This is a genomic window from Methylobacterium sp. PvP105 (assembly GCF_017876975.1).
GTDB classification, from domain to species: Bacteria; Pseudomonadota; Alphaproteobacteria; order Rhizobiales; family Beijerinckiaceae; genus Methylobacterium; species Methylobacterium radiotolerans.
The window spans coordinates 5,095,719-5,150,195 of the sequence record NZ_JAGIPA010000001.1 but is presented as its reverse complement, the minus strand read 5'-3'; the positions used below and the strand labels follow the sequence as shown (position 1 = coordinate 5,150,195).

At 72.6% G+C, this 54,477-nt stretch carries 57 protein-coding genes (2 of these 57 running past the window's edge); 30 read left to right on the top strand and 27 right to left on the bottom strand.

The window, feature by feature from the left end; translation table 11 throughout:
• Nucleotides 1-80: the 5' end (the start) of an FdhF/YdeP family oxidoreductase gene (locus J3A75_RS25120; protein ID WP_071000013.1), read on the bottom strand. Its footprint begins 2,296 nt before the window's first position; the window shows 80 of its 2,376 coding nt (coding positions 1-80); its start codon is at nt 78-80; the stop codon falls past the left edge of the window.
• 98 nt (nt 81-178) lie between these two features.
• On the opposite strand from J3A75_RS25120, the gene J3A75_RS25115 reads away from it, so the two are divergent.
• The 6 genes from J3A75_RS25115 to J3A75_RS25090 all read left to right on the top strand — a co-directional run bounded on the left by J3A75_RS25115 (nt 179) and on the right by J3A75_RS25090 (nt 3,342).
• Nucleotides 179-409, top strand: a complete 231-nt coding sequence (locus J3A75_RS25115; protein WP_245295816.1) for a hypothetical protein — start codon at nt 179-181, stop codon at nt 407-409.
• 213 nt (nt 410-622) lie between these two features.
• On the top strand, nt 623-1,405 hold the full coding sequence (locus J3A75_RS25110; protein ID WP_071000012.1) for an SDR family NAD(P)-dependent oxidoreductase: 783 nt from the start codon (nt 623-625) through the stop codon (nt 1,403-1,405).
• Between the two features lie 105 nt (nt 1,406-1,510).
• Entirely contained in the window at nt 1,511-1,777 is a 267-nt protein-coding gene (locus J3A75_RS25105) for a hypothetical protein (protein WP_071000011.1), read from the top strand.
• Between the two features lie 137 nt (nt 1,778-1,914).
• Nucleotides 1,915-2,229, top strand: a complete 315-nt coding sequence (locus J3A75_RS25100) for a hypothetical protein (protein WP_012320674.1) — start codon at nt 1,915-1,917, stop codon at nt 2,227-2,229.
• A 138-nt stretch (nt 2,230-2,367) separates the two neighbouring features.
• Entirely contained in the window at nt 2,368-2,670 is a 303-nt protein-coding gene (locus tag J3A75_RS25095) for a GCG_CRPN prefix-to-repeats domain-containing protein (protein WP_012320673.1), read from the top strand.
• A 201-nt stretch (nt 2,671-2,871) separates the two neighbouring features.
• Nucleotides 2,872-3,342: a hypothetical protein gene (locus J3A75_RS25090; RefSeq protein ID WP_029361256.1), complete on the top strand. Its 471-nt coding sequence runs from the start codon at nt 2,872-2,874 to the stop codon at nt 3,340-3,342.
• Nucleotides 3,343-3,556: 214 nt separating this feature from the next.
• Here J3A75_RS25090 and ssb read toward each other — a convergent pair whose 3' ends face one another.
• Together ssb and J3A75_RS25080 are read right to left on the bottom strand one after the other, a co-directional pair.
• Nucleotides 3,557-4,117, bottom strand: a complete 561-nt coding sequence (ssb, locus tag J3A75_RS25085; RefSeq protein ID WP_012320671.1) for a single-stranded DNA-binding protein — start codon at nt 4,115-4,117, stop codon at nt 3,557-3,559.
• A gap of 168 nt (nt 4,118-4,285) precedes the next feature.
• Nucleotides 4,286-5,305 carry an NADP-dependent oxidoreductase gene (locus tag J3A75_RS25080; protein ID WP_012320670.1) on the bottom strand — a complete coding sequence of 340 codons (1,020 nt, stop codon included), beginning with the start codon at nt 5,303-5,305 and terminating at the stop codon, nt 4,286-4,288.
• Between the two features lie 123 nt (nt 5,306-5,428).
• Between J3A75_RS25080 and J3A75_RS25075 the strand changes: the two genes are divergently transcribed.
• On the top strand, nt 5,429-5,836 hold the full coding sequence (locus tag J3A75_RS25075) for a DUF4174 domain-containing protein (RefSeq protein ID WP_012320669.1): 408 nt from the start codon (nt 5,429-5,431) through the stop codon (nt 5,834-5,836).
• Between the two features lie 149 nt (nt 5,837-5,985).
• On the top strand, nt 5,986-6,162 hold the full coding sequence (locus tag J3A75_RS25070; protein ID WP_012320668.1) for a hypothetical protein: 177 nt from the start codon (nt 5,986-5,988) through the stop codon (nt 6,160-6,162).
• Between the two features lie 13 nt (nt 6,163-6,175).
• Here the strand turns inward: J3A75_RS25070 and J3A75_RS25065 are convergent, their stop codons facing one another.
• From J3A75_RS25065 to J3A75_RS25055, 3 genes are all read right to left on the bottom strand, one after another.
• Nucleotides 6,176-6,583: a hypothetical protein gene (locus tag J3A75_RS25065; RefSeq protein WP_159392762.1), complete on the bottom strand. Its 408-nt coding sequence runs from the start codon at nt 6,581-6,583 to the stop codon at nt 6,176-6,178.
• A 110-nt stretch (nt 6,584-6,693) separates the two neighbouring features.
• The gene (locus J3A75_RS25060; RefSeq protein ID WP_245295815.1) at nt 6,694-7,092 is read right to left on the bottom strand and encodes a hypothetical protein; all 399 of its coding nucleotides are present in this window, start codon (nt 7,090-7,092) and stop codon (nt 6,694-6,696) included.
• A 68-nt stretch (nt 7,093-7,160) separates the two neighbouring features.
• Nucleotides 7,161-8,114 carry a sulfite oxidase heme-binding subunit YedZ gene (locus J3A75_RS25055; protein ID WP_071000010.1) on the bottom strand — a complete coding sequence of 318 codons (954 nt, stop codon included), beginning with the start codon at nt 8,112-8,114 and terminating at the stop codon, nt 7,161-7,163.
• 207 nt (nt 8,115-8,321) lie between these two features.
• On the opposite strand from J3A75_RS25055, the gene J3A75_RS25050 reads away from it, so the two are divergent.
• The 11 genes from J3A75_RS25050 (at nt 8,322) to J3A75_RS25000 (ending at nt 22,975) form a co-directional block, all read left to right on the top strand.
• The gene (locus tag J3A75_RS25050; RefSeq protein WP_071000009.1) at nt 8,322-9,332 is read left to right on the top strand and encodes an aldo/keto reductase; all 1,011 of its coding nucleotides are present in this window, start codon (nt 8,322-8,324) and stop codon (nt 9,330-9,332) included.
• A gap of 367 nt (nt 9,333-9,699) precedes the next feature.
• Complete coding sequence (gene rimP, locus J3A75_RS25045) at nt 9,700-10,473, top strand: ribosome maturation factor RimP (protein ID WP_012320664.1); 774 nt, start codon at nt 9,700-9,702, stop codon at nt 10,471-10,473.
• A gap of 64 nt (nt 10,474-10,537) precedes the next feature.
• Entirely contained in the window at nt 10,538-12,175 is a 1,638-nt protein-coding gene (gene nusA / locus J3A75_RS25040) for a transcription termination factor NusA (protein ID WP_012320663.1), read from the top strand.
• Between the two features lie 22 nt (nt 12,176-12,197).
• The gene (locus J3A75_RS25035; protein ID WP_071000008.1) at nt 12,198-12,920 is read left to right on the top strand and encodes an RNA-binding protein; all 723 of its coding nucleotides are present in this window, start codon (nt 12,198-12,200) and stop codon (nt 12,918-12,920) included.
• Nucleotides 12,921-12,996: 76 nt separating this feature from the next.
• Nucleotides 12,997-15,912 carry a translation initiation factor IF-2 gene (gene infB, locus J3A75_RS25030; protein ID WP_209650803.1) on the top strand — a complete coding sequence of 972 codons (2,916 nt, stop codon included), beginning with the start codon at nt 12,997-12,999 and terminating at the stop codon, nt 15,910-15,912.
• A 103-nt stretch (nt 15,913-16,015) separates the two neighbouring features.
• On the top strand, nt 16,016-16,444 hold the full coding sequence (gene rbfA, locus J3A75_RS25025; RefSeq protein ID WP_012320660.1) for a 30S ribosome-binding factor RbfA: 429 nt from the start codon (nt 16,016-16,018) through the stop codon (nt 16,442-16,444).
• 66 nt (nt 16,445-16,510) lie between these two features.
• Nucleotides 16,511-17,527 (top strand): tRNA pseudouridine(55) synthase TruB, encoded by a 1,017-nt coding sequence (gene truB, locus J3A75_RS25020; RefSeq protein WP_071000007.1) that lies wholly within the window; start codon nt 16,511-16,513, stop codon nt 17,525-17,527.
• 134 nt (nt 17,528-17,661) lie between these two features.
• Nucleotides 17,662-19,047: a dihydrolipoyl dehydrogenase gene (locus J3A75_RS25015; protein ID WP_209650954.1), complete on the top strand. Its 1,386-nt coding sequence runs from the start codon at nt 17,662-17,664 to the stop codon at nt 19,045-19,047.
• A gap of 84 nt (nt 19,048-19,131) precedes the next feature.
• Nucleotides 19,132-21,747, top strand: coding sequence for a histidine kinase dimerization/phosphoacceptor domain -containing protein (locus tag J3A75_RS25010; protein WP_209650802.1), 2,616 nt, complete (start codon nt 19,132-19,134; stop codon nt 21,745-21,747).
• On the top strand, nt 21,744-22,337 hold the full coding sequence (locus J3A75_RS25005) for a biliverdin-producing heme oxygenase (protein WP_012320656.1): 594 nt from the start codon (nt 21,744-21,746) through the stop codon (nt 22,335-22,337). Before J3A75_RS25010 ends, J3A75_RS25005 begins: the two co-directional genes overlap by 4 nt.
• Before the next feature lie 191 nt (nt 22,338-22,528).
• Nucleotides 22,529-22,975 (top strand): DMT family transporter, encoded by a 447-nt coding sequence (locus J3A75_RS25000; protein WP_012320655.1) that lies wholly within the window; start codon nt 22,529-22,531, stop codon nt 22,973-22,975.
• Between the two features lie 7 nt (nt 22,976-22,982).
• On the opposite strand, the gene gmk is transcribed toward J3A75_RS25000, so the two are convergent.
• Nucleotides 22,983-23,645, bottom strand: coding sequence for a guanylate kinase (gmk, locus tag J3A75_RS24995; RefSeq protein ID WP_012320654.1), 663 nt, complete (start codon nt 23,643-23,645; stop codon nt 22,983-22,985).
• Between the two features lie 64 nt (nt 23,646-23,709).
• Entirely contained in the window at nt 23,710-24,567 is an 858-nt protein-coding gene (locus tag J3A75_RS24990) for a YicC/YloC family endoribonuclease (protein WP_041372727.1), read from the bottom strand.
• A gap of 194 nt (nt 24,568-24,761) precedes the next feature.
• On the opposite strand from J3A75_RS24990, the gene J3A75_RS24985 reads away from it, so the two are divergent.
• Complete coding sequence (locus J3A75_RS24985) at nt 24,762-25,553, top strand: PAS domain-containing protein (RefSeq protein ID WP_245295814.1); 792 nt, start codon at nt 24,762-24,764, stop codon at nt 25,551-25,553.
• Between the two features lie 35 nt (nt 25,554-25,588).
• On the opposite strand, the gene mltG is transcribed toward J3A75_RS24985, so the two are convergent.
• The 5 genes from mltG to J3A75_RS24960 form a co-directional block, all read right to left on the bottom strand.
• Nucleotides 25,589-27,004, bottom strand: coding sequence for an endolytic transglycosylase MltG (gene mltG / locus J3A75_RS24980; protein WP_209650801.1), 1,416 nt, complete (start codon nt 27,002-27,004; stop codon nt 25,589-25,591).
• A gap of 150 nt (nt 27,005-27,154) precedes the next feature.
• Nucleotides 27,155-28,045, bottom strand: coding sequence for a bifunctional DNA-formamidopyrimidine glycosylase/DNA-(apurinic or apyrimidinic site) lyase (gene mutM / locus J3A75_RS24975; RefSeq protein ID WP_012320650.1), 891 nt, complete (start codon nt 28,043-28,045; stop codon nt 27,155-27,157).
• A gap of 124 nt (nt 28,046-28,169) precedes the next feature.
• Nucleotides 28,170-28,805: a Smr/MutS family protein gene (locus J3A75_RS24970; protein WP_029361227.1), complete on the bottom strand. Its 636-nt coding sequence runs from the start codon at nt 28,803-28,805 to the stop codon at nt 28,170-28,172.
• Nucleotides 28,802-29,998, bottom strand: coding sequence for a murein transglycosylase A (locus J3A75_RS24965; RefSeq protein ID WP_053621515.1), 1,197 nt, complete (start codon nt 29,996-29,998; stop codon nt 28,802-28,804). The genes J3A75_RS24970 and J3A75_RS24965 overlap by 4 nt, the downstream gene beginning before the upstream one ends.
• 32 nt (nt 29,999-30,030) lie before the next feature.
• Nucleotides 30,031-30,744: a Tim44/TimA family putative adaptor protein gene (locus tag J3A75_RS24960; RefSeq protein WP_012320647.1), complete on the bottom strand. Its 714-nt coding sequence runs from the start codon at nt 30,742-30,744 to the stop codon at nt 30,031-30,033.
• Nucleotides 30,745-31,095: 351 nt separating this feature from the next.
• On the opposite strand from J3A75_RS24960, the gene secB reads away from it, so the two are divergent.
• The 3 genes from secB (at nt 31,096) to J3A75_RS24945 (ending at nt 33,333) form a co-directional block, all read left to right on the top strand.
• Nucleotides 31,096-31,596: a protein-export chaperone SecB gene (secB, locus tag J3A75_RS24955; RefSeq protein ID WP_012320646.1), complete on the top strand. Its 501-nt coding sequence runs from the start codon at nt 31,096-31,098 to the stop codon at nt 31,594-31,596.
• Nucleotides 31,597-31,771: 175 nt separating this feature from the next.
• Nucleotides 31,772-32,128: a tautomerase family protein gene (locus tag J3A75_RS24950; protein WP_209650953.1), complete on the top strand. Its 357-nt coding sequence runs from the start codon at nt 31,772-31,774 to the stop codon at nt 32,126-32,128.
• On the top strand, nt 32,101-33,333 hold the full coding sequence (locus J3A75_RS24945; RefSeq protein ID WP_012320645.1) for an MFS transporter: 1,233 nt from the start codon (nt 32,101-32,103) through the stop codon (nt 33,331-33,333). The genes J3A75_RS24950 and J3A75_RS24945 overlap by 28 nt, the downstream gene beginning before the upstream one ends.
• A 115-nt stretch (nt 33,334-33,448) precedes the next feature.
• Here J3A75_RS24945 and J3A75_RS24940 read toward each other — a convergent pair whose 3' ends face one another.
• The 7 genes from J3A75_RS24940 to J3A75_RS24910 all read right to left on the bottom strand — a co-directional run bounded on the left by J3A75_RS24940 (nt 33,449) and on the right by J3A75_RS24910 (nt 41,853).
• The gene (locus J3A75_RS24940) at nt 33,449-34,324 is read right to left on the bottom strand and encodes an RNA polymerase factor sigma-32 (protein ID WP_012320644.1); all 876 of its coding nucleotides are present in this window, start codon (nt 34,322-34,324) and stop codon (nt 33,449-33,451) included.
• A 311-nt stretch (nt 34,325-34,635) separates the two neighbouring features.
• Nucleotides 34,636-35,241, bottom strand: coding sequence for a CarD family transcriptional regulator (locus tag J3A75_RS24935; protein WP_012320643.1), 606 nt, complete (start codon nt 35,239-35,241; stop codon nt 34,636-34,638).
• A gap of 499 nt (nt 35,242-35,740) precedes the next feature.
• A complete protein-coding gene (gene fdxA, locus J3A75_RS24930) occupies nt 35,741-36,079 on the bottom strand; it encodes a ferredoxin FdxA (protein WP_012320642.1) in 339 nt (112 codons plus the stop codon).
• A 217-nt stretch (nt 36,080-36,296) separates the two neighbouring features.
• Nucleotides 36,297-36,605 carry an RNA-binding S4 domain-containing protein gene (locus tag J3A75_RS24925; protein WP_012320641.1) on the bottom strand — a complete coding sequence of 103 codons (309 nt, stop codon included), beginning with the start codon at nt 36,603-36,605 and terminating at the stop codon, nt 36,297-36,299.
• 10 nt (nt 36,606-36,615) lie between these two features.
• On the bottom strand, nt 36,616-39,966 hold the full coding sequence (locus tag J3A75_RS24920; RefSeq protein WP_409518688.1) for a helicase-related protein: 3,351 nt from the start codon (nt 39,964-39,966) through the stop codon (nt 36,616-36,618).
• A 580-nt stretch (nt 39,967-40,546) separates the two neighbouring features.
• A complete protein-coding gene (locus J3A75_RS24915) occupies nt 40,547-40,837 on the bottom strand; it encodes a DUF1330 domain-containing protein (RefSeq protein WP_012320638.1) in 291 nt (96 codons plus the stop codon).
• 80 nt (nt 40,838-40,917) lie between these two features.
• Complete coding sequence (locus J3A75_RS24910; RefSeq protein WP_012320637.1) at nt 40,918-41,853, bottom strand: DUF3108 domain-containing protein; 936 nt, start codon at nt 41,851-41,853, stop codon at nt 40,918-40,920.
• A gap of 378 nt (nt 41,854-42,231) precedes the next feature.
• On the opposite strand from J3A75_RS24910, the gene rpmB reads away from it, so the two are divergent.
• Complete coding sequence (rpmB, locus tag J3A75_RS24905) at nt 42,232-42,534, top strand: 50S ribosomal protein L28 (protein WP_012320636.1); 303 nt, start codon at nt 42,232-42,234, stop codon at nt 42,532-42,534.
• A gap of 327 nt (nt 42,535-42,861) precedes the next feature.
• Here the strand turns inward: rpmB and cobT are convergent, their stop codons facing one another.
• From cobT to J3A75_RS24885, 4 genes are all read right to left on the bottom strand, one after another.
• Complete coding sequence (cobT, locus tag J3A75_RS24900; RefSeq protein WP_024829168.1) at nt 42,862-44,766, bottom strand: cobaltochelatase subunit CobT; 1,905 nt, start codon at nt 44,764-44,766, stop codon at nt 42,862-42,864.
• Nucleotides 44,767-44,771: 5 nt separating this feature from the next.
• Nucleotides 44,772-45,278: a DUF29 domain-containing protein gene (locus J3A75_RS24895; protein WP_106427843.1), complete on the bottom strand. Its 507-nt coding sequence runs from the start codon at nt 45,276-45,278 to the stop codon at nt 44,772-44,774.
• 5 nt (nt 45,279-45,283) lie between these two features.
• A complete protein-coding gene (cobS, locus tag J3A75_RS24890) occupies nt 45,284-46,267 on the bottom strand; it encodes a cobaltochelatase subunit CobS (protein ID WP_071000004.1) in 984 nt (327 codons plus the stop codon).
• 208 nt (nt 46,268-46,475) lie between these two features.
• Nucleotides 46,476-47,102 (bottom strand): J domain-containing protein, encoded by a 627-nt coding sequence (locus tag J3A75_RS24885; protein ID WP_012320632.1) that lies wholly within the window; start codon nt 47,100-47,102, stop codon nt 46,476-46,478.
• A gap of 108 nt (nt 47,103-47,210) precedes the next feature.
• Here J3A75_RS24885 and J3A75_RS24880 point away from each other — a divergent pair, with 108 nt between their 5' ends.
• Nucleotides 47,211-47,507, top strand: a complete 297-nt coding sequence (locus tag J3A75_RS24880) for a BolA family protein (RefSeq protein WP_024829170.1) — start codon at nt 47,211-47,213, stop codon at nt 47,505-47,507.
• A 172-nt stretch (nt 47,508-47,679) separates the two neighbouring features.
• Nucleotides 47,680-48,111: an alternative ribosome rescue aminoacyl-tRNA hydrolase ArfB gene (gene arfB, locus J3A75_RS24875; protein ID WP_012320630.1), complete on the top strand. Its 432-nt coding sequence runs from the start codon at nt 47,680-47,682 to the stop codon at nt 48,109-48,111.
• A 22-nt stretch (nt 48,112-48,133) separates the two neighbouring features.
• Here the strand turns inward: arfB and J3A75_RS24870 are convergent, their stop codons facing one another.
• Complete coding sequence (locus tag J3A75_RS24870; RefSeq protein WP_012320629.1) at nt 48,134-48,928, bottom strand: YoaK family protein; 795 nt, start codon at nt 48,926-48,928, stop codon at nt 48,134-48,136.
• Between the two features lie 69 nt (nt 48,929-48,997).
• The gene (locus tag J3A75_RS24865; protein ID WP_071000002.1) at nt 48,998-49,945 is read right to left on the bottom strand and encodes a methyltransferase domain-containing protein; all 948 of its coding nucleotides are present in this window, start codon (nt 49,943-49,945) and stop codon (nt 48,998-49,000) included.
• Nucleotides 49,946-50,013: 68 nt separating this feature from the next.
• Here J3A75_RS24865 and J3A75_RS24860 point away from each other — a divergent pair, with 68 nt between their 5' ends.
• The 4 genes from J3A75_RS24860 (at nt 50,014) to J3A75_RS24845 (ending at nt 54,180) form a co-directional block, all read left to right on the top strand.
• Entirely contained in the window at nt 50,014-51,069 is a 1,056-nt protein-coding gene (locus J3A75_RS24860; RefSeq protein WP_012320627.1) for a ligase-associated DNA damage response exonuclease, read from the top strand.
• Nucleotides 51,066-52,784: a cisplatin damage response ATP-dependent DNA ligase gene (locus J3A75_RS24855; RefSeq protein ID WP_071000001.1), complete on the top strand. Its 1,719-nt coding sequence runs from the start codon at nt 51,066-51,068 to the stop codon at nt 52,782-52,784. Before J3A75_RS24860 ends, J3A75_RS24855 begins: the two co-directional genes overlap by 4 nt.
• Nucleotides 52,781-53,254: a secondary thiamine-phosphate synthase enzyme YjbQ gene (locus J3A75_RS24850; protein ID WP_071000000.1), complete on the top strand. Its 474-nt coding sequence runs from the start codon at nt 52,781-52,783 to the stop codon at nt 53,252-53,254. Before J3A75_RS24855 ends, J3A75_RS24850 begins: the two co-directional genes overlap by 4 nt.
• Before the next feature lie 134 nt (nt 53,255-53,388).
• On the top strand, nt 53,389-54,180 hold the full coding sequence (locus J3A75_RS24845) for a flagellar hook basal-body protein (RefSeq protein WP_012320624.1): 792 nt from the start codon (nt 53,389-53,391) through the stop codon (nt 54,178-54,180).
• A gap of 10 nt (nt 54,181-54,190) precedes the next feature.
• Here J3A75_RS24845 and J3A75_RS24840 read toward each other — a convergent pair whose 3' ends face one another.
• Nucleotides 54,191-54,477: the end of an efflux transporter outer membrane subunit gene (locus J3A75_RS24840; protein ID WP_029360236.1), read on the bottom strand. The gene runs 1,249 nt beyond the window's last position; 287 of the gene's 1,536 nt are visible here — the last part of the coding sequence; its start codon lies beyond the right edge, outside the window; it ends in the stop codon at nt 54,191-54,193.

Below are 54,477 nucleotides of genomic sequence, written 5' to 3'. Positions count from 1 at the left end.
GGCAGGCGGTAGGGCTTGAATTCGGGCTTGTCCAAGGGGGGCGATCTCCGAACCGTGCCGCCGGGAAACAGCGGGCACATCGCGACGTTCCCCGTTGAAACCGCGGGCGTCACCCTTTGTTCGCGAGATTATCTTGATCCTAACGGAGGTTAGTGTGGCGGTCGGTCGGGACTATCTCTTGAGAAAGCCTTCGGGTCCGTCGAGTCCGAAGCTGTTCCTCGACACGCAGGTCGTGCCGCTCGCCGTCAATATCGCGGGAAGCTTGGAGGTGGCGCTGGACCGCGCGGCGGCGCGCACGGGCGTCCGGCCCGCGCTGATCCTGGCGGGCGCGACCGGCCTGATCGGTCTCGGTCTGGTCCGCCTGCTCACCCGTCGGGGCGCGGCGAAGGGCCGATTCGAGCGGATGTGAGCGGAGGAGCCGGGATGCCGGTCATCGCCGGGCGGATGTTCGGGGAGACCCTCGACGGCGCGCGCGCGATCAATCAGACCTTAACCGCGGATCGGTTCTCAACGGCGGGACGGCCCCGAAGGCCTCCGGGTCCGGCACGCGGCGACGGCGCCGCTGCGGACCCGAACGCCGCCCCGCGCCATCCGGGCGCCGCCGATCCCGACGGAGACGACCATGAGCGACGCCCAGGCCCGGACCGCGCTGGTGACGGGGGCTGCCCGCGGCATCGGCCTCGCCACCGCGACCCGCTTCCTCGCCGACGGCTGGAACGTCGCCCTGCTCGACATCGACGGCCCGGGCGTGACGGCGGCGACCGAGCGGCTCGGCCGCCCCGAAGCCACGCTCGCGGTGACGGCCGATGTCTCCGACCCGGAGGCGGTGGCGGCGGCGATCCGGCAGGTCGCCGACCGGTTCGGCCGCCTCGACGCCCTGGTCAACAATGCTGGCATCGCGATCTTCAAGCCGCTGACGGAGACCACCTTCGCCGACTGGTCGCGGGTGCTGGCGGTCAACCTGTCCGGCCCGTTCCTGTGCACGCAGGCGGCGGTCCCGCTCCTGTCCGAGCGCGGCGGGGCCGTCGTGAACATCACGTCGATCTCGGGCCTGCGCGCCTCGACGCTTCGGACCGCCTACGGCACCAGCAAGGCGGGCCTCGCGCAGCTCACCAAGCAGCAGGCCGCCGAGCTGGCGCAGTACGGGATCCGCGTGAACGCCGTCGCCCCGGGCCCCGTGGACACCGCGATGGCCAAGGCGGTGCACAGCCCCGAGATCCGGGCGGATTACCACGACGCCGTCCCGCTCGGTCGCTACGGGCTGGAGACGGAACTCGCGGAGGCGATCGTGTTCCTCTGCTCGGAGCGCGCCTCCTACATCACCGGTCAGCAGCTCGCCGTCGACGGCGGTTTCGAGTCGACCGGCATCGGCCTGAAGACGCTGCGCGGCGCGCGCAACACGTGAGGGCACCGGCCCGATCCGCCAAGTTCGGACAGGGTTCGTTAACCCTGCCGCCGTAGCCCGGATGCTTGGTCAACAGGCGCGAGCACCATGCCGAGACTCGGCTCCATGATCGTCGACGGTCTAGCGTTCCTCCTCGTGGCGATCGCCCTCGCGGCGGTCGTCGCCGGCTACGAGCGGAACCTGCCGGATCCGTCGGCGGCACCCGCGCTGGTCGCCGCGGGCGCCCCCACGTGGACCGACCCGGAGACGATGGGCTCGATCGCGCCGGCCGCGGGCACGGTCGTCCTCTGGGCGGACGCGCAGCCTGCGCTCGCCACGCCCGAGTCGGACCGCGCCGCCGGCGGCGCCTGGGTGAGCCCGCCCCGCCGCTGAGGCGACGGGCCGATCGGCTCGCCGGGCTCTCAGGAAGGCCGGTCGGAGCGGCACCGGAGCGCCCAGGTCGCGATCACAACTGATCGTTAACTATGGTTGCTGAACCTTCCACCGCACAGCGAAGCGGAGAGGCATCCATGGCGCGCGACGGCAACCGACCCCACCCCAGCGCCCTCGCGCGCTACCCGGTTCCGATCGAGCTGATCTCGGCCCTGTTCCGCGCCGACGATGCCGAGCGCGACCGGCTGCTCGCGCCGATGCCGGCCTACGGCCGCGCCCGGATCGCCGCCTACTGCGCCGACCACGCGCGGCTCGAGGCGCTCGGCCTGAAGGTCGCGCGGTCCTGCGACGAGGCCACGCTCGTCCGGGCCGCGGGCGAAACGGTCGGCGCCGATCTGTTCGCGCGCTCGCGGGCGCCCGCACCGGCGCCGATCCAGCTCCAGGCCGCCTGATCGACCTCCGCGTTCCGACCCGTCCGGTCGAAGCCGTCGGGTTGATGAATGCCCGGGCCTGTCCCGGTTCACAGCCGCCGGCGCATCCTCCTGTCATCGGCCCGGTGCGTCCGGGACGCAGGTTCAGGAGATCGTGTCATGATGCGCTCCAAGATGCTCGGCCTCGTCGCGATGGCCGCGGCGGGCCTCGCGACCGCCACGGCGGCGAACGCGGCGCCGTTCGGCTACGGCCCGCCCGAGGCCGGCGCGGTGATCGAGCGCGTGGCCGGCGGCTGCGGTCCGGGCTTCCACCCCAATCCCTGGGGCCATTGCCGGCCCAACGATCGCGGCTGGGGCTGGGGCGGCCCGCGCGGACCCTACGGTGGCCGGCCCGGCTACGGCGGCTACGACCGCGGCTACGGTGGCTACGACGGTCCGCGCCGGTCCTACGGCGGCTGGTGATCCGCACCGGCGACCCTCGAACCGGTCGCCGCGTCTCGAGCTCGGCCCGCCGCGCGCCTCCGGATCCGCGGCCGGCCGGTGCTGGACCAGTGCTCGGCCACCGACTTGTCCCCCCGGAACGGACAAAGCCATATTCACGACGGCATAGAGCCGTATTAATCTCTTTCGGGACGCAACATAGTGTCCCGGAGATTCTTCGTCATGAGTCGCTATGTATTTGCATCCCTGATGATCGCCGGCGTGGTGGCCGGCGCCTCGCCGGCCGCGGCGCTCTCCGCGAAGGATTGCTCGGTCAAGTACCAGGCCGCCAAGCAGGCGGGCACGCTGAACGGCCAGAAGTGGAACGACTTCCGCAAGGCCGAGTGCGGTGCGGCGGCCGACAACGCCCCGACGACCGCGCCGAATCCGGTCTCGCCCACCGCGGCGACGACCGCGCCGGCCGCCCCGCCGGCGGCTCCGCGCGCCGGGACGACGTCCGCCGCCGCGGCGTCGGCCACGTTCCCCCGCGCCGTTGATCCGAGATACGCCAGGGAATCGGCCGGCAAGGCCCGGATGCACACTTGCCTCGACAGCTACAACGCCGCGAAGGCCGCCGGCACGCTGGGCGGCATGAAGTGGATCGAGAAGGGCGGCGGCTACTATTCGGCCTGCAACCGGCAGCTCAAGGGCTGAGCGGCGGCGTTCCGGGGCACCGGAGGCGGGCGACCCGGAACCTGCGCCGGCGCGCGATCCGAGCGCGTCGGCGGATCCGGATCCCGGGCTCCGCCGCGCGGCCCCGGGACGATGCATCGATACGGCCGGGCCGTTCCGGCCCGGAGGTTCGACTCACCCGAGCGGGCGGCCCGCCCAGGTGAGGGAGGGCGCTGCCCCTGGACCGGACACGATCCTAGAACGGGATGTCGTCGTCGAGGTCGTAGCCGCCGCGGCTGCCGCCGCCGCCGCCCGAGGAGGCCGGGGCCGGACGCCGCTCGCCGCCCTGGGCGCGGCCGCCGCCGAAATCGCCGCCGCGATCACCGCCCCGGCCACCGCCGAAGTCGCCGCCGCGGCTGATCTGGCCGCCACCCTCGTCCTCGCCGGCGAAGTCGCCGCCGCCGCCGCGCCCGTCGAGGATCGTCATCTCGCCGCGGAAGCGCTGGAGCACCACCTCGGTCGTGTACTTCTCGACGCCGGAATTGTCGGTCCACTTCCGGGTCTGGAGCTGACCCTCGATGTAGACCTTCGATCCCTTGCGCAGGTACTGCTCGGCCACCCGGGCGAGGTTGTCGTTGTAGATCACGACCGAGTGCCACTCGGTCTTCTCCTTGCGCTCGCCGGTCGCCTTGTCCTTCCAGGACTCCGACGTTGCGAGCCGCAGGTTGCAGACCGGGTCGCCCGAACCGAGGCGGCGCATCTCGGGATCGCGCCCGAGGTTGCCCACCAGAATCACCTTGTTGACGCTGCCCGCCATCGCTCTCTCCTAGTCGTACGGATCTCACAGGGCACCAGCCCGGCGGCGCGCGAACCATGCGCCCGGGCTTCCGGAGCGGCAACCGGCGGGTCAGGCTTGTGCCCGCTTTCCGCAGCGCCGACGGATCTTCTTGTTCTATCTCTGTTCCATTCGGGCGGCAAGGCTCTGTCAGGACACCCGGACCACGAGCTTGCCGAAATTCCGGCCTTTCAACAGGCCGATGAACGCCTCCGGAGCGTTCTCCAGCCCCTCGACCACGTCCTCGCGGTAGCGGACGCGCCCGTCCTGGATCCACCCGGCGACCTCCTTGCGGAACGTCTCCGCCTGCTCGGCGAAGTCCCAGACGATGAAGCCCTGGATGTGCAGCCGGTTGGTCAGGACCGAGCGCATCAGGCCGGGCAGGCGGTCCGGGCCGGGGGGCACCTCGGTGGCGTTGTAGGCGGAGACGAGGCCGCAGACCGGGATCCGCGCGAACGGATTCAGCAGCGGCAGAACGGCCGCGAAGACCGCGCCGCCGACATTCTCGAAGTACACGTCGATGCCCTTCGGGCAGGCTGCGGCGAGCGTGCCCGGCAGGTCGGATCCGCGGTGGTCGATGGCCGCGTCGAAGCCGAGCTCCTCCGTGAGGTAGCGGCACTTCTCGGGACCGCCCGCGATCCCGACGGCGCGGGCGCCGTGGATCTTGGCGATCTGGCCGACCAGGGAGCCGACGGGGCCGGCGGCGGCCGCCACCACGACGGTCTCGCCGAACTTCGGCCGGCCGATGTTGAGGAGGCCGGTATAGGCGGTCATGCCCGGCATCCCGAGCACGCCGAGCGCCGTCGAGGGCGGAGCGGCGGCGGGGTCGACCTTGCGCGACCCCTTGGCGTCGGTGACGCAGTACTCCTGCCAGCCCGCGAAGGCCGTCAGCAGGTCGCCCACGGCGTGATCCGGGTGGTTGGAGGCGACCACCTCACCGACGGTTTCGGCGGTGATCGGCGCGCCGATCTCGACCGGCGCCGCGTAGGATTTCGCGTCGCTCATCCGGCCGCGCATGTAGGGGTCCAGGGACAGCCAGCGGGTGCGCAGCAGGACCTGGCCGGGTCCGGGCTGCGGCACCGGCACCTCTTCCAGGCGGAAATTCTCGGGCCGCGGCTCGCCGTGCGGGCGCGAGGCCAGGACGATGCGGCGGTTCATGGCGGTGGTCATGGCGGACTCCCGGAAACTGGCTCCCGCTCCGATCTGGGGCGCCGGGCCCGGGAGGCAAAGGCGCCGCCGTGATCGCGCGGACGAGTCGCGCGTTGTCCCGACTCGGGAGCGCGGAGCGTCGGCATGCGGGAGACGGCACTGGGACTCGGACTGGCAGCCACGACAGCCATGGCGGCGGCGGCTGCCCCGGCCGGGCCCCTCGACGGCTATCGCGACCGGGCGCGGGTCCTGGTCCTGTCGGCGCCCGAGGCCGGGGACGCTCAGCTCCGGGCGCAGCGGGCGGCGCTGGCCTCGGTCCGCGCCGGTGTCGCCGAGCGCGACCTCGTGGTGCTGGAAGCGGTCGGTTCCGGGGCGGAGGCGCGAACCCTGCGCGAGCGCCTCGGCCTCCCCGCGGACAGCTTCCGCGCGGTCCTGATCGGCAAGGACGGGGGCGCCAAGATCACCGCAGCGGCGCCGATCGCGCCGCAGAGGCTGTTCGCCACGATCGACGCGATGCCGATGCGCCGGACCGAGATGCGCGAGCGCCGCTAGGGCCTCGGCCGGGGCCCGATCCCCTGTGCACGGCGGGGCCGCGGACACCATCGGTTAAGCCTACCGGCCTATCACCGAAACGTGTCGACGGCCGTGTACCGGCCGTCCGTTGAGGCCCGCCAGGACGCTCGGACGAGACGCTCGAATCGATGACCCGACAACAAGTCGCCACCGCCATCCGCCGCCTCGTCGACCTGCAGGTCGAGGATATCGAGCGCGCGGTCCGCGACGGCCACAAGACCATCGCGCTGAACGAGCTGGCGGATCTGAACCGCCAGCTCAAGGCCTTCGCGGCCGCACTCAGGAAGGCGCCGGCCCGGATCTGAGCCGGGCCCCGCGCTACCAGCGCGGCCCGCCCCAGCGGCGGGGTGGGATGTCCTCCGGGGGCGGAGGCGGCGGCCCGCGGTCGACGACCGGCTCGTCGCAGACCCGCACCCGCCGCAGCACCGGCTCCCCGTCCGGACCGAAGCGCCGCCGCACGAATTCCCGGCACGCTTCCGGGTACGCTTCCGGGGACGCTTCGGGGGGCACAGCGGTGAAGCGGGGCCCTCGAACTTCGGGCTCGGGCCTCGGGCCCGGAGGAGGCGGGGGCGGCGGTGGCCGGCGCTCCGGCTCGTCCTCCTGAGCGGGGCCGCCGTAGCCGTGCGGCGGCGGGTACGGGCCGTCGAAATCGGCGGCCAGGGCCGGGCCGGCGGCGAGGAGCAGGGCGCAGAAACCGGTTCGGACGAGGAGTCGACGAGCGGGCACGGTGGCCTCGGCGTGGGCGGGCGCGCGGGGATCGCGGCCATCATCGCCGGAGGGTGCGACCGGGCGCCTGAACCGCCCCCGAGTCGCCGTGTCGGCTGACGTTCAGCCGGCTACTTCTGCATCGCGTTCACTTCGCACTGGGCGTAGTCCGCGCTCGCCTTCACGTAGGCGTTGAGCTTCTGCAGGTAGGCCTCGGCGATCGGCCGGAAGGCCTGCGCCTGCAGGTTATAGGCCTTGATCGCGTCGTTGTAGCTGTAGGCCTCCCAGCCCGGGCAGCCCTCCTTGGCGTCGAGGCAGGCGGGCTTCGGCGGCAGCGCCGGCTTGGCCGGGCGCGCGGAGGCCGGCGGCGGCTCGGGCGGCGTGCAGGCCGCGGCGGCCGGCGCGGCGGCCAAGGGCGGCGCGGCGGGCGCGGCCTTGGCGGCCGGCTTCGCGGGCGGGGTTGCGGGGGGCGTCGCGAAGGCGAGGCTCGGCGCGAGCAAGCCCGCGATCAGGAGAGGCGTGCCGCGCATGGCGTCTCGAAAGCTCCGCTGGGCCCGGGGCCGCCGGCGGCGGAGGACCGGGAGCGGGTTCTGCGGCATCACGCCGGCGGCGACAAGGGCTCCCGGACAGGCTCCCGCACGGCACTCCGGACAGCGTCCCGGCGGGGCGTGGGGCCCGGTTGCCCGCGCGATGCCGGGCCGGCGGTGCGGGCCTGCGGGCCGCGCGCGAGCGCCACGAGCGGGAACGACAGGCCGACGGCCAGCACCCACCAGGCCGGCCGGATCGGGCCGGAGAAGTCCAGGTTGGCGGCGAGGACGAGGTTGGCCGGAACACCGCTGGCGAGGCCGTACCAGGCGGCTTCCAGCCCGGCGGTCGCGAGCCCGGCGACGATCGCCAGGAGGAGGAGCGACCAGGGCCGCTCCGGCCACCGGAAGCGCCGCATCACACGCCAGCCCATCAGCAGCAGGAACAGGCCGGCCGAGAAGACCGGGTCGGTGACATCGATCTTTGACTGCAGGAAGTAGTGGACCAGGGCCGCCACGGCGATCGTGTAGGTGAGGCGGTGCAGGCGGTTCCAGTTCGGGCCGAGATTGCGGATCGCCGCGTCCGTGGAGGTCAACCCCAAGGCGATCAAGCCGACCAGGGCTACGAAGCCGATCGTCAGATAGAGCCGGAGCGCGATCTCCGAGATCACCTTGGTGAGGATCAGATTCTGGTCGACGGCGTAGAGGGTGAGGTGGGCCACCGCGTAGGCCATGACGGTGACGCCGAGCATGCGCCGCACGACGATGACCTTCGGCCAGTCCGCGAGGCGCCGCAGCGGCGAGATCGCCAGCGAGAAGAGCAGGAAGCGCACGGCCCACTCGCCGGTGGCGTGGATCAGGGCGGTGATCGGCTTCGCCCCGAGGGCGTCGAGCCGGTAGGCGGCCGCGAGGTAGAGCGCGGGCGCGACGCAGCCCGCGAACACCGCGAGCTTCAGCCAGGAGAGACGGCCGGCCCGGTCGAGCCAGGGGAGCGGGATGCCGAGGTGAGCGGCCAAGCGATCGATCATGGGTCCGAACGGAAGCTTCGCGGTGGACGACGGCGCCGCGCCGGCGGAACGGGCCACCGGCGGGAACGGCTGCCCGGGCCATCGGTGCCGTCACGGGTCGGTTCGCCGCGGGCGGGCGCAGGTTACAGGGCGGCGTTGACCTGTGTTGTGGTTGACCGCGCCGTTCCCGCGGCGAGATAGCGGGACGACGGAGGTTGGAAGGATCCCATGCAGTACCGCACGCTCGGCCGCTCCGGCCTCAAGGTCTCGCCGATCTGCCTCGGCACGATGATGTTCGGCGGCCCCACCGACGAGGCCACGGCCGGCCGCGTCGTCGCCAGCGCCCGGGAGGCCGGGATCAACTTCATCGACACGGCCAACGTCTACACGGAGGGCCGGTCGGAGGAGATCACCGGCCGGGCGATCAAGGCCGAGCGCGACGCCTGGGTCCTGGCCACCAAGGTCGCCAACCCGACCGGGCCCGGCGTCAACGACCGCGGCCTCTCGCGGGTCCACGTGATGAGGGCCGCCGAGGACAGCCTGCGCCGCCTCGGCACGGATGTCATCGACGTCTACTACCTCCACAAGGAGGACCACGACACGCCGCTCGCCGAGACGGTCCGGGCGATCGCCGACCTCGTGCGGGCGGGCAAGATCCGCCATTTCGGCGTCTCGAATCACCGGTCCTGGCGGGTCGCCGAGATCTGCCGGCTCTGCGACGAGGCCGGGATCGACCGGCCGGTGGTGAGCCAGCCCTACTACAACGCCTTCAACCGGATGCCCGAGACCGAGCACCTGCCGGCCTGCGCGCATTTCGGGCTCGGCGTCGTGCCCTACTCGCCGCTCGCCCGCGGCGTGCTCACCGGCAAGTACGATCCCGACACGCCGCCGCCGGCCGAGTCCCGCGCCGGCCGCCAGGACGCCCGGATGATGCAGACCGAGTGGCGCCCGGAATCCCTGCGCATCGCCCGGACCCTGAAGGAGCACGCCGAGGCCCGCGGCATCACGGCCGGCCAGTTCGCCACCGCCTGGGTGCTGAACAACCGCCTCGTCACCGGTGTCATCGCCGGGCCGCGGACGGAGGCGCAGTGGCAGGAATATCTCGGCGCCCTCGACTACGCCTTCACGCCGGAGGACGAGGCCCTCGTCGACGGATTCGTCGCCGCCGGCCACCCGACCACGCCGGGCTACAACGATCCGGCCTATCCGCTCGAGGGGCGTGTGCCGAGGAGCGGCTGAAGCGCGGCCGATCTCTAGCCAATCCCCTCATCCTGAGGTGCGAGCGCAGCGAGCCTCGAAGGCGACTTCCGGGGCTCTCAGCGGTATCTGGAATCCTCCTTCGAGGCCTCCGCAGCGCTCCGGCACCTCAGGATGCGGCCAGGATCGGGAAGGACAGGGTGGCGCCGTGCGACGGATCCGCCTTGCGCTCCGGGCGCGGGACCGCTATCTAGCTCTCAACAGTTCTGATGGCAGTCGAGAGGCTGCGGTTCGGGAGTGGGCCCCACCGGGTCCGCTCTTTTTTTTCGCCGCACACCCTCTCGCCGCACGAGGCCCCACGCCGCGGGCGGCCAGGCAGGACGCCGCGAAGGTTGCGCGCTGAACATCCATGTCGTCCGAGATTGAAGCGGATCTGTCCGAGAAGCGCCTCGTCCGCGAGGCCGGGGTCGCCGCGCGCGTCGCGCAGGCGATCGAGGGGCCGCTCGCGGGCCTCGGCTTCCGGCTGGTCCGGGTGAGGATGTCCAACGTCAACGGCTGCACCGTGCAGATCATGGCGGAGCGGCCGGACGGCACCTTCACGATCGACGATTGCGAGGCGGTGAGCCGCGCGATCTCGCCGATCCTCGACGTCGACGATCCGGTGGGCGGCGCCTACAACCTCGAAGTGTCCTCGCCCGGCATCGACCGGCCGCTGGTCCGGGTCTCGGACTTCGCCCGCTGGGCGGGCTACGAGGCGAAGGTCGAGCTGAGCCCGCCGCTGGACGGGCGCAAGCGGTTCCGCGGCATCCTGGGCGCGCCCGATCCGACGGGGACGACCGTCCCGATCGACCTGCCCGACGTGAAGGAAGGGCTGCCGAGCCGCATCGACCTGCCGCTGAAGGACCTCGCCGAGGCCCATCTCGTCCTCACCGACGAGCTGATCCGCGAATCGCTCCGCCGCGGCGGGCCGCCCGCCGCGGACGAGGCCGACGAGGCCGAAGAGGCCGAGGACGAAGAGGTCGCCGCGGAGAGCGCGTCGTCGCCTGCGCGGGCGCCCTTCCAGCCAAAGGGGCCCCGGAAGGCCAGCCCCGCGGCCAAGCCCCAGAAACAGGCCCGAACCGGCCCCAAGAAGCCGGTCGTGACCAAGGCGTCCCGGCTCAAGGACCGCGATTCCCTGCACTGAGACCCCCGCGTCGGCTGCCCGGCGGCCGGCCCGAAGATTTGACGGAAGAGAAGGACCGACACCGATGGCCGTCGTCAGCGCCAACAGGCTCGAACTCCTCCAGATCGCCGACGCGGTCGCCCGCGAGAAGGTGATCGACCGCTCCATCGTGATCGACGCGATGGAGGAGGCGATCGCCAAGGCCGCCCGCTCCCGCTACGGCGCCGAGACCGACGTTCACGCCGAGATCGACCCGAAGACCGGGGCGCTCCGCCTCTCGCGCCACCTCCTGGTCGTCGATCAGGTGGAGAACGACGCCCGCGAGATCACCCTCGACCAGGCCCGCCGCTACAACCCGGGCGCGCTGGTCGGCGACGTGATCTCCGACACCCTGCCGCCCTTCGATTTCGGCCGCGTCGCCGCCCAGTCGGCCAAGCAGGTCATCGTCCAGAAGGTCCGCGACGCCGAGCGCGCCCGCCAGTTCGACGAGTACAAGGACCGCATCGGCGAGATCCTCAACGGCATCGTGAAGCGCGTCGAGTACGGCAACGTCATCGTCGATCTCGGCCGCGGCGAGGGCATCGTCCGACGGGACGAGATGATCCCGCGCGAGACCTTCCGGCCGGGCGACCGCATCCGCTCCTACCTGTTCGACGTGCGCTCGGAAGTGCGCGGGCCGCAGATCTTCCTGTCGCGCTCGCACCCGCAGTTCATGGCCAAGCTGTTCGGCCAGGAAGTGCCGGAGATCTACGACGGCATCGTCGAGGTGAAGGCGGTGGCCCGCGATCCGGGCTCGCGCGCCAAGATCGCGGTGATCTCCCGCGACGGCAGCATCGACCCCGTCGGCGCCTGCGTGGGCATGCGCGGCTCGCGCGTTCAGGCCGTCGTCGGCGAGCTCCAGGGCGAGAAGATCGACATCATCCCGTGGTCGGAGGATGAGGCGACCTTCATCGTCAACGCCCTCCAGCCCGCCGAGGTGGTGAAGGTGGTGCTCGACGAGGAGGCCGACCGCATCGAGGTGGTGGTGCCGGACGACCAGCTCTCGCTGGCGATCGGCCGCCGGGGCCAGAACGTGCGCCTCGCCTCGCAGCTCACCGGCTGGGACATCGACATCCTGACTGAGGCCGAGGAATCGGAGCGCCGCCAGAAGGAGTTCGCCGAGCGGACCCAGGTGTTCATGGAGGCGCTCGACGTCGACGAGACGGTCGGCCAGCTGCTCGCGGCGGAAGGCTTCCGCAACGTCGAGGAGATCGCCTACGTCGACATCCAGGAGCTCTCCGGCATCCAGGGGCTCGACGAGGAGACTGGGACCGAGATCCAGGCCCGCGCCCAGGACCACCTCGCCCGGATCGAGCAGGCGCACGACGCCCGCCGCACCGAGCTCGGCGTGTCCGACGAGCTGCGCGAGATCGAGGGCATCACCACGCCCATGATGGTCGCGCTCGGCGAGAACGACGTGAAGACCGTCGAGGACTTGGCGGGCTGCGCCACCGACGACCTCGTCGGCTACACCGAGGGCCGCGGTCCCGACGCCGTGCGCCACGCCGGCTACCTCGACGGGTTCGACTTGTCCCGCGCCGAGGCCGAGGCCCTGATCATGGCCGCCCGCCTGAAGGCCGGCTGGATCGAGGCTCTGCCGGAGCCGGAGACCGAGGAAGGGGCCGAGGAGGGTGCCGAGGCGGCCGAGGGCGAAGAGACCGCCCCCGCGCAGGCCGAGGCCTGAGCCGAGAGCCGGCGGAGGCGCGATGGTCGCGGTCGACACGACCCCGCCCGAGGACGGGCTGGAGGCCGGGGGGCTCGATGCCGGCCCCGGCCGCCGCTTGCCCGAGCGGACCTGCATCGTCACGCGCGTCGCGCAGGCGCCGGACGCGATGATCCGGTTCGTGCGCGGGCCGGACGGCAGCGTCGTGCCCGACCTGCGTGCCAAGCTGCCGGGCCGCGGCGCCTGGGTCAGCGCCCGCCGCGAGGCGGTCGCCACCGCGGTGCGCAAGAACCTGTTCGCGCGGGCGTTCAAGGGGCCGACACCGGCCGCACCCGACCTGCCGGACCGGATCGTCGCGGGACTCCGGGAGGACCTGCGGCAGGCCATCGCCATGGCCAACAAGGCGGGCTGCGTGGTCGCGGGCTTCTCGAAGGTCGAGGCGGCGATCGGCGGCCAGCCCGGCGCCATCGCGGTGATTCACGCCGCCGAGGCGAGTCCGGACGGCCGGCGGAAGATCGCGTCGGCCTTGCACAGGCGCCACGGTGACGCCATGTCAAGGATCCCGATCATCGATGACCTGTCCGAGGACGAATTGGACATGGCCTTAGGTCGGGATCATGTGATACACGCTGCGCTCGTCGCAGGAGCCGGAGCCGCCGGCTGCCTGTCGCGTTGGCGTCGGCTACGCTCCTTCGAGGGCGCCGCCGCGGCGACCGGGGAGCCCGATCCAGCCCGAATCGGCGGGGTCGACGAAGCCTCACGTTGACGACGCAGGACTATTTTGACCGGCGCCACCGGGTGTCGGTTCACGGGACGATGGAAACCCTCAGGGTTCAGGCTGAATGAGCGATACGAACAACCCGGGCGACAAGACTCTGAATCGGACTTCCCCGAAGCCGCTCTCCCTCAAGCGGCCGATCGAGGCGGGCACCGTGCGTCAGAGCTTCTCCCATGGCCGCTCCAAGCAGGTCGTGGTCGAGACGGTGAAGCGCCGCGTCATCGGTGCGGCACCGGCCGCCCCCGCCCGTGAGCCTGCGCCCGCACCGCGCCCGGCGGCCCCCGCACCGACGGCGCAGCCGCCGCGTCCGGCGCAGCGCGCCGCCTCGGGCGTCGTCCTGCGCACCCTGAGCGAGCAGGAGAGCGCCGCCCGCGCCGCCGCCCTCGCCGACGCCCAGCGCCGCGAGGCCGAGGCCCGTCGGAAGGCCGAGGCGGAAGCCGAGGCGCGCCGCCGCGAGGCCGAGGAGCAGGCCCGCCGCGAGCGCGAGGCCGCCGAGGCCCGCCGTCGCGAGGACGAGGAGCGCAAAGCCGCGGCTGCGGCCGCCGCCGCCGCGGCGGCTGAGGCCGCCAAGGCCGCCGAGGCGCAGGCCGCTGCGCCCGCACCCGCTGCCGCTGCACCTGTCGCGACGCCGGCCCGCCCGGCCGAGGCGCCGGCCCAGCCGGCCGCCGCCCGTCCCGCCGCGGCGCCCGCGCGCCCTGCGGCCGCGCCGGCCCGCCAACCCGAGGCGGCCCGTCCGGCCGCCGCGCGTCCGGCGGCGCCCGCTGCGGCTCCGGCCGCGCCGCGCCCGCCGCTGACGCCGCGCCCCTCCACGGGCGAGCCGCGCAAGACCATCACGGCCGATTCGCGCAAGCCACGCGACCTCAACTTCATGGCCCGTCCGGCCCCGGCGCCCGAGCCCGAGAAGAGCGCGACGCCGGCGACCGCCGCGCGTCCCGCCGGCGCGGCGGCCGCGGCGCGCCCCGCCGGTCGCGGCGCCCAGACCAACGAGGACGAGTCCGAGACCAAGCGGGTGATCCGCCGTCCCGGCATGCCGCTCAAGATCATCGCGCCGCCGAAGACCCCGAAATCTCCGGGCGGCGACCGGAACCGCGGCCGCCTGACCATCGCCAACGCGACCTCGGGCGAGGAAGAGCGCACGCGCTCCGTCGCCTCGTTCCGCCGCCGCCAGCAGCGGATGAGCGGCCGCGGCCACGTGGAGCAGAAGGAGAAGCTGTCCCGCGAGGTGACAATCCCCGAGACGATCACCATCCAGGAACTCGCCAACCGCATGTCGGAGCGGGCCGTGGACGTGATCCGTCTGCTGATGAAGCAGGGCCAGATCCACAAGATCACCGACGTGATCGACTCGGACACCGCCCAGCTCATCGCCGAGGAGCTCGGCCACACGGTGCGCCGCGTCGCCGAGTCCGACGTCGAGGAGGGCCTGTCTTCCGACGAGCCGGATCTGGAGGAGGATCTCGATCCCCGTCCGCCGGTGGTCACCATCATGGGACACGTCGACCACGGCAAGACGTCGCTGCTCGACGCGATCCGCAAGGCGAACGTGGTCGAGGGCGAGGCCGGCGGCATCACCCAGCACATCGGCGCCTATCAGGTCGCGTCGCCGTCCGGCGACATGATCACCTTCATCGACACGCCCGGCCACGCGGCGTTCACGTCGATGCGCGCCCGCGGCGCCAAGGTCACCGACATCGTGGTGATCGTGGTCGCGGCCGATGACGGCGTGATGCCCCAGACCATTGAGGCCATCCAGCACGCCAAGGCGGCGGGTGTCCCGATGATCATCGCGGTCAACAAGATCGACAAGCCGGATGCCAAGCCGGAGCGGGTCCGGACGGAGCTGCTGCAGCACGACATCCAGGTCGAGTCGATGGGCGGTGAGACCCTCGAGTTCGAGGTCTCGGCCAAGACCGGCGCCGGCCTGCCGCAGCTTCTGGAGGGTATCCAGATCCAGGCCGAGATCATGAATCTGCGCGCGAACGAGAAGCGCGACGGCGAGGGCACGGTCATCGAGGCCCAGCTCGACCGCGGCCGCGGCCCTGTGGCTACGGTTCTGGTCCAGCGCGGCACCCTGTTCACCGGCGACATCGTCGTGGCGGGCGCTGAGTGGGGCCGTGTGCGCGCCCTGATCGACGATCTGGGCGAGAACGTGCAGTACGCCGGCCCCTCGGTTCCGGTCGAGGTGCTGGGCTTCAACGGCACGCCGGACGCCGGCGACCGTGTGATCGTGGTGCCGAGCGAGGCCCGCGCCCGCGAGGTCACCGAGTACCGCGCCCGTCAGAAGCGCGAGCGCCAGAACGCGCGGACCGGCGGTGCCAACCGCTCGCTGGTCGACATGATGCGCGACCTCAAGGAAGGTGCCGGCCGCAAGGAGCTGCCGGTCGTCATCAAGGGCGACGTGCAGGGCTCGGTCGAGGCGATCTCGGGCGCGCTGGAGAAGCTCGGCAACGACGAGGTCGCGGCCCGCATCCTTCTGGCCGGTGTCGGCGGCATCACCGAGTCGGACATCACCCTGGCGCAGGCCTCGAAGGCGGTCGTCATCGGCTTCAACGTGCGCGCCCACAAGGAGGCCCGCGAGGCCGCCGAGCGGGCCGGCATCGAGATCCGGTACTACAACATCATCTACGACCTCGTGGACGACATCAAAGCCACGCTGTCGGGGATGCTGCCGCCGACGCTGCGCGAGGAGCGTCTGGGCGAGGCCACGATCCAGGAGGTCTTCGAGGTCTCGAAGGTCGGCAAGGTCGCGGGTTGCCGCGTCACCGACGGCATCGTGGAGCGGGGCGCCCATGTCCGCCTGATCCGCGACAGCGTCGTGATCCACGAGGGCAAGCTCAAGACGCTCAAGCGGTTCAAGGACGACGCGAAGGAAGTCACCTCCGGCCAGGAGTGCGGCATGGCCTTCGAGAACTTCGAGAACATGCGCGCGGGCGACGTGATCGAGTGCTACCGGGTCGAGGAGATCCGCCGCACCCTCTGACGCTCCGGACTCATCCGGACAGGGCGGCCGCGGCACCTGCCGCGGCCGTCTTTTCTTTTTCAGGACGTGCGCCGACCGCTCCGGCGGGCCGGCCCGAGACAGAATGGCTCAGAAACCGACCTCCACCGGCCCCTCGCAGCGCCAGCAGCGCGTGGCCGAACTCGTGCGGCACGCGCTCGCCGAGGTGCTCCAGCGGGGCGACATCCAGGATCCGGTGCTCGGCACGCATGTCGTGACCGTGCCGGAGGTGCGGATGTCGCCGGACCTGAAGCTCGCTACCGCCTACGTGATGCCGCTCGGCGGCCTCGACGAGGCGCCTGTGATCGCCGCTCTGGAGCGCCACCGGAAGGTGCTGCGCCAGGCGGTGGCCCGACGGGTGAACCTGAAATTCGCGCCGGAGCTGCGGTTCCGGCGGGACGAGACCTTCGACGAGGCGGCGCGCATCGACAGGCTGCTGCGGGACGAGCGGGTCCAGCGCGACCTCGACTCCGCGCCCGAGGACGACGAACCGGAGACCGGGACGGGGCATTGAGTCCCGATACCAAGCAGAAAGGGACGGGGCATCGACCCCGGGGGACACGCGGACATGACGGTTTCCATGGAAGATTTGCCGCCGGCCGAGCGCCAGGCTCCCCTGCCGAGCGCTGAGCGCCGCGGGCCGGAGGGGCGCCGTCCTCAGCGCGGGCCGCGTCCCGACCGGCCGAAGCGCCGGGACGTCTCGGGCTGGGTGATCCTCGACAAGCATGTCGGCATGACTTCGACGCACGCGGTCGCGGTGGTGAAGCGCGCCTTCAACGCCAAGAAGGCCGGCCATGCCGGCACCCTCGACCCGCTGGCCTCCGGCATCCTGCCGATCGCCCTCGGCGAGGCGACCAAGACCGTCCCGTTCGTGATGGACGGCCGCAAGGCCTACCGGTTCACCGTCCAGTGGGGCATCGAGACCGACACCGACGATGCCGAGGGGCGCCCCGTCGCGACGAGCGATGCCCGCCCGGACCGGGCGGCGGTCGAGGCGGCGCTGCCGGCCTTCGTGGGGGCGATCGAGCAGGTCCCGCCGCGCTACTCCGCCATCAAGATCCAGGGCGAGCGTGCCTACGACCTCGCCCGCGAAGGCGAGACCGTGGAGCTGGTCGCCCGGCCGGTGCAGATCGACCGGCTCGCGGTGGTCGAGCACGACGGCGAGCGCACTGTGATCGAGGCCGAGTGCGGCAAGGGCACCTACGTGCGGGCGCTGGCCCGCGACCTCGGGCGGATGCTCGGCTGCTACGGCCACGTAGCCGCCCTGCGCCGGACCCGCGTCGGGCCCTTCTCGGAGGCCGAGGCCTGCGCGGTCTCGGCCCTGACCGACGGCAGCCCCGAGGCCGCCCTCGCCTACCTGCGCCCCGTGGAGACGGCCCTCGACTCCATCCCGGAGGTCGCGGTGTCGCGCGATCTGGGCCTGCGCCTGATGCGGGGGCAGCCGGTCATCCTGCGGGGCCGCGACGCCCCCGTCGAGGGCAAGGCCTTCGCGACCTGCGCCGGCATCCTGGTCGCCGTGGGCGAAGTGGAGCGCGGCGAGCTGATCCCGCACCGGGTCTTCCACCTCGGCGGGACGGCCCCCGGCCGCAGCGCCTGACATCCCGGCTCCGCGCCGCCCGGGCGGGCCGGCGCGGGGCTCCGGCCGGTGCAGGTCGGGCTGAGACGTGAGCGCGCAGGCGGAACGAACCTGAGCCGTGACGCTTTGGCCCCGGCGGACGGTCCGGGATGCTGATGCGCGAACTCGACTACGACGTGGCGGTGATTGGTGCCGGGACCGCCGGCATCGCGGCCCATCGCGCCGCGACGGCGGCTGGGGCGCGTTCGGTGCTGATCGAGCGCGGGCCCGGCGGGACGACCTGCGCGCGGGTCGGCTGCATGCCCTCGAAGCTCCTGATCGCCGCGGGCGCTGCCGCCCACGCGGCGCGCACCGCGGACCTGTTCGGCATCCGGGTTCCGGAGGTCGCGGTGGACGGGCCCGCCGTGCTGCGGCGCCTCCGCGCGGAGCGCGACCGGTTCGTCGGCAGTGTCCTCGACGGCCTCGACGATCTCCCCGACGGCGAGCGCCTCGACGGCACGGCCCGGTTCGAGGACGACCGTACCCTCCTGGTCGACGACGCGACCCGGATCCGCTTCCGGGCGGCGGTCATCGCCACGGGATCGAGCCCGATCGTCCCCGGGCCTCTGCGCGGCCTCGGCGCGCTCGTCCTCACCACCGACATCCTCTTCGAGATCCCCGACCTCCCGGCTTCGCTGGCGGTCCTCGGTGCCGGAGCCGTCGGAATCGAGATCGCGCAGGCGATGGCGCGGCTCGGCGTCGCCGTCACGGTGATCGACGCGGGCGACACCGTCGCCGGCCTGACCGAGCCCGACCTCGCCGGGCAGGCCGCCGCGATCTTCGGCGCGGAGCTGGATCTCCACCTCGGCGCCGAGCTTCGGAAGGCCGTTCCGGAAGGCGACGGCGTGTGTCTCCACTGGACCGACCGCGCCGGCCGCGAGCGGACCACGCGGGCGGCGCGGGTGCTGGCCGCCGCCGGCCGTTCTCCCAATCTGGAGGCCCTCCGGCTCGAGGCGACCGGTCTATGCCTCGAGCCCGAGGGCCTGCCGGCTTTCGACCGGCGCAGCCTCGTCTGCGCGGGGGCACCGATCCTGATCGCGGGCGACGTCGACGGCTGGAGGCCGGTGCTGCACGAGGCGAGCCGCCAGGGTGGGATCGCGGGTGCCAACGCGGCAGCCCTCGCGGCGGGCCGCCCGGTCGCGACCCCGGAGCCGTGGACGCGCCTCGCGATGGTCTTCACCCATCCCCAGGCGGCGGTGATCGGCGCGCCCTACGACCCGGAGGACGATCGACGGATTGTCGGCGCCCTGGATTTCTCGGATCAGGGGCGCGCCCGCGTGGAGGGGTTGAACCGCGGCGGCATGCGGATCTGGGCCGATCGGTCCGGGCGACTGCTCGGCGGCGAGATGCTCGGGCCGGCGGTGGAACACCTCGCGCACCTGCTCACCTACGCCGTCGCCGACGAGAAAACGGCCCAGGCCGTGCAAGACCGGCCGGTATATCATCCTACGGTTGAAGAAGGGCTGACTAGTATTATGTCTAAGATGATACAGAGAAGCTGAGGCGTTGATCTTGCCGATATCACAAGCATTGCGCTCGGCCATTTCGGTCGCCATACCCCGCTGAATACGCCGGTTTCGTTCCTGATGCCGCCCAGTCAGATCCCCGATACGGACGTCGATCTCGACGCCATCGCGCCGGACGCGCTCGACCGCCTGGACCAGGGCGTGATCGGCCTCGACCCGGCCGGCACCGTCGTGGCCTTCAGCGAGGGCGCGAGCGCGATCTCCGGGCTGTCGCGCGAGGCCGTCCTCGGGCGCGACTATTTCCGCGACGTGATGCCCGGCACGAACGTGCCGAGCTTCCGCGGCCGGTTCCTGGCGGGCGCGCGCCGCGGTGCCCTGGACGAGACCTTCGACTACGTCTTCGGCCGGCTGCCGCAGCCGCTCCGGGCCCGGATCCACATGCGTCACGGCCAGATCGGCGGCCTGCGCCCCGTGACGTGGCTGACCATCGATCCCGTCGAGAGCCTCGGGGCCGACCTGTCGCGCGAGGCGGTCCTGGCGGCGATCGGCCAGCGGGTGCGCGCCGAGCCCGTGGATGCCAGCATCTGCGAGCGCGAGCCGATCCACATTCCGGGCTCGATCCAGCCCAACGCCGTGATGCTCGCGGCCGATGCCGGAACTCTCCTGGTCGCGGCCTACTCGGCCAATGTCGGCGAGATCATCGACCCGATCGAGCCGCCGCTGGCGGGCCGGCCCCTGGCGGACGTGCTGCCGGCGGAGTTCGTCGCGGCGATCCGCGCCCGGCTCGCGAGCGGGACACTCACCGACGGCGCCTCCATGCGCCGGACCCTGACCATCCCGGACCGCGGCGCCGCCTACCACGCCGTCGCCCACGCCCATGCCGGCCGCGTCATCGTCGAGCTCGAGCTGGAGCCGGATTCGGCCGACGATTTCGCCACGGCGAGCCAAGTCGACACCGAACTCGCCGTGGGGCGCCTGCGCGAGGCCGGAACCCTGGCGGAGGCCGCCCGGATCGCGGCCCTCGAGATCCGCGCCCTCACCGGGTTCGAGGCGGTGCTGGTCTACCGCTTCGACGTGGACTGGAACGGCGAGGCCGTGGCGGAGGACAAGGTGCCCGGCTGGTCGCGCAGCCTGCTGGGCCTGCGCTTTCCCGCCTCCGACATTCCCGCCCAGGCCCGGGCCCTCTACACCAAGGCCAAGAGCCGCTTCGTCATCGACCGCGACAGCGTCCCGGTCGGGCTGGTCGCGGCGCCCGGGGCCGGAAACGGCCCGATCGACCTGACCTTCGCCCAGCACCGCACGCTCTCGCCGATCCACCTGGAGTACCAGCGCAACCTCGGCGTGAACGGCTCGATGTCGATCTCGATCATGGTCGAGGGACGGCTCTGGGGCCTGATGATCGGTCACCATCGCCGCCCGCACTACGTCACGCCGGAGACGCGCGCGGCCGCCACGGTGCTCACCGACGCCTTCGCCATGCGGGTGGAGGAAATCGAGTCGCGCCGGCTCTGGGCCGAGCGGCAGGCGCATCTCGACGTCGAGGGACGCCTCGTGCGCGGCCTGACCCGATCCGACGACTTCGTCGCCGCCCTGACCGCCGGGACGACGACGCTGCTCGACCTGTTCAGCGCCACCGGCGCCGGCATCGTCTCCGGCGAGCGGGTCACGCTGATCGGACGGACGCCGCCGGCCGAGATGGTGGCGGCGATCGCGGGCTGGCTGCGGGCGCGCGTGCCGGAGGGCGAGGTCGTCTACAGCAGCGACAGCTTCAGCGCCGACTATCCGGAGACCGGGCCGCATCGCGAGATCGCCAGCGGCCTGCTCTCGGCCTTCGTGGACGATTCGCGCGAGAACCTGCTGGTGTGGTTCCGGCCCGAGGTGCCCAGCACGGTCACGTGGGGCGGCGACCCGCGCAAGCCCGTCCTCGCCGGAAGCGGTCCCGTGGCGGTGCTGCCCCGCCGCTCGTTCGAGCGCTGGGTCGAGGAGCGCACCGGCTTCGCCGCGCCCTTCGCGGAATGGCAGGTCCAGCTCGCCGGCTCCCTGGCCGAGGCGGTCGAGGGCGTCGTGTTGCGCCAGCGGCGCAAGATCGACGAACTCACCGGCCTGCTCGCCGAGAAGGAGCGCCTGCTCGAGCAGAAGGATCTCCTCACGCGGGAGATCGACCACCGGGTCAAGAACTCCCTGCAGATCGTCTCGGCCTTCCTGCAGATGCAGCGGCGCCAGATCGCCGACGGCGAGGCCCGGCAGGCCTTCGCCGACACCTCCGCGCGGGTGATGAGCGTCGCGCGGGTGCACGACAGCCTGTACCAGGCGGATCGGTTCGACGAGGTCGATCTCGGCCAGACCATCGAGAGCCTGTGCAACGACCTCGCGGGGCTGGCCGGCGACGGGCACGCGGTCGACATGTCGGCGGAGCCCGGCCTGATGGTGCCCTACCGCAAGGCGGTGGCGCTCTCGCTGATCGCCACGGAACTCGTCACCAACGCCTTCAAGTACGCGGCGAACCCGGCCGGCGGCGGCCGTGTCGAGGTCAGCGTCTCGGCCTCCGGCCCCGGCGAGGTCCAGCTGCGCGTCTGCGACGACGGGGCCGGCCTGCCCGACGACTGGGCCGACGCCAAGGCGCGGAGCAAGGGCTCGGGCCTCGGCATGAAACTGATCCGGGCGATGCTCGACCAGATCAACGCCAAGCTCACCGTCGCCAACAATCCCGGCGCCTGCTTCACGATCACCGCGTGAGGTCCCGCGACGGCCTGCACGCGCGGCTGCGCGCCGCGACCGATCCGGCCCACCGGGCGCTGGAGGTGTCCCTCGACTGGCAGGCGCGGGTGGCGACGCTCGACGGCTACCGGGACCTGCTGGGGCGCCTCTACGGCTTCCACGCGGTCTGGGAGGCGGCCATCGGATCGGGACTCGCCGACGAGCCGTTCCTGGCGCCGCGGCGCCGTCTCGCGCTCCTCGCGGCCGATCTCGACCATCTCGGCCTCCGTCCGGACGCGGTCGCGGCGCTCCCGCGGCCGGCCGCTCCGGCTCTCCACGGGCCGGCCGCCGCCACGGGCGCGCTCTACGTGCTGGAGGGATCGACCCTCGGCGGGCAGCTGATCGGCCGGCACATCGCCGGCCTGCACGGATTCTCCGGCGCGGGGCTCGCCTATTACCGGGCGCACGGGCCCGCCGCGGGGGCGATGTGGGCCGCCTTCCGCGCGCGCCTGGACGCGTTCGGCGACGACCCGGCCGCGGAGGCCGCGCTCACCGGCGCGGCCGTGTCGACCTTCGCGGCGATGCGCGCGTGGCTCTGCCCGGTCCCGGACCTGCCGGCCGCTGCCTGAGCCGTTCGGGCGCCGCCGAGGGCGTCGCGCTCTCCCCCGGATGGACCATCAGCCGCGACGCCGCGGAAGTCGCGACGGGCGGGACTCGGCATGCCGGAACGCATGGACGCGGGCCGGCGCGGCGTTTGACGGCACCGGCCGGGACGGGCGTCAATGCCGCCCGCCGTCCCGACTGAGAGGTCCGTCCCGCAATGCTCGCCTTCGCGCTCTCCGCCCTGCTCGCCGTGCTGGCGGGCGCCGGCCTCGTCCTGCAGCAGATCCTGAACGCGAATCTGCGCGCGGGCCTCGACTCGGCGTCCTGGGCGGGCGTCTCCAGCTACGCGGTCGGTCTCGCCTGCATGGCGCTCCTCGCCGCCGCCCTGCGCGACCCGGTGCCGACCGCCGGCGCGGCGGAGCGGATCCCGTGGTGGACCTGGAGCGGCGGCCTGTTCGGCGCGGTGTTCATCGGCCTCGCGATCCTGCTCGTCCCGAAGCTCGGCGCCGCGACCTTCTTCGCCCTCCTGGTCACGGGCCAGATGCTCGCCTCGGTGCTGTTCGACCACGCCGGCCTGCTCGGCCTCGCGCAGCGGCCCGTCGACCTGCCGCGCCTCCTCGGGATCGCGCTCCTGATCGGCGGCGTCGTGCTGATCCGTCGCTAGGGCCGGATCACGGCGTCTCGGCCAGCAGGCCCTCGACGAAGGGGGCGAGTCCGGTGCGGCGCGCCCGCCGGAGACGCTCGGCCGCCAGGATCCCCTGGAGGGCCCGGAAGGCGTTCTGCAGGTCGTCGTTGACGATGACGTAGTCGTACTCGACCCAGCGCTGGATCTCCGTCCGGGCGTTGGCGAGACGCTTCTCGATCGTCTCGGCGGAATCCTCCGCCCGGCGCTCCAGGCGCTGGCGCAGCTCGGCCATGCTGGGCGGCAGGATGAAGACCGTCACCACGTCCTGGGCGAGCTTGGAGCGAACCTGCCGCGTGCCCTGGTAGTCGATGTCGAAGATCATGTCCCGGCCGGAGCCGAGCACCTTCTCCACTGGCCGCCGGGGCGTGCCGTAGAAGTTGCCGTGGACCTCGGCCCATTCGAGCAGGTCGTCGCGGTTGCGCAGGTCGTCGAACGCCTCGCGATCGATGAAGTGGTAGTGCCGCCCGTCGATCTCCGAGGGCCGCCGCCCCCGCGTGGTCACCGAGATCGACAGGTCGAGCGCCCAGCTCGGATCCTGCGCGATCGCCCGCGTCAGGGTGGTCTTCCCCGCCCCGGAGGGCGAGGAGAGGATCAGGATCAACCCGCGCCGCGCGATCGAGTCGGAGACGTTCCCGGCCGCCTCGGTCATGCGCGTGGCTCCCCGACGTTTCGCATCCGCATCCTCACGTCCCGATCCGGCATCGTGCCCGGCATCACTCGATGTTCTGCACCTGCTCGCGGAACTGCTCGACCACGGCCTTCAGGTCGAGTCCGATCCGCGACAGGCTTATATCGTTGGCCTTGGCGCACAGGGTGTTGGCCTCGCGGCCGAATTCCTGGGCCAGGAAGTCCAGCCGCCGGCCGATCGCCCCGCCGGCCGCCAGCAGGTCCCGGGCGCTCGCCACGTGGGCGCGGAGCCGGTCCAGCTCCTCGCGGACATCCGCCTTGCCGGCGAGCAGCATCGCCTCCTGGTGCAGGCGGTCCGGGTCGAGGCCGCTGCCGCCGAGGGCCGCGACGGCCGCCTCCAGGCGCGCCCGCACGGCCTCGGGCTGGCGGGCCGGATTCTCCTCGGCCGCCTGGGTCAGCGCGGCGATCCGCTCGACCTGGCCGGTGACGACCTGCTCGAGCTGGCGCCCCTCGGCGCGGCGGGCCTCGACGAGATCCGCGACCAGCTGGACCACGCCCGCGGCCAGATCCCGGGCGAGAGTGTCGGTGTCGGCCGCCTCGTCCTCGACCTCGATCACGCCGCGCACGCCGAGCAGCCCGTCCATCGTGGCGGGGGCCACGCCCTCGGGGACCGGCACCCGGGCCACCGCCTGGGCGAGGCTCGCCAGGAGCGTCTCGTTGATCCGCACCCGCGCGGTCGTCTCCGGCTTGGTGAGGGTCAGCGTCAGCTGGCACTGTCCGCGGGTCAGGGTCTTCTGCAGGGCGGTGCGGGCGGTCTCGCCGAGCCCGTCGTAGCCGGCCGGCACGCGGGTGCGCACGTCGAGGCCGCGCCCGTTGACGCTGCGGACCTCCCAGGCCCAGTGCACCGGTCCGGCACTGCCCGCCGTCCGGGCGAAACCGGTCATGCTCGCGATCTGGGCCACGCCGACCCCCGTCTCCTCGAAGATCGGGGCCTGTAGCACGGATCTCTCCGAGGGGAAGAGGCCGGTCGCCGCCGTCGCGCCGCGACCGGCACCGCGCGACCCGTGCAAGGCGACCGCAGGCTCGGCCCTGTAGGGCGGTGCGGCCGGGACGCGCCGGGATCCTTGCCCGGCCGGGGATGGCTGTCCGCGACCGTGACCGCGGCCGCGCGCCCGTCGTCATCGCCCGGTCGGGCTCGCCACGTTTCCGCTGTCGTGTCGCGCGGCCGACGTTGCATTTGGCAGTGAAGGTGTGCTCGAAATCTCGCACGTTTGCACATGACCTCGGATGGCGCATGCCGCGATCAGTATTGGGGTGGGCCGCGCTCAAGCCGTTCGGGATGTCCGCGCTGGGCGTCGGCATCTGGGAGGATGCGCCGCACGAGGGCTGGGTGCGCGGCGATGCGACGATGGCGCGGATCTTCGGCCTGAGCGAGGCCGAGGCGGCGGAGGGGATTTCCTGGGAGCAGCTCTCCGCGATCTTCCACCCCGAGGATCTCGCCCGGGATCAGAGCGAGCGCCGCCGCGTGCGCGAGGAAGGCGGCCTCTTCGCCTGGGAGCACCGCATCGTGCCCGCCCCGGGGCTCGTGCGCTGGGTCCTGGCGCGCGGCCGGTTCGAGCGGCGCCCGGACGGGCACGTCTACGGCCGCGGCATCGTGATCGACATCACCGACAGCCGGATCGACGGCCCGCTCGAGCCGCCGGCCGGCTTTCTCGGCGCCCCGGCCGAGCAGGGTACCGCGGTCGAGCGGATGGCGGATTACGCGATGCGCCTGTGGGAAATGGTCGGCGATCTCGGGCCCGACGAGGCGGCTCGGGTTCAGCCGCTGCTCGAGGCCCTGCTGTATGAGCTGGGACGCCAGATCGCGGCCTCCCTGTCGGGCAGCCCTCCGGACGTGGCGCGGCGTCCTCGGAATCCGAAGGCGCACTGAGGCCGGCGCGACGGCGTCGCGGCCGGCGCCGCTGCCTAGCGGCGGCCCCGGGGCGCCGGTGCCGGCTCGCTCAGGGTCGGGACCGTCTTGGGCGAGCCCAGGTCGTAGGTGCGGTTCTTGAGCGGGTCGAGGCGCGTGCCCTCGGAGGCGTCGAAGGCGCGCGTGCCCGGCGTGCCGGTATCCAGGGCGAAGGCCGCGTTGGTGTTGATCCCGTTGCCCGCGGGGGCGCCGCCCGGCGCGTAGGCCGAGGCGCGGCCGGGCGTCGCCGGATCGGGGCCCGGCTCGACCTTGTCGACGGCGTCCGGCGGCGCCTGCCGGCTCTTCTCCACCGCCCGCCAGCGGGCGACGTTGCGCTGGTGCGCCTCGAGGGAATCGGCGAAGGCGTGGCCGCCGGTGCCGTCCGCCACGAAGTACAGATCCTTGGTCCGGGACGGGTTGGCCACCGCCTCCAGGGCGGCGCGGCCGGGATTGGCGATCGGGCCCGGCGGCAGGCCCTCGATCACGTAGGTGTTGTAGGGGGTCGGCCGGTCGATCTCGGAGCGCAGGATGCCGCGGCCGAGGGTGCCGCGCCCGCCCACGAGCCCGTAGACGATCGTGGGGTCGGATTGCAGCTTCATCCGCTTGTTGAGGCGGTTGATGAAGACGCCGGCCACCCGGGGCCGCTCGTCGGCGCGGCCGGTCTCCTTCTCGACGATCGACGCGAGGGTGACCATCTCGGCCGGGGTCCGCACCGGCACGTCGGCGCTGCGCCGCAGCCAGATCTGGTTCAGGACCTCGCGCTGCTTGGCCTTCATCAGGTTGACGATCTGCTGCCGGGTGGCGCCGCGCTCGAACTTGTAGGTGTCCGGCAGGAGCGAGCCCTCCGGGGGAATCTCGTTGATCTCGCCGACGAGCACGTCGTTGTCGTTGAGGCGGTTGACGATCTGCTCGGAGGTCAGGCCCTCCGGGAAGGTGATGGCGTGCTGGACCTGCCGGCCCGTGGCGATCGTGTCGAGCGCGTCGGAGATGCTCGCGTGCGCCTTGAAGACGTACTCGCCGGCCCGCAGCGCCGGCCGGCCGCCGAAGCGGGCGGCGAACTCGAACAGGCCGGTATGGTCGATCACGCCCTCGCGCTTGAGGGTCTCGGCGATCTCGGCCGTTCCGCTGTGGGTCGGGATGACCACGACCTTGTCGGCCGCGAGCGGTCCCGGCTCGCGCACCTGCCGCTGGAACAGCGTGATCCCGATCATCGCCGCGATGGCGATGACGACCGCGAAGGTGAGGGCGCCGCTGATCAGGCCCACGAGCCCGCTCCGCTCGCGCTCGGGCTTCTCCGGCGGCGGGGGCGCGACCGTCGGCTTGATCGCCTCGCCGGGCGAGCGCGGCGACAGCCGCTGCGGCAGGGCGGGCTCGTCCGTCGGATCCTGCGCGGTGGTCTCGGGCGCGGGCGTCTTTGAGCGGCGGAAGAACATCGGGATCCTGTCTGGGCCCGCGCGACCCGTCACGCGTCGCGGGCCGGGATCGGCTGCCCGCAACCGGGTGCGCACGTCGAGGGCTCTAACCCTAGTCGGGTTTGTGGCGAAATTGCCGTTCCGCGGCGCGATAGGCGCCGGCCGGCGCGCTCAGCCCGGGGGCTGGCAGGTGGCGCAGAAGAAGGTCGAGCGGTTGGCCTGCACGATGCGGGTGATCGCGCCGGCGCATCCCGGCCGGCTGCAGGGCAGGCCGACCCGGTCGTAGACCCGGAAGGCGTGCTGGAAGGCGCCCGCGCTGCCGTCCGTGTGGGCGTAGTCGCGCAGGGTCGAGCCGCCGGCCTTCACGGCCTCCTCGAGGACCTGCACGATCGCCTTGGCCAGGGCGTTGGCCTCGGGCGTCGGGCGCCCGTCCGGCCGGGCGAGGCTCCCGGCCGGGGCCTCCGGATGCAGGCGCGCCCGGTGCAGCGCCTCGCACACGTAGATGTTGCCGAGGCCCGCGATCAGGCGCTGGTCGAGCAGGGCGGCCTTCAGCGGCGCGATCTTGTGCCGGAAGAGCCGCGCGATCACCGCCCCGGTCAGTCCGTCGAGGGGTTCCACGCCCATCCGGGCGAAGTGGCGGCAGGCCGCGAGCTCCGCGCTCGGGACCAGATCCATGAAGCCGAAGCGGCGGGCGTCGTTGTAGGTCACCGTGGCGCCGGTGCTCATCGCCATCACCACGTGGTCGTGCTTGGGCGTGCCCTGGGCGCCCTCGAGGTAGAAATCCCCCGGCGACAGGTTGCTGCCGTCGGGCAGGGCCACGTCGAAGCGGCCGCTCATGCCGAGATGCATGACCAGCGTCTCGCCGGAATCGAGCGCGGCGGTGAGGTACTTCGCCCGGCGCGCGAGGCCCGTGACGGTCCGGCCCTCGAGGCGGGCGGCGAAGCGCTCGGGGAAGGGGAAGCGCAGGTTGGCCCGGCGCAGGGTGACGCGGCTGAAGCGCGCGCCGACCAGGGCGGGCGCCAATCCCCGCCGCACGGTCTCGACCTCGGGAAGCTCCGGCATCTCTCTCGCGGCTTTCGCGTGCGCGGCGCCCGGTGCGCCGGCCCCGGATATCGGCGGGATCGGCCCGGGCCGCAACCGCGCGGAACCGGCGCGGTTTGCCGCGCGGCCCCTGACGAGGCCCGCCCTACCGGCGGCGCAGGCGAACGTAGAGCGCGCCGCCGCCGCCGTGGTGGCGGGCAGCCTCCTCGAAGCCGAGGACGATGCCGCGCAGATCCGGCCCCCGCAGCCAGTGCGGCACGCTGCGGCGGAGCACGCCCCGTTCGGAGAAGGCGTCCGCGTAGCCCGGCCCGCCCTTGCCGGTGACGACCAGCACGTAGGAATGCCCGGCGGCCCGGGCGCGGAGCAGGAATCCCGTCAGCGCGGCGTGGGCCTCGGCCTGCACCATCCCGTGCAGGTCGATCCGCGCCTCGATCGCGAGCCGTCCCCGGCGCAGGCCGAGCTTGGCGGTCCGCTCCAGCCCCGCGGTCGGCGCGTGCCGCTGCGGGGGGGCTTGGTACGGCAGCGCGGTGGCCGGGCGCGGCGGCTCGGGCGCCGGCTTCGGCGGATGCTTCGGCCGCGGCGTCTTGGCGGCCGGCGGCGCGCTGGGCTTCAGGATCGGAGCCGAGAGGGCCGGCATGGTGGCGGTCGGGCCCGGCCCTGGCGGAGGCGCTTCGGGCATCGGGGCTGCGCGGCCCGGCAACGGGGTCACCAGCTTGGCGATCGCGTCCCAGAGCCGGGCCTCGCCCGCGGTGAGGCGGCGCCCGCGGCGCGGGGCCCTCACGGCGCGGCTCCGGATGCACCGCCGCGACGCGGCAGCAGGACCACGAAACCCACGGCGTCGCGGAGGTTTCCGGCGACCGCCCCGGCCTCCGGACCGGTGCCGACGAAGAGGTCGCCGCGGGCGGGGCCGACGATCGCCGAGCCGGTATCGGCGGCGACGACGAGGCGCCCGGCCGTGTCCGGCGCGCCGGCTTCCGCCTCCGCGGGGAGCGGACCCGCGAGCCAGAACGGCAGGCCGTAGCGCCAGAGGGTCGAATCCACCGCCAAGCTGCGGCCCGGACTGAGCGGGGCGTTCGCGGCGCCCGGCGGCCCGAGGGCCGGGTCGGCGACCGGGGCGAGGCGGAAGAAGATGTAGGAGGCGTTGGCGCGGATCAGGCGCTTGGCGGTCTCGGGATGGGCGCGCAGCCAGCCGGTCCAGCGGGCGAGCGTCAGTCCTTCCAGGGGCAGGTGGCCCTCCTGGACGATCAGCTTGGCCACCGCCGTGTACGGGCGGCCGTTGCGGCCGTCGTAGAGCACCCGGACCGCGCGCCCGTCCGGCAGCCGGACGCGCCCGGAACCCTGGACCTGCAGGACCAGCAGGTCGACCGGGTCGCGCAGCCACAGGATCGGCTTCGCGCGCGCGCCGAGGGCACCGTCCTCGATCGCGGCGCGGTCGGGGTAGGGGGCGAACCCGTCCGCCGTGGCCCGGGCGGCGCGCAGGCCGGGATCGAGCCCCGGGCGGGTCTCGCCGGGGCCGAGGGAGATCAGGTCGTCGGGGCGGGCGAGCACCGGCGTCGGGAAGTCCGGGCCCGGCTCGAGGGAGCCCGTGAGTTCCGGCTCGAAATAGCCGGTCAGGAAGCCGGGTCGGTCCGCGCCGGGCCGCGCGACGCGGAACGCCGCGAACCGGTCCCGGAAGAAGGCGGCCGCGTCCGGCACGGGGTCGGCGGCGGCCGCGCAGGCCTCGGCGAGGGCCGCCAGATCCCCCGCGACGCCGTCGGGCTGGGGCAGGGCGGGCGGCGGAGCCGCGCAGACCCGGCGGAAGGCGGCGAGCGCCGCGTCCGCCCGCGCGCCGGGGAAGCCCGGCAGGTCGGCCGCGGCGACGGGGATCAGCACCGCGTCGCCGACCGCCGCCGGCGCGGCGGACACGGCCTGGCTCAGGAGGGACGCGAGGAGGGCGGCCGGGACTGCTCCGGACCGGGCGCGGGGGATCGGCACGGCGAGATCGTCACGGCACGCCGGTCACGGGCTCAGGCGCCGGCCTCGGTGGCCACGAGCTGCCAGTTCGGATCCCGCGAGCCGAGCGTGCGGGCGAAGGTCCAGACATCCGGCACCTCGACCACCGTCTCGGCGCTGCCGTCCACCACCTTGCCGTCGGCGTTGCGGGTGGCGGTGATCAGGTTCGACAGGAAGCGCACGGTGACGTGCGCCACGCGGTTGCGCACCTCGACGGCGACGATCTCGGCCTTGTCGATCGACACGAAGGTGGTCTCGAGCGTCTGCCGGTTGCGCTCGCGCTCCGCGATCGCCCGCTCGAACGCCTCGCCGACCTCCTTCGACAGCAGGCCGCGCAGGGTCTTCCGGTCACCCTTGGCGAACGCGATCATGATGGCTTCGTAGGCGGATTTCGCGCCCTCGATGAAGGCGCGGGGATCGAAGCTGGGCTCGGCCTGGATGCAGGCCTCCAGGCCGCGGGCGACCTCGGATCCCGGCTCGGCGATGCCCCGCCAGTCCCGCGGCGCGGCGGCGGGCGGCGGCGCGGCCTGGACCCGGTCGGCACCGGGCAGGCGCACGACGTTGTCGCCGTCGGAGCGCGCCTGCGGCTCGGTGCGGCTGCGGTCGACCGGCTTGAACGGGGAGCGCTCCGCCCCCGTCTTCTGGCCGAGCACGGAGCGCAGACGCCAGATCACGAAGACGGCCAGCGCGAGGAAGATGATCGTCGTAACGTCGAAACTGTCCTGCATCACCGATCCGATGGTGGCCGCGGCGAGACCCTGTGCCCCTTGCTCAGGCCACGCGCGGTGCGGCGCCGGCTAAGCGCGCAGAGGTCTGGCCGACTCATATCCGACCAACGCGTCGGGAGCGAGCCGGTTGTGTCGGCCGGACGATCAAACCCACGCGTCAATTGCGATACCGGCCGATATGGGTCGCGGGGGCCGCGGGCGCCAGCGCCGCGCCCGCTCGCTCGCTTGTCCAGGCTCGGCCCGCGTGTTAGCGGCCCTGCCGTTTGGGCAGTTCCGCGGCGTGATCCAGCCGCTCCCGCCGCGACAACAACCCGCGCCGGCCCTGCCGGTCGATCGAGAAGGATGATCCGCATGGCCGATTCCCCGGCAGCGAACGGCAACGGCGGCGGCATGCCGCAGGGCGATGTGCCGACCATCAATGCCCTGGCGCAGTACACGAAGGATCTCTCCTTCGAGAACCCGAACGCGCCGCGCTCGCTCCAGCCCAAGGAGGGCCAGGGGCCGCAGATCAACATCCAGGTGAACGTCAACGCGCAGCAGCTCTCCGAGACCGATTTCGAGGTCGAGCTGAAGCTCGAGGGCGACGCCAAGATCCAGAACGAGGTGCTGTTCGCCTTCGAGGTGACCTATGCCGGCGTGTTCCGGCTCCTCAACATCCCGGCCGACCAGATCCATCCGGCGGTGATGATCGAGTGCCCGCGCCTGCTCTTCCCCTTCGCCCGCCAGATCGTGGCCGAGGCGGTGCGCAACGGCGGCTTCCCGCCCCTGTACATCGACCCGATCGATTTCGTCGGCCTCTACCGGCAGAAGGTGATGGAGCAGCAGGGCGCCCAGGGCCCGCTCGCTTCCTGAGTCAGGACGCGCCGGCGGCCGCTCAGCGGCCGCCGGGACCGCGATAGGCGCCCGTCAGCGCGCGCAGGGCCGCCGCTGGGCGCCCGGCCGGGCGGCGAGCGCCTCGGCGTCCGGGTGACGCTGCCGAGATCGACCACGCGCGTCGGATCCCGGCCACGGACCCGACGATCTCGGGATCCGGCGCCGCGACCGCCCCGTCATCGTCCAGATCCGCGCCAACGCCGCGCGGGGCACGGCGCAGAAGCGCGCCCCCTGCGCCGCGGTGAGCCGCAATCTCTCCCGCGACCCCGGCGTGGCACCGGCGGACGTCTTCATCAACTCCGTCGAGGTCAGCGCGGAGGCCCGATCGCTCGGGAACGGGCCGATGCAGGACGGGCCCCGGAGCCGTGAGGCCGGCGCGGCGAAGCCGCCGCGGGCGCGGTGCGGCGATGGCGGCCACGATCCGGGCTTGACCGTTCCGGGGGCGGAGTACAGGTCCGGGGCCCGAAACGGCTCCAGGATCGCATGGCCCCCACCGCAAACCTCGCCCTGATCAACCTGTTCATCGGAGACATCCAGGGCGGCCTCGGACCCTTCCTCGGGACCTGGCTGGCGCAGTCGGCCTCGTGGAGCCCGGCCCGGGTCGGGTTCGTCATCACGCTGGTCGGATTCGGCACGCTGTTCCTGAGCGGTCCGTTCGGCGCCCTGGTTGACCGGTTCCCGCGCCCGCGCCTGCTGATCGCGCTGGCCTGCGGGGCGATCCTGGTGGGGACGCTGCTGCTCCTGCCGGCCCGCAGCTTCCCGGCGGTGCTGGGCGCGCAGCTCCTCGCCGCGGCCGGCGGCACGCTGCTGCTGCCGGCCGTCGCGGCGCTGACCCTGGGCATCGTCGGGAAGGACCGGTTCCCCGCGCAGCAGGGGCGCAATCAGGCCTTCAATCACATCGGCATCCTGATCGCGGCGGGCGGCATCAGCCTCGGCACCGGCTATTTCGGGCCCGCGATCGCCTTCTGGGTGCTCGGCGGCATGGCGCTGGCGGCGATCGTCGCGACGGTGACGACGCCGGCCGGAGCCTGGAACCGCCGCCGCGCCGTCGGCTGGAAGGAGGACGATGCCGACGAGCCGGAGCGCAGCGGCATCCGCCAAGTCCTGGGGAACCGCCGCCTGCTGGTGCTGACCGTGGCGCTGACCCTGTTCAATCTCGGGAACGGCGGCATGCTCTCGCTGCTCGGCCAGAAGCTGGTCGCGACCGCCTCCGACGCGACGACCTGGACGGCCCGCTACGTCATGGTGGCCCAGCTGGTGATGGTCCCGGTGGCGCTGTTCGCCGGATCACTCGCCGACAGGCGCGGCCGCCGCCAGCTGCTCATGGTCGCCTTCGCGGTCCTGCCGGTGCGGGCGCTCCTGTCCGGCCTGATCGACGATCCGGTCTGGCTGATCGCCGCCGAGGTGCTGGACGGCGTCGCCTCGGGCATCGTCGGGGTGGCGGTGCCGGTGGTGGTCGCCGACCTGACCTGGGGATCCGGCCGGACGCAGACGGCCCTCGGCAGCGTCAACGCCGTGCAGGGCGTCGGCGGGGCGCTGTCGGGCTGGTACGGCGGCCTGTCCTACGGGCTGTTCGGCTGGACCGGCGCCTTCCTGGCCCTCGGCGTGCCGGCGCTCGTCGCCCTCGCGCTGGTGATCTGGCTCGACGCGACGCCCGAGCCCGGCCGACGCCGCCGCCGGCGGGAGCGGCGCGGCGCCGCCGTTCAGGGAGCCTGAATCGGCCGCGCCGTCGCGGCCTCGCGTCCGGACGGCGGGGCGCCGAATGACTGATGTCTGACATGCGGGAGCCCGGCCCCAGGGCCGGGCTTCGGGGCAGCGACGCGGCCGAGGGTCAGCCGATATGCGGGCTGCCCGTGGCGGCGGGGAAGCGGTCGGCCAGGGCGCGGCGCAGCTTCTCCAGGGCCCGGTTCTCGATCTGGCGGACGCGCTCCTTGGAGATGCCGAGCCGCTGGCCGAGGGCCTCCAGGGTCGCCTGATCCTCGGCGAGGCGTCGCTCGCGCAGGATGCGCAGCTCGCGCTCCGACAGGACCGTCAGGGCCTGCTGGAGCCAGCTCAACCGACGCTCGCCGTCGACCGTGGCGCTCACGGTCTCGTCCGGCAGGTCGGCGCCGTCGACGAGGAAGTCCATCCGCTCGGAGGAGGCGTCGCTGTCCTCGCCCACGGGCGCGTTGAGCGACATGTCGGGCCCGGACAGGCGCGCGTCCATCAGGGCGACGTCGTCGCGGGAGACACCGATGGCGCTGGCGATGCGGCGGTGGATCTCGTCGCCGACATGCTCCTCGGTGGACTGCATCAGCCGGGCGCGCAGCCGGCGCAGGTTGAAGAACAGGGCTTTCTGCGCGGAGGACGTGCCGCCGCGCACGATCGACCAGTTGCGCAGGATGTAGTCCTGGATCGAGGCGCGGATCCACCACGTCGCGTAGGTCGAGAAGCGGACGTCCCGCTCGGGCTCGAACCGGGCCGCGGCCTCCATCAGGCCGACATGCCCTTCCTGGACGAGATCGGCCATGGGCAGGCCGTAGTGACGAAAACGCCCCGCCAGGGCGATGACGAGGCGCATATGGGCCGAGATCAGACGGTGGAGGGCCCGCTCGTCGCGCTCGTCCTTCCAGCGGACGGCGAGGCCGCGCTCTTCTTCCCGGGCCAGGAAGGGTGCCTCCATGGCAGTCCGTATGAACTGCCGTCGAATTCCCGCGATCTCAGCCATCCGCCTGCCTCTTGTTGTCGAGTGCTGTTGCGGCGTCGAGCCAATAGCCCGACGCGCAGGCGCCACCGGGGGGCGACGCCAGGCAACCGACAACGGAAGGCAAAACGCGAAAGTTCCGTCCCGATGCCCCACAATGCGACAGTCGGGCGGCCACGAAATCGTGTTCTGTCCCGATCAGATGGGATCCGGCCCCGCGCCGTCCAGGCCGCAAGTCCCGAAACGACCGCGTTCAGCGCTTCGGTCCGGCCCGCCAGGCACAAAAAACCCGGCCACCTGGGCCGGGTTCGATACCGTTCGCGGAGAAAGGCGCCTCAGGCGGCCTCCTCCTGGATGTCGTCGCCCTCGCTGTCCCCGTCGGCCTCGGCCTCGGGCTCCGCCTCGCTCTTGGCGCGGCGGGGCGACTTGGCGAGGCTCTGCTCGATCAGCTTCAGGGCCTCGGTCTCGGTGATGCGGTTCACCGACGAGATCTCGCGCACGATCCGGTCCAGCGCGGCCTCGTAGAGCTGACGCTCGGAGTAGGACTGCTCCGGCTGGGCCTCGGACCGGAACAGGTCGCGCACGACCTCGGTGACGGCGAGCAGGTCGCCCGAGTTGATCTTGGCCTCGTATTCCTGCGCGCGGCGCGACCACATGGTGCGCTTGATCCGGGCGCGGCCGGTCAGCAGGTCGAGGGCCTTCTTCACCAGTTCCGGCTCGGCGAGCTTGCGCATGCCGACGCTGTTGGCCTTCGCGGTGGGGACGCGCAGGACCATCTTGTCCTTCTCGAACGATACGACGAACAGCTCAAGCTTGTAGCCGGCGATCTCCTGCTCCTCGATCGCGGTGATGCGACCGACGCCGTGGGCCGGATACACGACAGCCTCGCCGGTCTTGAAGCCCTGCCGGCCTGCGGTCGTCGTCTTCTTGGCTGTGGTCATGCGAGAAGGGCCTCCACTGGCGCGCAGCGTTCGGCGCCGCGCGAAACCGTGTTCTTCCGGGCGGGACACCCGGTCTGCCTCGCCGCTCCCGGACCCGGCGCCGAGCGCACGAATCCGGACGTTCCCCGGCGCGGCCGTGCGAACGCCTGGCCCGTCCGCCGAAGTCTCCTTCAGCGGTCGGGCGCGTACTACTCCTAACCCACGAAATTCGAAGGCGTTTCGGCCGGAGGGAGCACGTCAGGCGCGAGCGACGGCAGGCAGATTGTCTACCACAATCCGGCGCGCAGATCAAAGCATCCCTGAAGACGCACGCGCGGACCGAGCGCGGCGCCAAAGAGTTTTACACTGGTGCGGCGGGACAGGAATGACCTGGCCGCGTATCAGGGCTTCGTATGACGCAGCCCCGCCGCGCGGTTCAGCGGCGAGACGGGCTCGGCAGATCTTCCTGCGATCTGGAGAGCGAGCCGCGGGCCGACGCCAGAACCTCCGAGGCCGGGCTTCAGTCGCCCGAGCCGGGGTTAGGCGAGAAATGCGCCTCGAGCTTCCCGGTCTTGCCGTCCCACTCCTTGGCGTCGGCCGGGGCTTCCTTCTTCTGCGTGATGTTCGGCCAGCTCTTGGCGTAGTCGGCGTTCAGCTTCAGCCACGTGTCGAGGTTCGACTCCGTGTCGGGCTTGATCGCCTCGGCCGGGCATTCCGGCTCGCAGACGCCGCAGTCGATGCACTCGTCCGGGTGGATGACGAGCATGTTCTCGCCTTCGTAGAAGCAGTCCACCGGACAGACCTCGACGCAGTCCGTGTACTTGCACTTGATGCAATTGTCGGTGACGACGTAGGTCATCGGATGTCTTCGTCCTAAAACTCGACTTGGCCCGGGCGGAGCCTGGAGACGGCCCGCGCGCCCGGAGGGTGCTGCGAGGGGAACGCCGGTGAGACACGGCACGGAGCCGGGCCTCGGAGGCCCACGGCTCTAGACGCTGCCTCCCGGACTGACAAGCGTGCGGGCGCCGCATGGGTTCGTGCCGGGTCGCTCGCGCGGCCGCTGTGGCCCGGCCTCATCACTCGGATGGCCCCTCCGGGCCGGCCTCGACCGACAGGGCACCGCCCGACAGGTCGTCGTAGAGCAGCCGCGCCTCCGGCGCCGGGCCGCGGCGCAGGCCGAGACCGAGCACCCGCACCGCCAGCGTCGCGTGCGGCGCGGCCACCGTCACCACGTCGCCGACGCCGATGGCCTTCGCGGGGTTCTCGGCCCGGCTGCCGTTCACCCGCACGAAGCCGTCGGAAGCCAGCCGCGCCGCGAGCGACCGGGTCCGCGCGAACCGCGCGAACCACAGCCACTTGTCGAGGCGCTGCCGGTCCTCGCGCATCCGCCGCGGGTCAGCGCTTCCCGCCGTCGCCGGCCTCGAGCTGCGCCTTCAGGGCCGCGAGCTTGGCGAACGGCGAATCCGGATCGGGCGCCCGCTCGCGCCGCGGCGGCCGCTGGTCGGGCCGCGGGCCGGAATGGCGCTGCTCCGCGCTGCGCTGGTCGTCGCGGCGCTCCGGCCGCCCACCCTCGAACCGGTCGCGGCGCGGGCCGCGATCCCGGCCGGGACGCGGGCCGTCGCCCTCGGCCCGGCGCTGCTCGGGCCGGCCGCCCTCGGGCCGACCCTGTCCCGGGTGCTGGCCCTGCTGGCTGCCGTCACGGCCCCGGCCGCCCCCGCGAGGGCGGTTCTGCGGGCGCTGGTGAGCCGGGCGCTGGTGGCGCTGCAGGCGCCAGACCTCGATCTGCGGGATCTCGGCGGCACCCTCGCCCTCGGCACCCGAGGCGTCCGCCGTGTCGGCCGCGGCGGGCTGCGGCTCGGCGGCGGTCTCGGGCGCGGTCTCCTCGGCGGATGCGGCCGGGGGCTCGGCGATGGACTCGGCGACCCCGTCGGCCGGCTGCTCCGCCCCGGCGTGGGGCGCGTCGGTCGCGGAAGCCTCGGTCGCGGAGGCCTCGGTCGCGGGCGACGCGGCAGCCTCCTCGACGGGCGCGCCGGCCGCGTCGTCCGGAACCGCGCCCACGGCGGGCGCCGCCTCGGCTTCGGCGGCCGGGGCTTCCTCGGCCGCGGGGGCGTTGTCGGCGGTCTCGCCCTCGGCGTCCGGAACCTCGTCGCCGACCGGCTCGGCGGCGTCCGCCTGCGCGGCGACGGCCTCCTCGGAGGATGCCTCGGCGGCGACGGCCGGTGCCGCCGGCGCGGTGGCGGCGGCGGGGACGAGCGGCACCGTGATGGCCGGGCCGGGGCGCGCTTCGGCCGTGTAGCCGAGCGACTTCAGGATCGAGGCGAAATCCTCGCCCGAGCAGCCGACCAGCGAGGTCATGCCGACGGTGGCCACGAAGCCGTCGCCGTCGGCCGTGCCGTCCGGCGGTGCGCCCGGGGTGGTGCCGGGCCGGTAGGCGATCGCCGGGCGGATCAGGTCGGCGAGCCGCTCCAGGATATCGACGCGCACCGCCCGCTCGCCGCTGACCCGGAAGCCGGCGGCGCGGTAGAGCCCCTTGGCGATCTCGCGATCGACCTTGATCGAGGTGCGGCCGGAGCCGGCGAGATGCGCGATCTCGTCGAGTCCGCGCTGGTCGAGGCCGCCGTTGCGCAGGGCCCAGAGCTGGGCCGCGAGCGTGCGGGGCGCCGGCTTCAGCAGGGCCGGCAGGAAGATGTGGTAGGCGCCGAAGCGGACGCCGTGGCGGCGCAGGGCCCCGCGGCCGTCCTGGTCGAGGCTGCGCATCTCGTGCGCCACCTTCGAGCGCTCCAGGACGCCGAGCGCCTCGACCACCTGGTAGCCGATCCCCTTGGCGAGGCCGGTGAGGTCGGCCGCGGTCTCGATCTCCATGAGCGGGCCGAGCAGCCGCACGATGTAGGCCTTCAGCCACGCGTCGAGGCGGCCCTCGACCTTCTCGCGATGCGCGCCGGTCAGGCTGTCGTCCGCCAGCAGACGGATCTGCGGGGCGAACAGCTTCTCGCCGGGCGTGAGCTTGGCGACGGGCGCGCCGGTCCAGCGGATCGTGCCGTCGTGCGAGAGCACGAGGGTCGAATCGGCGGCCGCGGCGAATCGCTCGGCCCGCGCCTCGATCTCGCCCGCGAGCGCCTTCTCGGCGGCGCTCCTCAGTGTCTTTGCCTCGTGCCCCTCGGCGCTGGCATCGGGAACGAACAGGAATCCGTGAAGGTGGCCGACATGCTGACCCTCGACGGTGACGTCACCGTCGGCGGTGATCTGGGCTTCGAGCATCGTGTTCTCTCTCAGGCGCCGCATCAGGACGCTTGTGCGCCGGTCGACGAAGCGGCTCGCGAGGCGTTCGTGCAGGGCGTCGGACAGCCTGTCCTCTACCCGACGCGTCTCGCCCTGCCAATGTTCTGGGTCGCGCAGCCAGTCGGGACGGTTCGCCACGAAGGTCCAGGTGCGCCCCTGCGCGATCCGGCGGGACAGCGTGTCGATGTCGCCGTCGGTCCGGTCGATCATCGCGACCTGCTCGGCGAACCACGTGTCGGGGATGCGGCCCGCCATGCCCTTCATGAGGAACCGGTAGAGCTGGGCCACGAGGTCGGCGTGCACCTGCGGGTGGACCTTGCGGTAATCCGGGACGCCGCAGACGTCCCACAGGCGGCGCACCGCGGGGGCGCTGCGCGCCATGTCGCGGATGTCGTCCTCCTTCATGAGGATCTCGAGGGCCTGCTGATCCTCGCCCATCGGGGCGCGGGTCAGGCCCGATTCGCGCGGGTGCTCGTCGAGGCTCGCCTGCAGGCCGTCCAGGCTGCCGAAGGTGAGATCCGGGTTGCGCCACTGCAGGATGCGCAGGGGATCGAAGTCGTGGCTCTCCAGCCGCTCCACCAGCTCGGCCTCGAACGGCGGGCAGCGGCCGGTGGAGCCGAAGGTGCCGTCCGAGAGGTGGCGCCCCGCGCGCCCCGCGATCTGGCCCATCTCGGCGGGCGTGAGCTTGCGGAAGCGGGTGCCGTCGTACTTCCAGTTGGCCGCGAACGCGACGTGATCGACGTCGAGATTGAGGCCCATCCCGACCGCGTCGGTGGCCACGAGGTAGTCGACGTCGCCCGCCTGGTACATCTCGACCTGGGCGTTGCGGGTCCGCGGCGACAGGGCACCGAGCACCACCGCGGCGCCCCCGCGCTGGCGGCGGATCAGCTCGGCGATCGCGTAGACCTCCTCGGCCGAGAACGCCACGATGGCGGTGCGCCGGGGCAGCCGCGACAGCCGCTTCTCCCCCGCGAAGGTGAGCTGCGAGAGCCGCGGCCTGGTCGTGGTGTGGACGTTGGGGATCAGGTCCTGGACCAGCGGCAGCATGGTCGAGGAGCCGATCAGCAGGGTCTCCTCCCGGCCGCGGACGTAGAGCAGGCGGTCGGTGAAGACGTGGCCGCGATCCATGTCGGCGGCGAGCTGGATCTCGTCGATGGCCACGAACGCCACGTCGAGGTCCCGCGGCATCGCCTCGATGGTGCAGATCCAGTAGCGCGGCCGGTCCGGCTTGATCTTCTCCTCGCCGGTGACGAGGGCGACCTTCTCGGGGCCCACCTTCGCGACGACGCGCAGGTAGACCTCCCGGGCGAGCAGCCGCAGGGGCAGCCCGATCATGCCGGTCGGGTGCGCGAGCATCCGCTCGATGGCGAGATGCGTCTTGCCGGTGTTGGTCGGCCCGAGGACCGCGGTGACGCCGCGGGCGCGGGCCTCGCGGGACAGCGAGCGACTGGACGTGGGGCGGAGCAGCGCGTCGATGGTCGGCGGTTCCTTCGAGCGGGAAGGCCGTCGCGGCGCCGTCGCGGCGCGGGCGGGGAGGCGGGTCCGACCGGCCGGCCGCGTCGGGGACGTTAGGGCCGGTACGGTCCTCCCCCATATGGGATGCCGCCGCCGCCAGGTCCAATCTGCGGCGTGATCATCGGGTAGATATCGATCTGCGTCGTCGGGGTGCCCGGCTGCGGCGCGAGGTCGGCGCAGAGCGTGTCGGGAGTCGCGACGAGGGGACCGCGGCGGGGCGGCCTGTTCTCGACCACTTCGGCCGACGAGAAGGCGTCACCGCCGCAGCCCGGATCGGCGGATCCGGCGCTCAGGGGCTGTGCGGCGGCCGGGCCTGCGAGCGCGGCCAGGGCGAGGGCGATTCGGAGGGCAGGCGAGCACATCCGGGCATTATCGCCGGGAACGTGAAGATTCCCTCCACCCGCGCGGCTGCGGGCCTCGCCGCGTGCGTCCCCACCGGCACGGCGAGCCGGGAGAGCGGTGAGGTCCGGCTCCGCGCCTCCCAGGGGCGTTTCGCGGACCGCGCGGAATCCGGGAGCAACCCAGACGTCGATCAGTCGACACCCTCGACGAGCACCACCTCGCCGATTCCCGCCGGCCGGCGCTTGGCCACCGCGGCCTGGTACTCGGGCGAGAAGTAGTAGCTGCGCGCCGCCTCGTAGGACTCGAATTCCAGCACGACGTTGCGCGGACGGCCCTCGCCCTCCAGGGCCTCGCACCGGCCGCCGCGCACCAGCGGCTTGCAGCCGTAGCGGCGCATCGCCTCGGAGGCCATGGCGGCGTAGTCCTTGTAGGTGTCCGGATCGGTGACCGTCATCCGGACGATGATGTAGCCCTTGGGCACTGCTGACCTCCCCGCGCGGCTGCCGCGCCGCGCCGAGGTGCCGGGAAACCGGCCGCCGGTCAAACGCCTGGGCGGCGGCGCTACTGCCCGGCCAAGCTCGCCTGCGCGACGCTGTTGCCGGCCACGCCGGTGCCGGCCGTGCCGGTGGTCGTCGGCGTGCCGCTCTGGCTCCAGCGCGTGGCCTCGATGATGTTGGTGCCGATCGTGGTGAGCACCGAGATGCGCAGCGGGATCAGGACGCGCGTCCCCTCGACGGGGGCGAGCCAGACCGACATCTCGCGGTTCTCCTCCATGAACTTCACCCCCGGCCGGTCCGGGCGGTGGCCGGCGACCGCCTGGTAGCGGGCGTTGCAGACGAGTACCGGGCCGGCATAGCCGGGCTTCTGCACCGGGCGGGTCTCGGCGTAGCTCAGCACGACGTTGAAGCGGGTGGCGCCGTCGAAGACCGGCAGGGTCCGGTTGCAATTCTCCGGGTCGAGGGGCTCGCCGCGCCCCTGGGTCGGCATCAGCAGGGCGCTCACCGGGTCGATGATGCCGCGCTTGTTGGCCGGTGTGACCGGAACGCGGTCCTGCATGTCGATCAACGGCGGCGTGATCTCGGCCTGGACGACGTTGCCGTGCGCCAGGGCCATGCGCACCGCGATGCCGGAACTCGCCGTCTGAGTGGCGATGGCGAAGGCGCCGGGCTGCGGCGCGGCCGAGAAGCTGCCCGAGGCCCGGGCGGAGCCCTTCCCGCCGGTAATCGCCCCGACGAGGCCGGTGAGCACCGCCGACACGTCCATCATGTAGCGGTCGCGGTCGAAGGAGCCGGCGAGGCGCGCCGTGCCGATCGGGAGGCCGGCGAGGTTGATGCCGTAATCGACCGCCACGGTCGCGGCGGCGGGCGCGGCCCGCTTGGCCCGCGACACCCGCGCCCCGGCATCGGTCGGGGCCGCGAGGGCCGCGACCGCGAGGAGGCTGCCCGCGAGCCGCCCGACAGCGTGCTTCGTCGACGGCTCGGTCAACGGCTTGATCATCCGACGGACTGGCGTGGCGCTCATGATCCGGATCGCATCCCAGGGCGGGCGGGCCAAGACACTCGCTCGAACGCGCCCTCTCGAACACACCCGCTCGCCAGCGTCCTCTGCGACGCACGGAGCGGGGAGAGGCGCCTTCCTGCAGGTGGAAGAAGGCTATATCCCGGCATCGTGGTTAACAGACCGTTGGGCGTCGGGCGCGGCTCCGGCACCCGTCGGCACCTTGACGCACCGCGCCTTCGTCGCCTATAGGCTCGCGCCTTCAACAGGACTCCGCCGGACCTGGAACACGCAACGGGCGCCGCCCGCTGCGACGAAGATCGCGCCGGCCGCGATCGGGTCTCTACCGGGCGGAACGAGACGGGATCGTTTTTTATCATGGCGCGCCGCTGCGAACTCACCGGCAAGGCCGTTCAGGTCGGCCACCTCGTGAGCCACTCGAACCGCAAGACCAAGTGCCGGTTCCTGCCGAACCTGTGCAACGTCACCCTTCAGTCCGACGCGCTGGGCAAGCGTGTCCGCCTGCGGGTCACCGCGCACGCCCTGCGCTCGGTGGAGCACCGCGGCGGCCTCGACGCCTTCCTGATCAAGGCCGGCGAGGGCGACCTGTCGCAGACCGCGCGCCTCCTGAAGCGCGAGATCCACAAGAAGCTCGCCGAGACCCCGGCCGCCGCGGCCTGAGTCGTCGGGCTTCACCGTTCCTGACCGGATGGTTTCAACCGCCGTGACCCTCGGGGCCGCGGCGGTTTCCGCTTGCGCGACAGGCAGACTGATCCGGACAGTCCCATGCATACCGTCTCCGGTCGATGCCTCCGACGCCGCCGTCATCGCGGGCGGAGCGAAGCAGACCAATGGCGCTGCGCCCACCGGGGTCGGGGCGCCCTGGATCACTGCGCTTCGCTCGCGGTGACGGTCGGGACGCGTCAGTCGCGGCGCTCGGGCGCCTCGGGATGAGGCCCCGGATCGGACGGCCCGAGAGCCAGAGCAGCGGCTAGGTCGGACCGGCGATCAGCGCCGCCCGCCCGCCGCGCGCAGCATGCGGCCGGTCGGCGCCGCGCCGTCCTCCTCGAACAGCTCGGCCAGCTTCTCGGTCATCGCCCCGCCGAGCTCCTCGGCGTCGATGATCGTCACGGCGCGGCGGTAGTAGCGGGTCACGTCGTGGCCGATGCCGATGGCGAGGAGCTCCACGGGCGAGCGCGTCTCGATCTCCTCGATCATCCAGCGCAGGTGCCGCTCGAGGTAGTTGCCGGCATTCACCGACAGGGTCGAGTCGTCCACCGGCGCGCCGTCGGAGATCACCATCAGGATCTTGCGCTGCTCCGGCCGCCCGAGCAGGCGCTTGTGCGCCCAGTCGAGCGCCTCGCCGTCGATGTTCTCCTTGAGCAGCCCCTCGCGCATCATCAGCCCGAGGTTCTTGCGCGCGCGCCGCCAGGGCGCGTCGGCCGACTTGTAGACGATGTGGCGCAGGTCGTTCAGGCGCCCGGGATTCGGCGGCTTGCCGGCGGCGAGCCACGCCTCGCGGCTCTGGCCGCCCTTCCAGGCCCGGGTGGTGAAGCCCAGGATCTCCACCTTCACGCCGCAGCGCTCCAGCGTCCGCGCCAGGATGTCGGCACAGGTCGCCGCCACGGTGATCGGCCGGCCGCGCATGGAGCCCGAATTGTCGAGGAGCAGCGTCACCACCGTGTCGCGGAAATTCGTGTCCTTCTCCTGCTTGAAGGAGAGCGGCTGGTAGGGGTCGATGACCACGCGGACCAGCCGCGCCGGGTCGAGCTGACCCTCCTCCAGGTCGAAATCCCAGGCGCGGTTCTGCTGGGCGAGCAATCGCCGCTGCAGCCGGTTCGCGAGCCGGCCGACCACGCCCTGCAGATGCGAGAGCTGCTTGTCGAGGTAGGAGCGCAGGCGCGACAGCTCGTCGGCGTCGCACAGCTCCTCGGCGTGGATGACCTCGTCGAACCGCGGATTGAACACCCGGTACTCGGGCCCGCGCGCCTCGTTGCCCTGCCGCTGCGGCGGGCGCGAGGCCTCCGACGCCTCCTCCGACTCCGCGTCCTCGGCCTCCTCGGGCAACTCACCGGACGGCGCGTCGGCGGATTCCTGCGCACCCTCCTCGATCTCGTCGGAGGCCTCCTCGGAGGTCTCGATCTCGGCGCGCTCGCCCTGGCTCTTCTCCTCCGAATCGCCCTCGCTGGGGTTCTGCTCGTCGTCCTGGGCGTCGTTCTCGTCGTCGTTCTCGTCGTCCTCGGCGTCGAACGGCGTCTCGTCCGACATGTCGAGGGAGGTGAGGAGCTCGCGCACCGAGCGGGCGAACTTGCGCTGGTCCTCGATCGAGCCGAGTAACCCGTCGAGGTTCGGGCCGGCCTTGGCCTCGATGTGCTCCCGCCACAGATCGACGATCTTGGTGGCGGCCTCGGGCGGCTTCTGGCCGGTCAGGCGCTCGCGCACCATCAGGGCGACGGCGTCCTCCATCGGGGCGTCGGCCCGGTCGGTGATGGTCTCGTACTTGCCGCCCCGGTGATAGCGGTCCTCCAGCATCGCCGAGATGTTGCTGGCGACGCCCGCCATCCGGCGCGAGCCGATCGCCTCCACGCGCGCCTGCTCCACCGCGTCGTAGACCGCCCGGGCGGCGCTGTTCTCGGGGGCGAGGCGGCGGTGGACGGCGACGTCGTGGCAGCCGAGCCGCAGCGCCATGGCGTCGGCGTTGCCGCGCAGCACCGCGACGTCCTGCGCCGAGAGCTTGCGCGGGGGCTCGGGCAGGCGGGCCTTGTCGCCGGTCAGCGCCGGCCGGTCGGTGGCGTAGGTGACCTCGACCTCGGAGCGCCGGGCGATGGCGCGCAGGCACCCGGCCACCGAGCGCTTCAGGGGCTCGGCCACGGGTTCGCGGCGCTCGCCGGGTTTGCGGTTGGAGATGGACATCAGCGCTACCGGTCGTCCTCGAACGCGAAGGGGCGGTTCAGGATCTCATCCCAGCTGTAGGGACAGTCCGCGGGCAGGGTTTTGGGCGAGCGCTTCATCTGCCGGGCTGCCCCGAGGCGACCGAGCCGGAAGCTGTCGTGCCGAATCTCATTGAGGCTCGACTTCAGGCCCGGGCTCTTCCGCAGTTGGATCGTGGCGCGCTCCCGATGCTCGGCGATGCTGAGTGCCCAACTGCGGCTTCGCCGTTCCGGCTGATGGTCCCACTTCAGCATGTGAAGGATAATGATTTCGACCGCACTCTGGAGCCGGTAATACTCGCTCAGGCCCACGTCGCTCAGCTCCTCGGCGATGTTGTCGAGGTCGAGCGCGTCCACCCGGCCGGCGCGGAGCAGGGCCACCTGCTCCTGAACCCAGGTGTAGAGATCGTCCGCGTGGCGCGTCCGTCCCCGGGCATGCGCAGTCGCCGGGGCGTCCTCGCGCGCGGGGGCCGGATGCGCCATCGCGTCCTCCATGCGGGTCAGCTCAGCGCGACGTTCACCGCGCTCTCGGGCAGCTCCTTGCCGAAGGCGCGCTGGTAGAACTCGGCCACCAGCGTCCGCTCCAGCTCGTCGCACTTGTTGAGGAAGGTCACCCGGAACGCGAAGCCGATATCCTTGAAGATGTCGGCGTTCTCGGCCCAGGTGATCACCGTGCGCGGGCTCATGACGGTCGAGAGGTCGCCGTTCATGAAGGCGTTGCGGGTCAGGTCCGCCACGCGCACCATCCGGTTGACGATGTCGCGGCCCTGGTCGCCCCGGTAATGGGTCGCCTTCGAGAGCACGATGTCGACCTCGCGGTCGTGCGGCAGGTAGTTGAGCGTGGTGACGATCGACCAGCGGTCCATCTGGCCCTGGTTGATCTGCTGGGTGCCGTGATAGAGGCCCGACGTGTCGCCCAGGCCCACCGTGTTGGCGGTGGCGAACAGCCGGAAGGCCGGGTGCGGGCGGATCACGCGCTTCTGGTCGAGCAGCGTCAGCCGGCCCGAGAGCTCCAGCACGCGCTGGATCACGAACATCACGTCCGGGCGGCCGGCATCGTACTCGTCGAACACGAGGGCGACGTTGTTCTGCAGCGCCCAGGGCAGGATGCCGTCCTGGAAGGCGGTGACCTGCTTGCCGTCCTGCAGGACGATGGCGTCCTTGCCGACGAGGTCGATGCGCGAGACGTGGCTGTCGAGGTTGATCCGGATGCACGGCCAGTTCAGCCGGGCGGCCACCTGCTCGATGTGGGTCGACTTGCCGGTGCCGTGATAGCCGGTGACCATCACGCGACGGTTGCGGGCGAAGCCGGCCAGGATCGCCAGCGTCGTCTCCCGGTCGAAGATGTAGTCCGGGTCGGCATCCGGCACGTGCTCCTCGGGCTCGGCGAAGGCCGGGACCTTGAGGTCGAGGTCGATGCCGAAGACATCGCGGACGGAGACGGTGCGATCGGGCAGCGCGGCGGGCGTAGCGTCAGAGAGCATTCGGAACCTCGTGAGGCGCGGGCGCTCCACTCCCAAACAGTGAAGCATCCGCGCGGAAGAACGTCGAGCCGGGCCTCCGCGGCGGGGCGGAGCCATCCTTAGACGGCGGCGCGCTCGCGCGCCACCGACCGGCATGGATCCCATATAGGGTCGCCCCGCGCGGTTTGCCCTATCCTGGCTGCGAACCGGCGTGCATCGTTCGTGCCGCTCAGCAGAGACCCGCCGCGCGGAGCACGTCGTGGGCGCGGATGATGTCGCGCAGGCGCTCCTCGAACGACCGGTCGCCGCCGTTGGCGTCGGGGTGGAAGCGCTTCACCAGCACCTTGTACTGCGCCTTGATGGCGGCCGAGTCCGCCCCCTCCTCGAGGCCCATCACGTCGAGGGCGCGGCGCACCGTCGCCGAGTGTTTGGGCTTGCGCGGCTCCTCGGGCTGGCGGGCGCGCCGGCGCGCGTCGCCGACGCCCTCGCCGCGCAGGATGCCGAGCGGATCGACGTAGGCCCAGTCGCGGGCCGGCTCATTCTCCGGCTTGGCCTGACCGGTCCGGTTCACGCCCATCGCCCAGGTCGGACGATGCCCGATGATCGCGTCCTTCTGGTAGGCCTGCACGGCGGCGTCGTTCATGCCGTCGAAGTAATTGTAGGTGGCGTTGTAGGCGCGGACATGGTCGATGCAGAAGCGCCAGTACTGGCCCTCGGCCTTCCGCCCCTTCGGTGCCCTGTAGAGGCCCGGATGGGTGCAGCCCGGACTCTCGCAGACGGCCTCGGCCGCGGCCTTCGGCTCGTCGCAGGACGGTTTGATCCGGATGCTGTCGAACAGGCGCGAGTTGAGATCCATGACGGGCCGATTATGAGGGGGCGGACCTGAGACACAAGGGCACCGGGCCTGATGACGCATGCGCGGGATCGGGCTTGACGGCGCCCACGGACACGACGCGAGGGCACGATGGCGGACGGTGCGGGCGCGGGCGGCACCCTGCGGGACTGGATGGAGGCGCGGCTGCGGGAGCAGCTCGCGCCGGCGCGGCTCGACGTGATCGACGAGTCGCATCTGCATGCCGGCCACGCCGGAGCGCGGCCGGGGGGCGAGACCCATTACCGGCTCGACATCGTCGCGTCGGCGTTCGAGGGCAAGAGCCGCGTCGAGCGGCACCGCTTGGTGAACGCGCTGCTCGACGACGCGTTCAAGCGGGGCCTGCACGCCCTGGCGCTGCGCGCCCGCACGCCGGCCGAGGCGGCCTGAGCCGACGCGCGGCGACCGGCGGCGCGGCCCGGGTCGCTCCGTCCGGGAGGTTGCCGGAGATCGCTCCGACGGGGCGCGGTGAGCGGGGCGGGAACCACAGGACAGATATGGTGATGGAGCCGCCGATCCGCATCCGCCCGCGCGCCGTCATCGCGCTGCCGGGGAGGCCGCCATGCCCCTGCGGGTGACGCCGCGCATCGCCATCGACGAGGACGAGATCGAGCTGTCCTTCATGCGCGCCTCGGGCGCCGGCGGACAGAACGTCAACAAGGTCGAGACCGCCGTCCAGCTCCGCTGGGCGGCGCTGGCGTCCCCCGCCATCGACGAGCGGGTGAAGGCCAATCTCGCGCGGCTCGCCGGGCGGCGGATGACCAAGGACGGCGTCCTCGTCCTCGCGGGGCAGCGGCACCGGACACAGGAGCGCAACCGGGCCGACGTGCTGCAGCGGCTGGTCGATCTCGTGGCGGAGGCGGCCAAGCCGCCGCCGCCGATCCGCCGGCCCACGAAGCCGACCCGGGGCTCGCAGGAGCGGCGCATCGGCGCGAAGAAGAGCCGCGCCGCGATCAAGCAGGGCCGGGGCAGCATCCGGGATTCCGACGGCTGACCCCACCTGCCCCGGTCGGGTCTCAGTGGATCGCGTCGATGACCTCGGCCTTCGGGCTGGCATCGGGTGCCGGGGACGATCCGGCGACCAGGGTGCTGCCCGGCTTGGCGACGGTGAGGGCGATCGCGATCAGGGCCAGGATGGCGGCCAGAGCCGCCGGGAACAGGAAGGCCGATTCGCCGTAGCGCATGTCGAGCAGGCCACCCACGACCGCGCCGGTGCTCAGTCCGGCCCAGAGCGGCGCCTGGATCCAGAAGGAGGGCGCCACCGTGCCGAGCAGCAGGTTGGCGCAGCCCGTGCCGAAACGCACCACGGCGCCCGTGACGTAGGTGAGCGCCAGGGAGCGGCCGCCCTCGTCCTGCAGCGTCGCGTTCTGGAGGCCCAGCGCCAGGACGATCGGGTAGGCGTGCAGCGGGTAGGCGAAGGTACCCCAGGGCATCAGCAGGCCGCCGGCGAGCAGCAGGGCCTGGAGCGTGAGCAGCACGGCGAGGCGCCAGCGCCCGACCCAGGCGGCGATCAGCGTCCCCAGGAAGGCGCCGAAGCAGAACATGCAGATGGTGCTGGCGACGCGGCTGACATTCTCCCAGTCGCCGTTGGCCACCGCCACGCCGAAGCGGGTGGTGTTGCCCGACATGAACGACATGAAGAGCTGCGAGAATTCCAGGAAGCCGATGGAGTCGGCGCAGCCCGCGAGCGCCGCCAGGGCGATCGCGAAGGGAATTCGGGTTCGCGGGTCGGCGGGAAACGACTTGTCGGCTGGAGGCTCAGGTTTCCGCTCCGGTGCTGCACCGCCTGTCCGACTTCCGTATTCCGCCATGCTGATCCCCCGATCGAGCCGCCGCGCCCAGTCGCGGTCGACTGACAATGGACGAATAGCGGAGCGGTTTCATGCCGATGTGCGCCGCAACACAACGACGCGCCCCGGTACCGGCCGTCCTCCCTCCCGCCGGACTTCCGCGGGCCTCGCCGCCAGCCGTTCCAAGCCGGACACGGCGGCCATCGCCGCCAGATGGGCATCCGCGTGGGCGTAGCGGCCGTCCTCGCCCAGGACGGAGCCGGGGCCGTCGTGGGATTGCACCGTGAAGGCACCGAGGCCGCCGGGCCGCAGGACCCGCCCCACGCCCGCCAGGAACGACGCCAGGTCCGCGACGTAGATCAGGACGTCCGCGGCGAGGCAGAGGTCGGCCGAGGCCTCCGGCAGGTCGGCCAGGGCGGCGGCGACGTCGCCCTCGACGAGGCGCTCGTAGAGCGGCCGACCCCGCGCCGTCTTGGTCCGCGCCAGCGCCAGCATCCCGGGGGAGAGGTCGATCCCGGTGAGATAATCGACTCGGTCGCGCACGACCTCGCCCATCAGCCCCGTGCCGCAGCCGAGATCGAGGGCGACCGCGAAGCGCTCCGGAACGCGCGGCAGGGCGTCGCGGACGAGCTGCGGGCCGACATAGCCGAGGCCCTCCACGAGGTGGCGCTCGAAGCGCGGCGCGTAGTCGTCGAACAGGGCGCGGACATAGGCCGGCGACAGGACCGGGAGGGTGTCGCCGCCGCCCAGGCGGACGAGATGCGCGCGCACGCCCAGCCGGTCCTCGGGATCGATGTCGAGGGCGCGGGCGTAGGCCTGCGCCGCCGCGTCGCGCAGGGCCGGATCGGTGCCGGAGGCGGCCAGACCCGCGCGCGCCCGGCCCAGCAGGAGCCAGGCCGGCGCGTAGCGCGGGGCGCGCTCCAGGGCCTGCTCGGCGAGGTCGGCGGCGCCCGCGTGGTCGCCGTCGGCGAGGCAGGCCTCGGCGTAGCGGTAGCGGCGATCGGCGAGGAGGTCGCCGGAACTGAGCTGCGAGGCCATGCGTCTGCCGATTCGGGGGCGCCTATATACCGGGGCCACCGGCGGACTCCACCGGCAGCACGGACCCGATGCCGATACGCGCCAGCGATCTCCTCACCCTGACCCGCGAGGGTCTCTACTGCCCCCTCGGGCGCTTCCACGTCGATCCGACCTGGCCGGTGGAGCGCGCGCTCATCACCCACGGGCACGCCGACCACGCCCGCGCGGGCCACGGCCACGTGCTGGCGACGCCCGAGACCCTGCGAATCATGGCGGTGCGCTACGGCGCGGATTTCTGCCGCCAGCGGCAGGAGGCGCCGCTCGGGGCGGCGCTCCGCGTCGGCGACGTCACCGTGCGCTTCGCCCCGGCCGGCCACGTGCTCGGCTCGGCGCAGATCGCCATCGAGCGGGACGGCGTCCGCGTCGTGGTCTCGGGCGACTACAAGCGCGCGCCGGACCCGACCTGCCTGCCGTTCGAGGTCGTGCCCTGCGACGTGTTCATCACCGAGGCGACCTTCGGCCTGCCGGTCTTCACCCACCCCGACACGCGGGGCGAGGTCCGCAAGCTCCTCGAATCGGTCAGACTGTTCCCGGAGCGCGCCCACATCGTGGGGGCCTACGCGCTCGGCAAGGCGCAGCGGGTGATGGCGCTCCTGCGCGAGGAGGGCTGGGACCGCCCGATCCACCTGCACGGCGCCATGGAGAAGCTCACCACGCTGTACAAGGAGGAGGGCGTGCCGCTGGGCGACACGCCCAAGGTCGTGGCCGCCGAGCGCAAGGACCTGCACGGGGCGATCGTTCTCTGCCCGCCCTCGTCGATCCAGGACCTGTGGTCCCGCAAATTCCCCGACCCGGTGACCTGCTTCGCCTCGGGCTGGATGCGGGTGCGCGCCCGCGCCCGCCAGAAGGGCGTCGAGCTGCCGCTGGTGATCTCCGACCATTCCGACTGGCCTGACCTGTGCCGCACCATCCGCGACACCGGCGCCGGGGAGGTCTGGGTGACGCACGGGCAGGAGGACGCGCTGGTCCACTGGTGCGGGACGCAGGGCATCCGGGCGAAGCCGCTCCACCTGCTCGGCTACGGCGATGACGGCGAGGTCGAGGGGACCTCGGAGGCGAGCTCTGAGGCGGAGGCGGCCGCGTGAACGAGTTCGCCCATCTCCTCGACCGCCTCGCCTACGAGCCGCGCCGCAACGCGAAGCTGCGCATGCTCCAGGACTACTTCGCGCGCACGCCCGACCCCGAGCGCGGCTACGCGCTGGGCGCCATGACCGGCACGCTGAGCTTCCGCGAGGCCAAGCCGGCCCTGATCCGCGGGCTGGTGGAGGAACGGATCGACCCGGTGCTGTTCCGGCTCTCGCACAACTACGTGGGCGACCTCGCGGAGACGACGGCGCTGATCTGGCCGGGACCGACGGAGGCGCCGCGGGAGCCGGGCCCCGGCCACAACAATCCGCCGCCCCACGTCCCGACCCTGGCCGAGGTCGTGGAGACCCTCGCGACCATCCCCAAGCGCGAGCTGCCCCGCCATCTCGCGGACTGGCTCGACGCCCTCGACGAGACCGGGCGCTGGGCGCTCCTGAAGCTCGTCACCGGCAACCTGCGGGTCGGCGTGTCGGCGCGACTCGCCAAGACGGCGGTCGGCGCGCTGGGCGGCCACGACGCCGACGCCGTCGAGGAGGTCTGGCACGGCCTGACCCCGCCCTTCGAGACTCTGTTCGCCTGGGTCGAGGGCCGGGCCGAGCGGCCCGAGACCCTGAACCCCGCGCCGTTCCGGCCGCCGATGCTGTCGCACCCGATCGAGGAGGAGGCCGACCTCGAGAAGCTGGAGGCCGAGGCCTTCTCGGCCGAGTGGAAGTGGGACGGCATCCGCGTCCAGCTCGTCGGCGGTCTCGATCGGGCCGGCCAGCAGGTTGGGAAGGTCTATTCCCGCACCGGCGAGGACATCACCGGGGCGTTCCCGGACCTCGCCGAGGCCATCACCTTCGCGGGCGCCCTCGACGGCGAGCTGCTGATTCTCCGCGAGCGGCGGGTGCAGAGCTTCAACGTGCTGCAGCAGCGCCTGAACCGGAAGGCCGTGACGGGCAAGCTCCTTGAGGAGTTCCCGGCCCACGTGCGGGCCTACGACCTCCTCACCCTGGAGGGCGACGATCTGCGCGGGGAGCCGTTCGCAACACGGCGGCAGAAGCTGGAGGCGCTGGTCACGCGCCTCGACCACGCGCGGATCGACATCTCGCCGCTCGTGCCCTTCGCGGATTGGGAGGCCCTGGCGGCCGCCCGGGCGGATCCGGCCTCGGTGGGCGCCGGCGCGGATGCCGACGCCATCGAGGGCGTGATGCTCAAGCGCCTCAACAGCCCCTACCTGCCGGGACGCCCCAAGGGGCCGTGGTGGAAGTGGAAGCGCGAGCCGCACATCGTCGACGCCGTGATGATGTATGCCCAGCGCGGGCACGGGAAGCGCTCGTCCTTCTACTCGGACTACACGTTCGGGGTCTGGCGGGAGGCGCCCGAGGGCGGCGACGAGCTGGTGCCGGTGGGCAAGGCCTATCACGGCTTCACCGACGCCGAGCTCGCCAAGCTCGACCGCTACGTCCGCAACAACACCACCAAGCGCTTCGGCCCGGTGCGCGAGGTCGCCCACGGCCGCGAGGCCGGGCTCGTCCTCGAGATCGCCTTCGAGGGCGTGCAGCGCTCGACCCGGCACAAGTCGGGCGTGGCCATGCGCTTCCCCCGGGTCAGCCGCATCCGCTGGGACAAGCCGCCCGCGGAGGCCGACCGGATCGACGTGCTCGAACGGATCCTCACCCGGGGCGAGCGCGAGATCGCGCCGGGCGCGACGCTGATGGAGAAGACCGCATGAGGCAGGGACACGGCAGGATCGGGCCGGTCGAGGCGCTGGCCTCCGGCCCGGTGGCGCGCCACGCCAGCGGCCGCCTCACCGTCGCGACCCCGGGGCCGGGCTTCACGGATTTCACCGCGGCGGTGGCCGAGTTCGTGCGCGGCAGCGGCGTCCGGGACGGGCTCGTCACGGTGTTCTGCCGGCACACCTCGGCCTCGCTGACCATCCAGGAGAATGCCGACCCCGACGTCCAGACCGACCTGATGACCGCGCTGGACGGGTTCGCGCCGCGGCAGGCCGGCTACGTCCACGGCGCCGAGGGGCCGGACGACATGCCGGCCCATATCCGCACCCTGGTCACCGATTCGGCCCTGACCATCCCGCTGGTCGGCGGGGCGCTGGCGCTCGGCACGTGGCAGGGGATCTACCTGATCGAGCACCGCGACCGGCCGCACCGACGGGAGATCGTGCTGAGCGTCCTCGGGGCGTGACCGCTCCGCCGGCGTCGCGCGAGCGGCGCGCCGACCCAGCAACACGCGGTCACACACCGTCGGTTAACCATATCGGGCTCTTATCGGCCTCCGTCGGATCGGGGACCGTGCCGCTCCGGCGAACGGAGACCCCGATGGGCCTTTTCACTGCGCTCTCGAACTCGATTTCCGGCGCCTCGGCGCAGTCGCTGGCCCTGAACAACATCTCGGGGAACATCGCCAACACCCAGACGGTGGGCTTCAAGTCCACCGAGACGCGGTTCGCCGACATGCTGGCCGAGACCGGCGACAGCACGCAGCTGGCCGGGGGCGTGCTGCCGAGCACGCGCAACAGCCTCAACATCCAGGGCACGATGCAGTCGACCGGCGTGTCGACCAACCTCGCGATCTCGGGCAACGGCTACTTCATCGTCAAGAAGAACACCGGGACGCCGGACAGCCCGGCCTTCGGCGGCGATACCGGCTACACCCGGCGCGGCGACTTCGCGCCGGACGCCAGCGGCTACCTCTCCAACGGCGCGGGCTACTACCTGTTCGCCGGCCCCTCGGCGACGACCCCCGTGCAGGTCCCGACCGGCGCCAGCACCCTGGCGAGCCTCGCGGTCTCGCCCGCCGGCACCCTCACGGGCACGGCCGCGGACGGCAGCACCCTGGCCCTCGGCACGCTGCAGCTGGCGCAGTTCGGCATGCAGGACAACCTCGCCTCCCTCGACGGCGGCACCTACGTGGCCACCGGCCAGTCCGGGACGCCGAGCTACGGCCTCAACGGCGCGACCGTCACGGCCGGCTCGGTGGAGCAGTCGAATGCCGGGATCTCGGATCAGTTCTCGAAGATGATCGAGACCCAGCAGGCCTACACGGCCAACACCAAGGTCATGAGCACCACCGACCAGATGCTGCAGGACGCCATCGCGATGTACACCTGACGCGACCCCGTCAGAGGAACTTCAGCGGGTCCTTCTCGGGCGGGGGCGGCGCCACGTCGGCGCGGTTCCACCAGCCGCCGCCCAGGGCCACGAACAGGGCGGCGGTGTCGGCGTACTGGGTGGCCCGCGCCGCCGCCGAGGTCACCAGCGCCGAGAGATAGCCCTGCTGGGCGATCAGCACCTGCGAGGAGGTGATCGCCCCGGCGGTGTACTGCTTGCGGATCAGCGCGAGGCTCTGGTTCGTGGCGCTCACCGCGGCGTCGGCAGCGGCCACGGCCTTCGCGTCGGCCTGGAGCG

Bases quoted from the DNA above. Each gene is read 5' to 3' on its own strand.
- mutM (WP_012320650.1), bottom strand. From the start codon at position 28,045: ATGCCGGAGCTTCCCGAGGTCGAGACCGTGCGGCGGGGATTGGCGCCC.
- cobS (WP_071000004.1), bottom strand. From the start codon at position 46,267: ATGCTCTCTGACGCTACGCCCGCCGCGCTGCCCGATCGCACCGTCTCC.
- cobT (WP_024829168.1), bottom strand. From the start codon at position 44,766: ATGTCCATCTCCAACCGCAAACCCGGCGAGCGCCGCGAACCCGTGGCC.
- J3A75_RS25015 (WP_209650954.1), top strand. From the start codon at position 17,662: ATGCGCGAACTCGACTACGACGTGGCGGTGATTGGTGCCGGGACCGCC.
- J3A75_RS24985 (WP_245295814.1), top strand. From the start codon at position 24,762: ATGGCTGTCCGCGACCGTGACCGCGGCCGCGCGCCCGTCGTCATCGCC.
- J3A75_RS24860 (WP_012320627.1), top strand. From the start codon at position 50,014: ATGCCGATACGCGCCAGCGATCTCCTCACCCTGACCCGCGAGGGTCTC.
- J3A75_RS25105 (WP_071000011.1), top strand. From the start codon at position 1,511: ATGATCGTCGACGGTCTAGCGTTCCTCCTCGTGGCGATCGCCCTCGCG.
- J3A75_RS25010 (WP_209650802.1), top strand. From the start codon at position 19,132: ATGCCGCCCAGTCAGATCCCCGATACGGACGTCGATCTCGACGCCATC.
- J3A75_RS24910 (WP_012320637.1), bottom strand. From the start codon at position 41,853: ATGATCAAGCCGTTGACCGAGCCGTCGACGAAGCACGCTGTCGGGCGG.
- mltG (WP_209650801.1), bottom strand. From the start codon at position 27,004: ATGTTCTTCCGCCGCTCAAAGACGCCCGCGCCCGAGACCACCGCGCAG.
- J3A75_RS25055 (WP_071000010.1), bottom strand. From the start codon at position 8,114: ATGATCGATCGCTTGGCCGCTCACCTCGGCATCCCGCTCCCCTGGCTC.
- J3A75_RS24895 (WP_106427843.1), bottom strand. From the start codon at position 45,278: ATGGAGGACGCGATGGCGCATCCGGCCCCCGCGCGCGAGGACGCCCCG.
- J3A75_RS25050 (WP_071000009.1), top strand. From the start codon at position 8,322: ATGCAGTACCGCACGCTCGGCCGCTCCGGCCTCAAGGTCTCGCCGATC.
- gmk (WP_012320654.1), bottom strand. From the start codon at position 23,645: ATGACCGAGGCGGCCGGGAACGTCTCCGACTCGATCGCGCGGCGCGGG.
- rpmB (WP_012320636.1), top strand. From the start codon at position 42,232: ATGGCGCGCCGCTGCGAACTCACCGGCAAGGCCGTTCAGGTCGGCCAC.
- J3A75_RS25000 (WP_012320655.1), top strand. From the start codon at position 22,529: ATGCTCGCCTTCGCGCTCTCCGCCCTGCTCGCCGTGCTGGCGGGCGCC.
- J3A75_RS24865 (WP_071000002.1), bottom strand. From the start codon at position 49,945: ATGGCCTCGCAGCTCAGTTCCGGCGACCTCCTCGCCGATCGCCGCTAC.
- J3A75_RS25110 (WP_071000012.1), top strand. From the start codon at position 623: ATGAGCGACGCCCAGGCCCGGACCGCGCTGGTGACGGGGGCTGCCCGC.
- J3A75_RS25080 (WP_012320670.1), bottom strand. From the start codon at position 5,305: ATGACCACCGCCATGAACCGCCGCATCGTCCTGGCCTCGCGCCCGCAC.
- J3A75_RS24940 (WP_012320644.1), bottom strand. From the start codon at position 34,324: ATGGCTGAGATCGCGGGAATTCGACGGCAGTTCATACGGACTGCCATG.
- ssb (WP_012320671.1), bottom strand. From the start codon at position 4,117: ATGGCGGGCAGCGTCAACAAGGTGATTCTGGTGGGCAACCTCGGGCGC.
- J3A75_RS25100 (WP_012320674.1), top strand. From the start codon at position 1,915: ATGGCGCGCGACGGCAACCGACCCCACCCCAGCGCCCTCGCGCGCTAC.
- truB (WP_071000007.1), top strand. From the start codon at position 16,511: ATGGAAGATTTGCCGCCGGCCGAGCGCCAGGCTCCCCTGCCGAGCGCT.
- J3A75_RS25075 (WP_012320669.1), top strand. From the start codon at position 5,429: ATGCGGGAGACGGCACTGGGACTCGGACTGGCAGCCACGACAGCCATG.
- rbfA (WP_012320660.1), top strand. From the start codon at position 16,016: ATGGCTCAGAAACCGACCTCCACCGGCCCCTCGCAGCGCCAGCAGCGC.
- arfB (WP_012320630.1), top strand. From the start codon at position 47,680: ATGCCCCTGCGGGTGACGCCGCGCATCGCCATCGACGAGGACGAGATC.
- J3A75_RS25035 (WP_071000008.1), top strand. From the start codon at position 12,198: ATGGTCGCGGTCGACACGACCCCGCCCGAGGACGGGCTGGAGGCCGGG.
- J3A75_RS24990 (WP_041372727.1), bottom strand. From the start codon at position 24,567: ATGACCGGTTTCGCCCGGACGGCGGGCAGTGCCGGACCGGTGCACTGG.
- J3A75_RS24945 (WP_012320645.1), top strand. From the start codon at position 32,101: ATGGCCCCCACCGCAAACCTCGCCCTGATCAACCTGTTCATCGGAGAC.
- J3A75_RS25060 (WP_245295815.1), bottom strand. From the start codon at position 7,092: ATGCGCGGCACGCCTCTCCTGATCGCGGGCTTGCTCGCGCCGAGCCTC.
- J3A75_RS25095 (WP_012320673.1), top strand. From the start codon at position 2,368: ATGATGCGCTCCAAGATGCTCGGCCTCGTCGCGATGGCCGCGGCGGGC.
- infB (WP_209650803.1), top strand. From the start codon at position 12,997: ATGAGCGATACGAACAACCCGGGCGACAAGACTCTGAATCGGACTTCC.
- J3A75_RS24925 (WP_012320641.1), bottom strand. From the start codon at position 36,605: ATGCGCGAGGACCGGCAGCGCCTCGACAAGTGGCTGTGGTTCGCGCGG.
- J3A75_RS25070 (WP_012320668.1), top strand. From the start codon at position 5,986: ATGACCCGACAACAAGTCGCCACCGCCATCCGCCGCCTCGTCGACCTG.
- rimP (WP_012320664.1), top strand. From the start codon at position 9,700: ATGTCGTCCGAGATTGAAGCGGATCTGTCCGAGAAGCGCCTCGTCCGC.
- J3A75_RS24935 (WP_012320643.1), bottom strand. From the start codon at position 35,241: ATGACCACAGCCAAGAAGACGACGACCGCAGGCCGGCAGGGCTTCAAG.
- J3A75_RS24880 (WP_024829170.1), top strand. From the start codon at position 47,211: ATGGCGGACGGTGCGGGCGCGGGCGGCACCCTGCGGGACTGGATGGAG.
- J3A75_RS24870 (WP_012320629.1), bottom strand. From the start codon at position 48,928: ATGGCGGAATACGGAAGTCGGACAGGCGGTGCAGCACCGGAGCGGAAA.
- nusA (WP_012320663.1), top strand. From the start codon at position 10,538: ATGGCCGTCGTCAGCGCCAACAGGCTCGAACTCCTCCAGATCGCCGAC.
- J3A75_RS24960 (WP_012320647.1), bottom strand. From the start codon at position 30,744: ATGCAGGACAGTTTCGACGTTACGACGATCATCTTCCTCGCGCTGGCC.
- J3A75_RS25090 (WP_029361256.1), top strand. From the start codon at position 2,872: ATGAGTCGCTATGTATTTGCATCCCTGATGATCGCCGGCGTGGTGGCC.
- J3A75_RS24885 (WP_012320632.1), bottom strand. From the start codon at position 47,102: ATGGATCTCAACTCGCGCCTGTTCGACAGCATCCGGATCAAACCGTCC.
- secB (WP_012320646.1), top strand. From the start codon at position 31,096: ATGGCCGATTCCCCGGCAGCGAACGGCAACGGCGGCGGCATGCCGCAG.
- fdxA (WP_012320642.1), bottom strand. From the start codon at position 36,079: ATGACCTACGTCGTCACCGACAATTGCATCAAGTGCAAGTACACGGAC.
- J3A75_RS24850 (WP_071000000.1), top strand. From the start codon at position 52,781: ATGAGGCAGGGACACGGCAGGATCGGGCCGGTCGAGGCGCTGGCCTCC.
- J3A75_RS24845 (WP_012320624.1), top strand. From the start codon at position 53,389: ATGGGCCTTTTCACTGCGCTCTCGAACTCGATTTCCGGCGCCTCGGCG.